47 protein-coding genes (1 of these 47 running past the window's edge) are annotated in these 57,671 nt (G+C 72.2%); 33 read left to right on the top strand and 14 right to left on the bottom strand.

What is annotated here, in order from left to right; all coding sequences use genetic code 11:
- A protein-coding gene (locus OM076_RS14185; protein ID WP_270040644.1) for an immune inhibitor A domain-containing protein crosses the window boundary here: on the top strand, window positions 1-1,321 show its 3' portion. The gene continues 1,061 nt to the left of window position 1, outside the view; the window shows 1,321 of its 2,382 coding nt (coding positions 1,062-2,382); the start codon falls outside the window, past its left edge; the stop codon is at window positions 1,319-1,321.
- A gap of 45 nt (window positions 1,322-1,366) precedes the next feature.
- On the opposite strand, the gene OM076_RS14180 is transcribed toward OM076_RS14185, so the two are convergent.
- Genes OM076_RS14180 through OM076_RS14170 form a run of 3 tightly spaced genes read right to left on the bottom strand, consistent with a single transcriptional unit; the run spans window position 1,367 to window position 2,977 of the window.
- Window positions 1,367-1,843, bottom strand: coding sequence for a carboxymuconolactone decarboxylase family protein (locus OM076_RS14180; RefSeq protein ID WP_270040643.1), 477 nt, complete (start codon window positions 1,841-1,843; stop codon window positions 1,367-1,369).
- Window positions 1,840-2,361 (bottom strand): GNAT family N-acetyltransferase, encoded by a 522-nt coding sequence (locus OM076_RS14175; RefSeq protein WP_270040642.1) that lies wholly within the window; start codon window positions 2,359-2,361, stop codon window positions 1,840-1,842. Before OM076_RS14175 ends, OM076_RS14180 begins: the two co-directional genes overlap by 4 nt.
- Window positions 2,362-2,371: 10 nt before the next feature.
- A complete protein-coding gene (locus OM076_RS14170; protein ID WP_270040641.1) occupies window positions 2,372-2,977 on the bottom strand; it encodes a TetR/AcrR family transcriptional regulator in 606 nt (201 codons plus the stop codon).
- A 66-nt stretch (window positions 2,978-3,043) separates the two neighbouring features.
- Between OM076_RS14170 and OM076_RS14165 the strand changes: the two genes are divergently transcribed.
- Genes OM076_RS14165 through OM076_RS14155 form a run of 3 tightly spaced genes read left to right on the top strand, consistent with a single transcriptional unit; the run spans window position 3,044 to window position 5,489 of the window.
- Entirely contained in the window at window positions 3,044-4,369 is a 1,326-nt protein-coding gene (locus tag OM076_RS14165; protein WP_270040640.1) for an MDR family MFS transporter, read from the top strand.
- Window positions 4,366-4,752, top strand: a complete 387-nt coding sequence (locus OM076_RS14160) for a cupin domain-containing protein (RefSeq protein ID WP_270040639.1) — start codon at window positions 4,366-4,368, stop codon at window positions 4,750-4,752. Before OM076_RS14165 ends, OM076_RS14160 begins: the two co-directional genes overlap by 4 nt.
- Entirely contained in the window at window positions 4,752-5,489 is a 738-nt protein-coding gene (locus OM076_RS14155) for an LLM class flavin-dependent oxidoreductase (protein ID WP_270040638.1), read from the top strand. Before OM076_RS14160 ends, OM076_RS14155 begins: the two co-directional genes overlap by 1 nt.
- On the opposite strand, the gene OM076_RS14150 is transcribed toward OM076_RS14155, so the two are convergent.
- Window positions 5,486-6,094, bottom strand: a complete 609-nt coding sequence (locus OM076_RS14150; protein ID WP_270040637.1) for a hypothetical protein — start codon at window positions 6,092-6,094, stop codon at window positions 5,486-5,488. The genes OM076_RS14155 and OM076_RS14150 overlap by 4 nt on opposite strands.
- A 114-nt stretch (window positions 6,095-6,208) precedes the next feature.
- On the opposite strand from OM076_RS14150, the gene OM076_RS14145 reads away from it, so the two are divergent.
- From OM076_RS14145 to OM076_RS14120, 6 genes are read left to right on the top strand one after another with little or no spacing between them, the layout of a single operon-like run.
- Window positions 6,209-8,161 carry a hypothetical protein gene (locus OM076_RS14145; protein ID WP_270040636.1) on the top strand — a complete coding sequence of 651 codons (1,953 nt, stop codon included), beginning with the start codon at window positions 6,209-6,211 and terminating at the stop codon, window positions 8,159-8,161.
- Window positions 8,158-10,116 carry a hypothetical protein gene (locus tag OM076_RS14140; RefSeq protein ID WP_270040635.1) on the top strand — a complete coding sequence of 653 codons (1,959 nt, stop codon included), beginning with the start codon at window positions 8,158-8,160 and terminating at the stop codon, window positions 10,114-10,116. Before OM076_RS14145 ends, OM076_RS14140 begins: the two co-directional genes overlap by 4 nt.
- Window positions 10,113-12,059 (top strand): hypothetical protein, encoded by a 1,947-nt coding sequence (locus OM076_RS14135; RefSeq protein ID WP_270040634.1) that lies wholly within the window; start codon window positions 10,113-10,115, stop codon window positions 12,057-12,059. Before OM076_RS14140 ends, OM076_RS14135 begins: the two co-directional genes overlap by 4 nt.
- Window positions 12,056-14,056, top strand: coding sequence for a hypothetical protein (locus tag OM076_RS14130; RefSeq protein WP_270040633.1), 2,001 nt, complete (start codon window positions 12,056-12,058; stop codon window positions 14,054-14,056). The genes OM076_RS14135 and OM076_RS14130 overlap by 4 nt, the downstream gene beginning before the upstream one ends.
- Window positions 14,053-15,945: a hypothetical protein gene (locus OM076_RS14125; RefSeq protein WP_270040632.1), complete on the top strand. Its 1,893-nt coding sequence runs from the start codon at window positions 14,053-14,055 to the stop codon at window positions 15,943-15,945. The genes OM076_RS14130 and OM076_RS14125 overlap by 4 nt, the downstream gene beginning before the upstream one ends.
- Window positions 15,942-17,801: a WD40 repeat domain-containing protein gene (locus OM076_RS14120; RefSeq protein ID WP_270040631.1), complete on the top strand. Its 1,860-nt coding sequence runs from the start codon at window positions 15,942-15,944 to the stop codon at window positions 17,799-17,801. Before OM076_RS14125 ends, OM076_RS14120 begins: the two co-directional genes overlap by 4 nt.
- Here the strand turns inward: OM076_RS14120 and OM076_RS14115 are convergent.
- From OM076_RS14115 to OM076_RS14080, 8 genes are all read right to left on the bottom strand, one after another.
- Entirely contained in the window at window positions 17,779-18,411 is a 633-nt protein-coding gene (locus OM076_RS14115; RefSeq protein WP_270040630.1) for a DUF47 domain-containing protein, read from the bottom strand. The two genes, OM076_RS14120 and OM076_RS14115, sit on opposite strands and share 23 nt — an antisense overlap.
- A 197-nt stretch (window positions 18,412-18,608) precedes the next feature.
- Window positions 18,609-18,977, bottom strand: a complete 369-nt coding sequence (locus OM076_RS14110) for a zinc ribbon domain-containing protein (RefSeq protein WP_270040629.1) — start codon at window positions 18,975-18,977, stop codon at window positions 18,609-18,611.
- A complete protein-coding gene (locus OM076_RS14105) occupies window positions 18,977-19,882 on the bottom strand; it encodes a phosphoheptose isomerase family protein (RefSeq protein WP_270040628.1) in 906 nt (301 codons plus the stop codon). Before OM076_RS14105 ends, OM076_RS14110 begins: the two co-directional genes overlap by 1 nt.
- Window positions 19,883-19,927: 45 nt before the next feature.
- Window positions 19,928-20,644: a hypothetical protein gene (locus OM076_RS14100; RefSeq protein WP_270040627.1), complete on the bottom strand. Its 717-nt coding sequence runs from the start codon at window positions 20,642-20,644 to the stop codon at window positions 19,928-19,930.
- The gene (locus OM076_RS14095) at window positions 20,641-21,384 is read right to left on the bottom strand and encodes a phosphate ABC transporter ATP-binding protein (RefSeq protein WP_372518041.1); all 744 of its coding nucleotides are present in this window, start codon (window positions 21,382-21,384) and stop codon (window positions 20,641-20,643) included. The genes OM076_RS14100 and OM076_RS14095 overlap by 4 nt, the downstream gene beginning before the upstream one ends.
- A gap of 131 nt (window positions 21,385-21,515) precedes the next feature.
- Window positions 21,516-22,457 carry a PstA family ABC transporter permease gene (locus tag OM076_RS14090; RefSeq protein WP_270040625.1) on the bottom strand — a complete coding sequence of 314 codons (942 nt, stop codon included), beginning with the start codon at window positions 22,455-22,457 and terminating at the stop codon, window positions 21,516-21,518.
- On the bottom strand, window positions 22,454-23,413 hold the full coding sequence (locus OM076_RS14085) for a PstC family ABC transporter permease (RefSeq protein WP_270040624.1): 960 nt from the start codon (window positions 23,411-23,413) through the stop codon (window positions 22,454-22,456). Before OM076_RS14085 ends, OM076_RS14090 begins: the two co-directional genes overlap by 4 nt.
- A complete protein-coding gene (locus OM076_RS14080) occupies window positions 23,413-24,213 on the bottom strand; it encodes a phosphate ABC transporter substrate-binding protein (protein ID WP_270040623.1) in 801 nt (266 codons plus the stop codon). The genes OM076_RS14085 and OM076_RS14080 overlap by 1 nt, the downstream gene beginning before the upstream one ends.
- A gap of 133 nt (window positions 24,214-24,346) precedes the next feature.
- Here OM076_RS14080 and OM076_RS46075 point away from each other — a divergent pair, with 133 nt between their 5' ends.
- The 7 genes from OM076_RS46075 to OM076_RS14045 all read left to right on the top strand — a co-directional run bounded on the left by OM076_RS46075 (window position 24,347) and on the right by OM076_RS14045 (window position 39,208).
- A complete protein-coding gene (locus OM076_RS46075; protein ID WP_270040622.1) occupies window positions 24,347-26,233 on the top strand; it encodes a PKD domain-containing protein in 1,887 nt (628 codons plus the stop codon).
- The gene (locus OM076_RS14070; RefSeq protein WP_270040621.1) at window positions 26,230-28,191 is read left to right on the top strand and encodes a TolB-like translocation protein; all 1,962 of its coding nucleotides are present in this window, start codon (window positions 26,230-26,232) and stop codon (window positions 28,189-28,191) included. The genes OM076_RS46075 and OM076_RS14070 overlap by 4 nt, the downstream gene beginning before the upstream one ends.
- A gap of 163 nt (window positions 28,192-28,354) precedes the next feature.
- Window positions 28,355-30,169 (top strand): type 2 periplasmic-binding domain-containing protein, encoded by a 1,815-nt coding sequence (locus tag OM076_RS14065; protein ID WP_270040620.1) that lies wholly within the window; start codon window positions 28,355-28,357, stop codon window positions 30,167-30,169.
- 94 nt (window positions 30,170-30,263) lie between these two features.
- Window positions 30,264-32,168 (top strand): ATP-dependent zinc metalloprotease FtsH, encoded by a 1,905-nt coding sequence (gene ftsH / locus OM076_RS14060; protein WP_270040619.1) that lies wholly within the window; start codon window positions 30,264-30,266, stop codon window positions 32,166-32,168.
- On the top strand, window positions 32,165-33,880 hold the full coding sequence (locus OM076_RS14055) for a hypothetical protein (RefSeq protein WP_270040618.1): 1,716 nt from the start codon (window positions 32,165-32,167) through the stop codon (window positions 33,878-33,880). The genes ftsH and OM076_RS14055 overlap by 4 nt, the downstream gene beginning before the upstream one ends.
- 1 nt (window position 33,881) lies before the next feature.
- Window positions 33,882-38,444: a beta propeller repeat protein gene (locus OM076_RS14050; protein WP_270040617.1), complete on the top strand. Its 4,563-nt coding sequence runs from the start codon at window positions 33,882-33,884 to the stop codon at window positions 38,442-38,444.
- Window positions 38,441-39,208: a hypothetical protein gene (locus OM076_RS14045; RefSeq protein ID WP_270040616.1), complete on the top strand. Its 768-nt coding sequence runs from the start codon at window positions 38,441-38,443 to the stop codon at window positions 39,206-39,208. The genes OM076_RS14050 and OM076_RS14045 overlap by 4 nt, the downstream gene beginning before the upstream one ends.
- Window positions 39,209-39,235: 27 nt before the next feature.
- Here the strand turns inward: OM076_RS14045 and OM076_RS14040 are convergent, their stop codons facing one another.
- Complete coding sequence (locus tag OM076_RS14040) at window positions 39,236-41,161, bottom strand: glycerophosphodiester phosphodiesterase family protein (protein ID WP_270040615.1); 1,926 nt, start codon at window positions 41,159-41,161, stop codon at window positions 39,236-39,238.
- A 141-nt stretch (window positions 41,162-41,302) separates the two neighbouring features.
- Between OM076_RS14040 and OM076_RS14035 the strand changes: the two genes are divergently transcribed.
- The 12 genes from OM076_RS14035 to OM076_RS13980 all read left to right on the top strand — a co-directional run bounded on the left by OM076_RS14035 (window position 41,303) and on the right by OM076_RS13980 (window position 51,346).
- Window positions 41,303-41,644 (top strand): winged helix-turn-helix domain-containing protein, encoded by a 342-nt coding sequence (locus OM076_RS14035; protein WP_270040614.1) that lies wholly within the window; start codon window positions 41,303-41,305, stop codon window positions 41,642-41,644.
- Window positions 41,645-41,704: 60 nt separating this feature from the next.
- The gene (pstS, locus tag OM076_RS14030) at window positions 41,705-42,829 is read left to right on the top strand and encodes a phosphate ABC transporter substrate-binding protein PstS (protein ID WP_372518038.1); all 1,125 of its coding nucleotides are present in this window, start codon (window positions 41,705-41,707) and stop codon (window positions 42,827-42,829) included.
- Between the two features lie 27 nt (window positions 42,830-42,856).
- Window positions 42,857-43,798: a phosphate ABC transporter permease subunit PstC gene (gene pstC / locus OM076_RS14025; RefSeq protein WP_270040612.1), complete on the top strand. Its 942-nt coding sequence runs from the start codon at window positions 42,857-42,859 to the stop codon at window positions 43,796-43,798.
- Window positions 43,799-43,808: 10 nt separating this feature from the next.
- Window positions 43,809-44,987, top strand: coding sequence for a phosphate ABC transporter permease PstA (gene pstA, locus OM076_RS14020; RefSeq protein WP_270040611.1), 1,179 nt, complete (start codon window positions 43,809-43,811; stop codon window positions 44,985-44,987).
- Between the two features lie 33 nt (window positions 44,988-45,020).
- Window positions 45,021-45,815 carry a phosphate ABC transporter ATP-binding protein PstB gene (gene pstB, locus OM076_RS14015; RefSeq protein ID WP_270040610.1) on the top strand — a complete coding sequence of 265 codons (795 nt, stop codon included), beginning with the start codon at window positions 45,021-45,023 and terminating at the stop codon, window positions 45,813-45,815.
- A gap of 4 nt (window positions 45,816-45,819) precedes the next feature.
- Window positions 45,820-46,524 (top strand): phosphate signaling complex protein PhoU, encoded by a 705-nt coding sequence (phoU, locus tag OM076_RS14010; RefSeq protein WP_270040609.1) that lies wholly within the window; start codon window positions 45,820-45,822, stop codon window positions 46,522-46,524.
- Between the two features lie 79 nt (window positions 46,525-46,603).
- A complete protein-coding gene (locus OM076_RS14005) occupies window positions 46,604-47,485 on the top strand; it encodes a response regulator transcription factor (RefSeq protein ID WP_270040608.1) in 882 nt (293 codons plus the stop codon).
- 15 nt (window positions 47,486-47,500) lie between these two features.
- Window positions 47,501-47,869, top strand: a complete 369-nt coding sequence (locus OM076_RS14000; RefSeq protein ID WP_270040607.1) for a hypothetical protein — start codon at window positions 47,501-47,503, stop codon at window positions 47,867-47,869.
- Between the two features lie 75 nt (window positions 47,870-47,944).
- Window positions 47,945-48,322 (top strand): hypothetical protein, encoded by a 378-nt coding sequence (locus OM076_RS13995; RefSeq protein WP_270040606.1) that lies wholly within the window; start codon window positions 47,945-47,947, stop codon window positions 48,320-48,322.
- A gap of 95 nt (window positions 48,323-48,417) precedes the next feature.
- Window positions 48,418-48,819 (top strand): hypothetical protein, encoded by a 402-nt coding sequence (locus tag OM076_RS13990; RefSeq protein WP_270040605.1) that lies wholly within the window; start codon window positions 48,418-48,420, stop codon window positions 48,817-48,819.
- A gap of 362 nt (window positions 48,820-49,181) precedes the next feature.
- Window positions 49,182-49,967, top strand: a complete 786-nt coding sequence (locus OM076_RS13985; protein WP_270040604.1) for a hypothetical protein — start codon at window positions 49,182-49,184, stop codon at window positions 49,965-49,967.
- The gene (locus tag OM076_RS13980; RefSeq protein WP_270040603.1) at window positions 49,964-51,346 is read left to right on the top strand and encodes a transglycosylase SLT domain-containing protein; all 1,383 of its coding nucleotides are present in this window, start codon (window positions 49,964-49,966) and stop codon (window positions 51,344-51,346) included. Before OM076_RS13985 ends, OM076_RS13980 begins: the two co-directional genes overlap by 4 nt.
- Here OM076_RS13980 and OM076_RS13975 read toward each other — a convergent pair.
- The gene (locus OM076_RS13975) at window positions 51,339-52,538 is read right to left on the bottom strand and encodes an aminotransferase-like domain-containing protein (RefSeq protein WP_270040602.1); all 1,200 of its coding nucleotides are present in this window, start codon (window positions 52,536-52,538) and stop codon (window positions 51,339-51,341) included. The genes OM076_RS13980 and OM076_RS13975 overlap by 8 nt on opposite strands.
- Before the next feature lie 477 nt (window positions 52,539-53,015).
- Between OM076_RS13975 and OM076_RS13970 the strand changes: the two genes are divergently transcribed.
- From OM076_RS13970 to OM076_RS13955, 4 genes are all read left to right on the top strand, one after another.
- On the top strand, window positions 53,016-55,007 hold the full coding sequence (locus OM076_RS13970; protein WP_270040601.1) for a M14 family zinc carboxypeptidase: 1,992 nt from the start codon (window positions 53,016-53,018) through the stop codon (window positions 55,005-55,007).
- A gap of 149 nt (window positions 55,008-55,156) precedes the next feature.
- Complete coding sequence (locus OM076_RS13965; protein WP_270040600.1) at window positions 55,157-55,534, top strand: hypothetical protein; 378 nt, start codon at window positions 55,157-55,159, stop codon at window positions 55,532-55,534.
- Entirely contained in the window at window positions 55,531-56,751 is a 1,221-nt protein-coding gene (locus tag OM076_RS13960) for a hypothetical protein (protein ID WP_270040599.1), read from the top strand. The genes OM076_RS13965 and OM076_RS13960 overlap by 4 nt, the downstream gene beginning before the upstream one ends.
- A gap of 60 nt (window positions 56,752-56,811) precedes the next feature.
- The gene (locus OM076_RS13955; RefSeq protein ID WP_270040598.1) at window positions 56,812-57,669 is read left to right on the top strand and encodes an MFS transporter; all 858 of its coding nucleotides are present in this window, start codon (window positions 56,812-56,814) and stop codon (window positions 57,667-57,669) included.
- The last annotated feature ends 2 nt before the right edge of the window (window positions 57,670-57,671 follow it).

Genomic DNA, 57,671 nt, shown 5'->3' with positions numbered 1-57,671 from the left:
GCACGAGTACGGCCACGACCTCGGCCTGCCGGACGAGTACGACACCGCCGCGGCGGTCGACACCGCCGTGAACTGGTGGACGCTGATGTCGCAGAGCCGGACGTCCGCGGCGACCGACCAGGGCATCGGCACGCGCGCGGCCGACCTCGGCGCGTGGGACAAGCTGCAGCTCGGCTGGCTCGACTACGAGATCGTGGTCGCGGGGCAGAACAAGACACTCGACCTCGGCCCGCACGAGGGCAACACGGCCAAGGCGCAGGGCCTCGTCATGGTGCTGCCCAAGAAGACCGTCACGACGCCGCTCGGGGCGCCCGCGGCGGGCGCCAACCAGTGGTACTCCGGCACCGGCGACGACTATGAGGCGTCGCTGGCGCGGCAGGTCGCCGTGCCCTCCGGCACCACGACGCTGTCGCTGCAGGCGCGCTGGAACATCGAGGACTGCGGGCCTGACGCGTGCGACTACGCGTGGGTCGAAGTCGACGACGGCACGGGCTACAAGGCCATCGCCGGCTCGATCACCAAGCCCGCCGAGGGCAACGGGATCGACGGCGTCAGCGGTGGGTACAAGCCGGCGACCTTCGATCTGTCGGCGTACGCGAACAAGACCGTCTCGCTGCGGTTCCACTACAAGACCGACGGGGCGCAGCAGGGCAACCCGGGCGCGGCGGACCCGCCCGGCATCTTCCTCGACGAGATCAAGCTGACCAACGGGACCCAGACGCTGTTCACCGACGGCGCCGAGAACGGTGCCAACGGCTGGACGGCGAGCGGGTTCTCGATCGTGGGCGCGGTCAAGTCGACGCAGTACGACCATTACTACATCGCCTCCAACCGGACGTACACCGCGTACGACCGCTACCTCCAGACGGGGCCGTACAACTTCGGCTTCCCGGACCGGCCGGACTGGGTCGAGCACTTCCCGTACCAGAACGGCCTGCTCGTCTCCTACTGGGACACGTCGTTCAGCGACAACAACGAGAGCGTCCACCCCGGCCAGGGCGAGATCCTGCCGATCGACGCCAACCCGTCGGTGGTCTACCGGCTCGACGGCAAGCCGTGGCGCGGCCGGGTCCAGACCTACGACGCGCCGTTCGGCCTCGAGAAGTCGGACTCGTTCACGCTGCACGCCCAGGAGACCGGAGCCGCGTCCTACATCCGCGGGCAGGCCGCGCAGCCGGTCTTCGACGACCGGCGGGAGTTCTGGGACCCGGCGCTGCCGTTCGTCGGCGTCAAGGTGCCGCACGTGGGCGTGACGATCCGCGTCACGCAGCAGAGCGGGACGTCGATGCGGGTCCGCGTCGCGGGCACCACGGGCACGTAGCGCAGGCCGTTTCAGGCCGCGTTCGCTCCGGCGGACGCGGCCTGTTCAGGCCAGATCGTCGGCGCGGGTGATCTCGGTCGCGAGGGCGGCGCGGTTGGCGAAGTTCAGCAGCGCGACGACGGTGATCGCGTCGTAGACCTCGTCGTCGCTGAAATGCGCCTGAAGCTCGGCGACCGCCGTCGCCGCGCCCGACGGCTCGAGGGTGAGGCGGCGGGCGAAGGCGCGCAAGGGCGCGTCGGCCGGCCGCTCGCCACCGAGCGCATCGAGGAGCTCGGCGTGGGCGTCGCTCGAGTAGGCGGCGCCGTTGGCCTGCGAGGTCGCGACGGCGAGCACCTCGCGCTCGCGGCGGCCGAGGTTCGCGGGGCCGTAGAGCACCGCGTCGGCGAGGGCCACGAACGCGCGCGGCACCTCCGCCCGCGGGCCGAGGGCGCGGAGGATCGCCAGGACGTTCCCGTTGCGCGCACGAGCGGCGTCGTACTCCGCGGCGAGCGCGCCCTGCTCAGGCGGCAGCGGGAGCGTCACCAGAGCTCGCCTTCACGCCAGTCGCACGCGAGCGGGCGGGTGAGGTCGAGCGTGTCGGTCAGGACGAGGATGGAGCCCGCCTCTTCGGGGGTCGCGACCAGACCCGCCGGCGTGATCGCCGAGAGCGGGCCTTCCCACGCGCGCCAGCCGTGCTTCGTGTACAGCGGGAGCGCCGCATCGGTGGCGCCGAGCGCGCCGACGTCGTACGCGGCGCGGATCACGCACTCGAGCACGTCCATCAGCGCGTCCGCGTGGCCGCGGCGGCGGTGGTCGCGGTGGACGCCGACGCCCTCGACGTATCCGGTGCGCAGCGCTCGATCGTCGTAACGCAGGCGGCGCTGGACGACGGCCGCGTGGCCGACCAGCGTCTCGCCCTCGTAGGCCAGCGCGTGCACTCCTCCCAGGGAGTGCTCCCAGTCCTCGGCGGTCAGCTCGCCCTCGAAGACGTCCTCGAGCAGGGCGTGGGCGGCGGTGAGCGTCGCCGCGTCGAGGTCGGCCGTGTGCGCCGTCCGCACCATGCCCCGGACGCTAGCGGACGCCGTAGTCGCCGAGCCCGCGCCCGAGCAGCGCGAGCGCGGCATCGGCCTGCGCGCGGATCTCGCCGGCGAGCTCGGCGCGCGCGCCCTCGACGATGCGGCGGCGGGTGTAATCGACCAGCGCGCGGTGCACGCCCATCATCGCGTTGGCGGCGACCTGGGCGGTGATGTCGGCGCCCAGCAGCTCGGCGAGGTCGGCCGTGTAGCCGGCGAAGATCTGCTGCTCGCGGGCGAGCAGCGACGGGCTCTGCACGATCATCCGCGTCACGCCGGCCAGCCGCTCGCGGGTCTCGGGGTCGGGGGACCCGAGCATCCCGCGCGGCGCGCGGACGAAGCGCCCGAACGCGGTCAGGACCGACTCGCCGGCCGCGCGGTCGCGGATCGTCGACAGCAGCTCCTCCTCGAAGGACTCCAGGCGCCAGTAGACGAGGTCTTCCTTGGTCGGGAAGTAGTTGAAGACCGTCTGGGTGGAGACGTCGGCCGCGCGGGCGATCTCGGCGACGGTCACCGCCTCGAAGCCGCGCTCGCCGAACAGCCCGCGGGCGGTCTCGGCGATCAGCTCGCGTGTCTGCTCCTTCTTGCGCTCTCGCAGGCCCACGGCGTGAAATGTATCAACACGAATTTAAGGTTGACAACAAAATTTGTGTCGCTACATTTTTATGCCATGAGCCTTCCAGACCCGAAGCAGTTCCGCCGCGTGTTCGCCGGCCTGCTGCTCGCGATGCTGCTGGCATCGCTCGACCAGACGATCGTCACCACGGCGCTGCCGACGATCGTGCGCGACCTCGGCGGGCTCGACCAGCTGTCGTGGGTCGTCACCGCGTACCTCCTCGGCGCCACCGTCTCGGTCCCGCTGTGGGGCCGCGCGTCGGACCTCTACGGCCGCAAGGCGCTGTTCATGGCGGCGATCGGCGTCTTCCTCACCGGCTCCGCGCTGTCCGGCCTCGCCGGGACGCTGGGCCAGCTCGTCGCCTTCCGCGCGCTGCAGGGCTTGGGCGCCGGCGGCCTGATGACGCTCGCGATGGCGATCGTCGGCGACATCGTCTCCCCGCGCGAGCGCGGTCGCTACCAGGGCTACATCCAGATGATCTTCGTGCTGGCCAGCATCGCGGGGCCGCTGCTCGGCGGCCTGTTCGCCGACCACGCGAGCTGGCGCTCGGTCTTCTACGTCAACCTGCCGATCGGCGCCGCCTGCCTGACCCTGATCGGCACGTCGCTGCACCTGCCGGTCGAGCGCAAGCCGGTCAAGCTCGACTACCTCGGCGCCGCGCTGCTGGCGGGCTCGCTGACCTGCCTGCTGCTGGCGACGACGCGTGACGCCTACGTGCTCTACGCCGGCTTCGCGCTGCTGCTCGTCGCGTTCGTCGCGCAGGAGCGGCGGGCGAAGGAGCCCGTGCTGCCGCTGCGGCTGTTCAAGACGCCGGTGTTCGACATCGTGTCGGCCGCGCTGTTCCTGACGACGCTCGCGTTCTTCGCCGTGATCGTCTTCATGCCGGTGTTCCTGCAGACGGTCGTCGGCGTCAGCGCGACCACGTCCGGCGTGCTGCTGCTGGCGCTGCTGCTCGGTGCGACCGCGAGCACGACCGCGTCCGGCCGCGCGATCTCCAGGACCGGCCGCTACAAGCGCTTCCCGCTGATCGGCCTGGCGGTGATGGCGGTCGGCCTGATCGCACTGTCAACGCTGCACGCGGACAGCTCGAAGGCGACGATCGTCGCCCTGCTGGCGCTGTTCGGCCTCGGCTTCGGGCTGGTGAGCCAGGTCCTGACCGTCGCGATCCAGAACGCCGTCGACCGGTCCGACCTCGGCATCGCGACCGCCAGTGCCAACCTGTTCCGCTCGCTCGGCGGCGCGATCGGCACCGCGATCTACGGCGCCCTCTACACGGGCGCGAGCATCTTCCTCTACGCCGCGCCGGCGGCGATCCTCGGCTTCGTCGTCGTGCTGTTGCTCGAAGAGCTCCCCCTGCGGGGAGCGGTGGCGGCGCGATGAGCTTCTCGACGCAGGTGCTGCTGCGCAGCGAAGAGAGCGGCGGGCACGTCGCGATCGTCGAGAACCGGATCGGCCCGCACTGGGGCGGCCCGCCGCTGCACCAGCACGACTTCGACGAGGGGTTCTACGTGCTCGAGGGCGAGCTGACGTTCCAGGTCGGCGACGAGGTCGTGGTCAAGCGCGCGGGGGAGTTCGCCTTCGCGCCCCGCAACGTCGTGCACACGCTCGCCAACCACAGCGACCGGCCCGCGCGGTACGTCCTCGTGATCACCCCCGCCGGGTTCGAGCGCTACTTCGCGCGGATGAGCGAGGAGCCGCCGGCGTGGGCGCGGCAGCCCTTCCCGGAGACGATCGTGGTGGGTGCCCAGATACCGTCCGCGTGATGAGCGCACGCCGAGCCATCTTCATCGCCCCGTTCGACGAGCTGTCTGACCCGGCGCTGGTGGCGAAGCTCGCCGTGCGCGCGGAGGAGCGCGGGTGGGACGGCTTCTTCGTCTGGGACCACATCGACTACCGCCCGCCCGTCAGCGCGCTGGCGGACCCGTGGATCACGCTCGCCGCGATCGCGACCCGCACCGAGAAGCTGATCCTCGGCCCGCTGGTCACGCCGCTCGCGCGCCGGCGCATGCATCAGCTCGCGCGCGAGACGGTGACGCTGGACCGGCTCAGCGAAGGCCGGCTCGTGCTCGGCGTCGGGCTCGGGAGCGACCGCAGCGGCGAGTTCGACCCGGATCGCTTCGGCGAGGAGGGCGACATCAGGGCGCGCGCGACGCTGCTCGACGACGGGCTCGAGAAGCTGGCGGCGTTCTGGGCGGGCGAGTTCGAGCCGCGGCCCGTAAACGGCACGATCCCGATCTGGGTCGCGATCCGCTGGCCGTTCCGGCGCCGGCCGATGGCGCGCGCGGCGCGCTACGACGGCGTCTTCCCGATCGATCAGGAGAGCCCGGAGGCTTTGGCCGAGCTGATCGCCGCGGTCGGGCCGGGCAAGGAGATCGTGGTCACCAACCCGGCGGGCACCGACCCCACCCCGTGGGCGGAGGCCGGTGCGACATGGTGCCTGACGGGCTTCGGTGCGCAGCCGACCTACGCGGAGGTCGAGCGCGCCATCGACGCCCTCTAACGGCGGTCTTCGAGCGGCCCGGGATCGGTGGTCGTCGTCGCGCGGCCGTTGGTCGTCGTGGCCGGCTCACGCTCCTCGACCGGCTCGCGGTCGCGGCCGAAGCGGCGGGTGCGCGGCTCTTCGAGCTCGCGGTCGCGACGGGTGGCGAGCGGCGGGCCGCCGGCGCGGCGACCGACGCGCGGCATCATCGACAGGACGATCAGGCCGGCGCCCGCGGCGCCCATGATCAGCTTCGTCCAGTTGTTCATGGCGACGATGCCGAGGATGTCGTCGCCGTCGGAGAGCGCGATCAGCGCGCCGACGACGAACGCCACGCCGACGATGAACGCCATCGACTTCGCGCCCCAGTGGATCGTGGAGCCGAGCAGCAGCAACAGGCCGGCGGCCGCGAACACGAGCCACGTCCAGCCGTTGCCCTCGATCCCGATGAAGGTCGTGCCGTTGACGGTCCCGCTCGGCGCGTTGAAGTTCCAACTGCGGCTCGCGAAGATGAACCCCAGCACGCCGAGGGCGAGTGAAGCCACGCCGACGAGCGCGACTGGTCCCTTCGCGAGCGAGATGCCGCTTCGCGGCCTCGGTGTGTCGTCGTATCGGTCAGCAGCCATGGGTGGTCCTCCTAGAAGCCGTTGACCCGAGGTTTCCCGCGTCGCGCCGCGTTCAAGCGTGCCCGTCAACGGATGTTCACCCTCACTCAAGTTTTCTTCATCTAAGGTGCGCCGATGCTTCGCACTCTGCTGGCGCTCGCCGGCCTGCTCCTGCTCGCTCCGGCGACCGCGTCCGCGGGCGCGTTCGGCGAGCTGCCGTTTCATGCCGCCAAGGACGCCGTCGCGTGCCTGCAGGCCACCGGCTCGCCCGGCGAGCTCGTGTATCAGACGCGGACGAGCGCCCAAGTGCTCTCGGCCGACGCGACCGGGTTGACGCCCGGCGTCACCCTGCCGACCGAAGGCGCGGTCGATTGCGCGCACAGCGCCGCGTGGCCGGGCGGCGGCGGCCTGCTGTCGTTCCCGCTGGCCGACGAGCTCAACGGCGAGGTGTGGGTGCGCGGCTTCCTGCGCGAGCCCGGGCAGGGGTGGGGCGAGGCGATCGAGATCTTCCCGCCGCGGACGCGGGTGATGACCGGGGCGGTGACGAACGCGGCGTCTGAGCGCGGCGACGCGCTCGTCGCGATGAGCACGGTCGACAACAATCGCCAGGCCGAGATCCGCATCGCCAGGCGATTGCCGGGCGGCGCGTTCGGCGCGCCGGAGCGGCTCGCCCTCGGGAAGACGGCCGGACAGGACAGGCTCGACTCCCAGGCCGGCTACAGCGCGGCCGGCGAGGCGATCCTCACCTGGGCCGTTAAGGGGCCCAAGTCGGCGGACCCGTTCGCGCTGTGGGCGGCGATCGCGCCGCCTGGCGCCCCGTTCGGCGCGCCCCAGAAGGTCGCCGCCATCGATCGGGACACCGCCTACGCGCTCACGGTCGGCGCGGACGGGCGGGCGCTCGCGGTGTTCACGTCCGACGAGCGGCTCGTGGTCGCCGAACGCGCTCCGGGAGGCGCCTTCGGCGCGCCGGCGGTGCTGGCGAAGACCGTCGACCCGCTCGGCTCGCAGCCGGTGGCGATCCTGCGCCCGGACGGCGGAGCGGTCGTCGCCTGGACGAGCCCGCTGACCGCCGGCCTCACCGCGCGCACCCGCGAGCGAGCCGGAGCGTTCGGGCCGGCGATCGCGCTGGTGCGCCCGCAGAAGCTCGGCTCGGTGGCGGTCATGGTCCAGCAGCGGTTCATCGGCGGGTACTCGGCGGATCTGGGGGATGCCACTCCCCACGCCGCGCTCGCCGCGGACGGCCGCGTGATGTTGACGTGGAGCCATCTCCGCCTGCTCCAGGGCGTGTGGCGGATCGTGCCGGGCACGGCGCTGCTCGACTTCGCCGGGGGCGAGCGCGAGACCGGCACCTCCGGCGGACCGCTGCGTTCGCCTGCCGTCATCACGCCGGTGCTGCTCGCCGACGGGTCGCGCGCCGTCGCCTGGAGCGACAACCGCGCCGATTTCGACACCGGGCGCGTCCACCTGGCCCGCGAGGGTTCGCCGGACCGCGCCGATCCGCCCGCCCCCGCCGTGAAGGTCACCCTTATCGGGTCGCGCTCGCTCAAGAGCGATTCGCCGTTGCGACTGCGGGTGACCTGCGACGCGGCGTGCGACGTCTACGCCCAGGTCGCCGGGCAGGAGGAGTCCAACACGTCGACGTCGCTGGCCGCGGCCGGCTCCCGGCGAATCGCGCTCTCTCCCAACCGCCGGCCGCTTGCGCCGCGCAAGGGCGGCAAGCTGCGGATCATCCTGCGCTCGGGCGCTCCGGGCGCGCACCGCGCCACCGCGCGCACGCTCACGCTGAACGTCCGGCGCGCGCCGATCGCGTTCCCGCCGCGGGCGCTCGGCGTCTCGGTCGCACTGGACGGCGACGATCTCGTCGTCCGCTGGCACACCGCCACGCCGGCGTCGCCGGACCGCTATTCCGTGTGGGCGGTGGACGACCAGGGTGAGCCGGTGACGAGCACCGACCTCCGCCACGGCCCGAAACGCACGAGCTTCGAAGCCCGGCTCGAGGACGCGCGCGGCGCCGCGAAGGTCATCGTGTACGAGATCGCCGCCCGCTCGGCCGACACGCGGCAGACGACCGTGAAGGTCCCGGGATGAGGCGCGCGCTGCTCGTCGCGGCGCTGGTGCTGAGCGCGCCGGGGACGGCCGCAGCTAGCCCCTTCGGCGAGCTCCCACCGCGCGCCATCCACGACGACCCGGCCTGCCTGCGGGCGACGGGCGCGCCGGGCGAGCTCGTCAACCTCACCAGCACCGGCGATCCGTCGCAGGTGCGGCTCTCGTCATTCGGTCCGCACGGCCTCACGCGATCGGCGACGCTGCCGGCAAAGACCCTCCAGCGCTGCGTCGCGGCCGACGCGAAGCCAGACGGGGCGGGAATCGTCGCGCTCACCGCCGTCGAGTACGCGCCAGGCGGTCAGCCGTCGATCGACGCGATCCTGCGCGAGCCCGGCGGCACGTGGGGCGCTGCACAGATCGCACTGGATGCGTCGTCCGTGCGAACGATCGCCGCGGCGGTATCGGACCGCGGCGACGCGCTGGTCGCGGCCGTCCGCGAGAGCCGCGAACAACGCGTGAGCGTGGACGTCGCCCGGCGCGCCCCCGGTGGCGCGTTCGCGGGCGCGGAGACCCTGTTCTCCACCCCGGCGCTGAGCTCGAACGTGCGCCTGCAGGCCGGCATGAGCGCGACCGGCGAGGCCGTCGTCGCCTGGTCGTTGCGTCCGAAGCCCGGGGCGACGCGCGAGCTGTGGGCCGCGGTCGCCCCGCCTGGGCAGGCCTTCCACGCGGCGACCCGGATCGGCGAGATCCGCGGGCCGGCGCCGTTCGCGCTCGCGGTCGGTCCCGGTGGGCACGCGCTGCTGGTCTTCGCCGCCGCGAAGCGGATCCAGGTGGCGGAGCGGGCACCGGGCGGCGAGTTCGGCCTGGCGGCGCCGGTCGCCGAGGCCGACGACGTGGCCGTGGAGCTTCCGACCGCCGCGGTGCGTGCCGACGGCGGCGCGGTCGTCGCGTGGCACGGCATCAGCGACGGGGTGACGGTCGCGGTCGTGCGGCCCGGCCCGGGCGCGTTCGGAGCGCCGGTCACGCTCGCGCCGCGGGCAGTGAGCGGCCAGGCGCGCGAGTTCTACGGCCTGCTGTTCCGGCCTTCGCCGGACGACGAGCTCCCGTACGCGGATGACATCGACGACGAGGGCAGGTTCCCGCGGGCGGTGATCCTGGCCGACGGCCGTGCGCTGCTCACATGGGCGGGACCCGGCACGCGCGACGGTGTGTCGTTCATCGCGCCCTGGTCGGCCATGGTGCCGCTCGCGGGCGGCCCGACCGAGGCGCGGATCCACGGCTCCGAGCTGCGCGACGCCCGCGCGGTCACACCGCTGGTGCTGGAGAACGGCGGCGCCGCCGTGGCCTGGACCCGGGCCGATGACGAGCGCCAGATCCACGTCGCCGTCGAAGGTGCCGCGGACGTGCCCGGCCCGTCGGCGCCGCGCGTGCGCATCGGGCCGATCAAGGCTCCGATCGACCTCGACGAGGGCGTCACCGTTCCGGTGGCGTGTTCCGCGGCGTGCGACGTGCGGGTGCAGCTCGGCGACGGCGGGCCGCTCGACTTCCCGGCTCTGGCGTCGCTGTCGCGTGCGGGCTCGACTAAGGTGGCCGTGCGGGCTCTGGGTGATGTGTTCGTGCCGCGCCGCTCCACGATCGCGATGCACGTGCGCTACGGCGCTCCGGGGGCGCTGCGCGGTGAGGGGCGGACGCGGACGCTGCGCGTGCGGCTTGGCTCCGGGCCGCCGGTGGCGAAGATCGTGGGCGCGAAGGCGCGCCGCGATGGTGCTGACGTCGTCGTCACGTGGCGCACCCGGGCCGACGCGAAGCGCGGGAACTTCTACGCCTATCTGGTCGAGCGCCCGGGCGAGCCTGCTTTGCTCGCGCGGATCGCGCAGGGCGGCCCGCGGCGCTTTGCAGTGCGTTTCAAGCACCGCCCGACGGGCACCTCCGTCGTGATCCTGACCGGCGACGAGGCGCGCGGCATCATCCGCCGCAACCGGGTCGCCGTCCGATGACCGCGGGCGCGCTGCTGACCGCCGCGATCGCGCTGACCGCGCCGTTCGGCGAGGTGCCGTTCCGCGCCGCGGGCGGCGCCGCGACGTGCCTGCGGGCGACGGGCTATCCGGGCGAGGTCGTGCGCAGCACGAACCTGGGCGCCCAGTTCCTCAGCGCGACGCCGAACGGCCTTGCGCCGGTGGCCGGCGTGGAGCCGGGCACGTCGACGAGCGGGTGTCCCGAGGCGGCGGCGCAGCCCAGCGGCACGGGCGTGGTGGCCTTCGCGGGGGCGGACGGTGTGGTGCGCGCGGCGCTGCGCGAGCCCGGGAGCGCGTGGGGCGAACCCGCCGAGGTCGCGACCGCGCCGGAGTTCTCCGGCGGGCATCCGCTCGCCGCCGCCGTGTCCGAGCGCGGCGACGCGCTCGTCGCGTTCGCCGGGGGCGCGCGGCAGCGCTACGACGTGCGCGCCGTCCGTCGTGCTCCGGGCGCGGGGTTCGCGGCGGCGGAGACGCTGTTCACCGCGCCTGAGCGCGCGACGTCGCGGATGCGGGTCGCGGCCGGGATGAGCGCCGGCGGCGAGTCGATCGTCGCCTGGTCGTTCCAGCCGGCCGCGGGCCGGCCGCGCGAGGTGTGGGCCGCGACCGCGCAGGCGGGCGGCGCGTTCGCCGCCGCCGCCAAGGTCGGCACGATGCGGCCTGGGGCGGAGTTCGTCCTCGCGGTCGGCGCGGGCGGACAGGCGCTGCTCGCGTTCGCCGGCGGCGGCGACGTGCTCGTCGCCGAGCGCGCACCCGGGGCGGGGTTCGGCGCGCCCGTGCGGGTCGGCGCGTCGAGCGACCCGATCCTCACCGACACGGCGGCGGCGGTCCGGCCCGACGGCGGCGCGGTCGTCGCCTGGGTGAACTTCATCGACGGCGACGTCCACGCGGTCGTGCGCACCCAGGTGGGCGCGTTCAGCGCCCCGGTGACGCTCGCGCCCAAGCGTGGGCCGCGCCTGCCCAAGCGATTCCTGCAGCCGGTGGGCGAGGACGTCGGTGACCTGTCGAAGAACGCGGTGAGCCCCGACGACGAGGGCGGCGTGCCGCGCGCCGCGCTCCTGCCCGACGGCCGCGCAATGGTGACCTGGGCGGGCGCCGCGCGGTACGACGATCTCTGGTGGACCTCGCCGCATTCGGTGACGCTCCCGCTCACGGGCGGTCCGACGGTCGGTCAGACCTTCGGTGCCGACCTGCGCTTGGCGGGGACGGTGACCCCGGTCGTCCAGGCCGACGGCAGCGCCGCCATCGTCTGGGTGGACAACAGCGACGACCGCGCGCGCGACGGCCGGCTGCACCTCGCGCTGGAAGGGGCGGCCGACGGCGCGGACCCTGCGCCGCCGCAGCTGCGGGTCATCGCGCCGAAGCGGCGGGTGCTGGCGGCCGACGAGGATCTGCGCTTCCGGGTGCATTGCGCGTCGGCGTGCGACGTTCGCGCGCAACTGGGCACCGGCGTCCTGGCGCCGAGCGACGAACGCACGCTCAGGCGCGCGGGCGAGACGGAGCTCCGCCTGCGCCAGATCGTCCAGCCGCTCGCCACCCTGCGCGGCGGCCCGGTCACGATCCGGCTGCGCTACGGCGCGCCGGGCACGCGTCACGCCCTGGGCCGGAGCGTGACCTTCGACCTGCGCCGCCTGCCGGACGCTCCGCGGCCGCGCGTGCTCGACGCCGTCGCGACGCGCGTCGGCGACGAGGTCGTGGTGACGTGGCGCAGCGATCGCGACGCGCGCCCGAGCAACTTCTTCGCCTACGGGACCGAATCCCGCTCCGGCGACCGCGGCGAGTTCTACGGCGACGGCGACGTGACCGGGAGCGGGCGCCGGTTCAGCGTCCGCCTCAAGCACGCCGAGAAGGCCCGCTACGTGCAGATCGTCGCGCTGGCCGAGGGCGCGCGAAAGACCGACTTGACGACCGTGAGGATCCGAACATGAGACGTGCTGTGTTGACCGCGGCGGTGCTGCTCGCGGTGCTGCCCGAGGCCGCTGCGGCGGCGCCTTTCGGCGAGCTGCCGTTCCGCCCCGCGGGCGGCACCGCGACGTGCCTGCGGGCGACGGGCTATCCGGGCGAGGTCGTGCGCAGCACCGACACCGGCGCCGAGTTCCTGCAGGCAACGGCGGCCGGGCTCGTCCCGGTCGCCGCGGTGACGAGCGCGAGCCACAGGTATGCGTGCCCGATCGCCGTCGCGCGGCCCAACGGCGCCGGCGCGGTGGTCTTCACGACCTACGAGGAGAGCCGCAGCGGCGTCGCCGTCCAGGTGGCCCTGCGCGAGCCCGGAGGCGCGTGGAGCACTCCCGCCGAGGTCGCCCGCGTCGAGCAGTTCGCCGAGAAGAACGCGCTCGCCGCGGACGTGTCCGAGCGCGGTGACACGCTCGTCGCGTTCGTGGGCGGCGAGCCCAAGAAATGGGCCATCCGCGCCGCCCGGCGTGCCCCGGGCGGCGCGTTCGCGCCGGCCGAGACTGTGTTCGCCTTGGGCAAAGCGCCGCTGAACCTCCGTGTGGCCGCCGGCGTGAGCGCCGGCGGTGAGTCGGTCGTCGCCTGGGCGTTCCAACCCGCCACGGGCAAGCCTCGCGAGTTGTGGGCGTCGATCGCGCCTGCCGGCGGGCCGTTCGCGACGCCGGTGAAGCTCGGCACGGTGCGCTCGGGATCGCCGTTCACCCTGGCGGTCGGAGCGGGCGGGGATGCCGTGCTGGCGTTCCCGAACGGCGACGGCATGTTCGTGGCGGAGCGGCCGCCCGGGGCGGGCTTCGGCGCGGCGGCGCGAGTGGGTGCGGCGAACGATCGGCTCGCGGTGTTCCCCGCTGCGGCCGTGGGGGCCGACGGCGGCGCGGTCGTTGCCTGGCAGAACACGTTCGCCGGCACGCTTGAAGGCGTGATCCGCGCCCAGCCTGGAGCGTTCGGCGCGCCACTCAGCTTGGTTCCCGAGTCCGGGCTGAAGTTCCCCAAGGTCGTCCTCGATCTCTTCGACGCGTTCCTGACCGACGACACAGGTGAGTTCTTCTCCGATTCCGCCGGACCCGACGATCAAGGCGGCCTCCCGCGCGCGCTGATCACGCCTGACGGCCGCGCCCTCGTGACCGCGGCGGGCGTCGCCAAGCGTGACGGCATCTGGGGGGCAGGCCCGCAATGGGCGACTGTGCCGCTGTCCGGCGGCGCGGTGGAGACGCAGGTCCTGGGTGCCGGGCTGCGCGACGCGGGCGCGATCGCTCCGCTCGTCACCGCGGACGGGACCGCCGGCATCGCCTGGGCCGACAACAACGACGACGAGCGCGACGGGCGCCTGCACCTCGCGCTCGAGGGCTCGCCCGATGGCACGGACCCACCGCCGCCGAGCGTCCGCGTGCTCGGACCGACGCGCCGCGTGCTCGCGGCCGACGCGGATCTGCCCCTGACGATCCGCTGCTCGGCGGCGTGCGACGTTCGCGTGCAACTGGGCAAGGGCCCGCTCGCGCCGGGCGAGACCGTCTCGCTGACGCGCGCCGGCGACAAGCGGATCCGGCTGTTCGGGTTCTACACGCCGCTCGCGACCCTCACGGGTGGGCCGGTCGATCTGTCCCTGAACTACGGCGCGCCGGGTACGCGTCGCGCCACGGCGAAGACGGTGACGCTGCACCTGCGGCGCCTCCCGGACGCCCCGGTTCCTCGTGCGCTCGGCGTCATCGCCCGCCGCGAGGGGCAGAAGATCGTCGTGACCTGGCGCTCCGATCGCGGCGCCAAGCCGAGCAACTTCCTCGTCTACGGCACCCCGACGCGCAAGGACCCGACCGACCCTCTCGTATCGGTGCTCGCCGACGGCAACGCGACAGGGAGTGGCCGGCAATTCAGCATCCGTCTCAGCGACCCCCGCAAGACCGCCCACTACGTGCAGATCGTCTCGCGCGCCAAGGGCGCGCGGAAGACCAGGACGACGACCGTGCGCGTGCGCGGATGAGGCGCGCGCTCGTGGCGGTGGGGCTGCTGCTCGCCGCGGTACCCGGCACCGCCCACGCGGCCCCGTTCGGGGAGCTGCCGTTCCGGCCGGTGGATGGGGCGGCGAACTGCCTCCGTACGACCGGCCTGCCGGGCGAGCTGAGCCGCTGGACCAGCGGCGGCGTCGAGCTCTCGACCGCGAGCGCCGGCGGCATCGCGGCCCAGAGCGTGGTCCCGCTGGGCGTGATGTCGGAATGCCCGGTCGTGGCGTCCGATCCGAACGGCTTCGCCGTGGCCGCGACGGCGACGACTCGCGGCGTGCGCATCGCCGTGCGCGAGGCGGGGACGGCGTCGTGGGGTGCGCCGATCACGATCGCGGCCTCGGGCGCCGGCAACGTCCGCGTGGCGGTCTCGGCGCGCGGCGACGTCCTGGTGGCGTGGATCGAAGGCGAGGACGCATTCCCGCGGGTCGGTCGCGTGCGGGTGGTGCAGCGCGCCGCCGGTGGAGCCTTCGGCGCGCCGCGGCAGGTCGGCGGAGAAGTCGCCGCCAACCACGTCGCCGTGGGCCTGGCCCAGGACGGGGGAGGCGTGCTCGCGACGAGCGACGTGCAGGAGTTGCGCGTGGCGACGGCGGCGCCCGGCGCCGCCTTCGGCGCGCCGCGCCGGCTCATGGGCGCGACGTTCTTCGACGCCGACATCGCGCTGGCGGTGGGTGCCGACGGTCGCGCGCTCGTCGCGGCCACCGGCGTCGACGGCGCGCTCGGCGTGTTCGAGCGCGACCCGGGAGCCGGGTTCGTCCGTCGCGTCGAGTCTCCCGAGGCCGGCGCGCAAGGCGTCGCCGTGGCGCTGGGCGCCGGCGGCGCGGCCGTGGTCGCGGCGCAGAGCGGCGACAGCGTCTCGCTGATCCGCCGGGATGCGGGCGGGGCGTTCCGGGCAGCTCAGCAGATCACGGGCAGCGGCGACCGCTCGAGCGGATTCTCCGGCGGCGAGCCGATTCTCGTCATCAAGGCCCGCAATGCTCCTCCCAACGACGGCGAGCCGACGCTGCGCGCGCTGCTCGGCGCCGACGGCCGCGCCACGGTGACCTGGGCGGCCGAGGGCCGGGTCGCCCATGTCGCCTCCGCCGGGCCGACCGGCGTGCCGGAACCCGAGCGCGTGGGGAGCCCGTTGCGCGACCCCGTCGCGCTGGCCCCGCTGCTCCTCGCCGACGGAACGCCGGCCGTCACGTGGTCCGACGACACCTCCTTCTTCTCGCGCGCGCCGCTCGCCGGCCGCGTGCACCTCGCGGTGGAGGGCGTACCGGCGGCGCCGGACCCCGCGGTCCCGACACTCGAGGTCGGTGCGCCACTGGACGCGTCGCTGCGGCCGGCCCAGCCGCTGGTCCTCCCGCTGCACTGCGCCGCGGCGTGTGACATCCGCGCGGACACGGGGATCGGCGTCTTCGACCCGCGGCTGACGCTCACCGAGGCGGGAACGGCGCGGTTGCGGATCGAGCCACTCGGAAAGGCGCTCGCGCCGGCCCGGCCGGGCCCGATCAAAGTCAAGCTCAGCTGGGGCGCGCCCGGCGCGCGCGTGGCCCAGGAGCGGACGATCTCCGTCCGCCTGCGGCGCCTGCCGATTCCGCCGTTCCCGCGGCTGCTCGACGTGCGGGCGCGCCGCGCGAAGGGCGGCGTCGTCGACGTCCGCTGGCGCACCGACGTCGGCGTCCGCGACGCCGGCTTCGTCGTCTTCGGCACGCACGCGCGCGGCATCGGGGCTCCCGAGCTGCCGATCAGCGCCACGTTGCAGGGCCGTGGCCGGCGCGTCTTCCACGTCCGGCTCAAGGACGCCTCGCGTACGCGCTGGGTGCGGGTCTCCGTGTATCAGGCGATTGGGAACCGCGAGCGCACGGTACTCGTACGGGTGTCATGAAGCTCGCACTCACCGTCGCGGCGCTGCTCGCGGCCCCAGCCGCGGCGTCGGCGACTCCGTTCGGTGAATTGCCGTTCCGGCCGGTCCGCAGCGCCGCCGTCTGCCTGGCGCCGGCCGGCGAGGCCGGCGCGCTCGTGCGCTGGGCGCCGGGCGGGGCGGAGCTGCTGCGCGCCACCGCGGCGGGCCTCGCCCCCGAAAGCACGGTCAGGCTCGGGGACCTCGACGACTGCCCCGTGGCCGCAGTGGACCCGAGCGGCGCGGCGGTGATCGCGGGGACGAACCGTTCCTCCGTGCGCATCTCCGCGCGTGCGCCCGGTGGGCCGTGGAGCGCGCCGCTGACGATCGCGGGGAAGCTCGTAACCTCGGTCGCGGTGGCGATTTCACCGCGCGGCGATGCCGTCGTGACGTGGGTGGAGTACGAGCCGTCGTCTACCGCCGCCCATGTCCGGGTCGTCCAGCGCGCCGCGGGAGGCGCCTTCGGGCCGCCCGTCCGGCTGGCTCGGACCTTCCGTGCTCCGAGCCTCCAGACAGCGCTCACCGGGGACGGCGCGGCGCTGCTGGTGATCTCCGACGAGCGCGCGGTGCGGTTGGCGACCGCCGCCCCGGGCGCGCCCTTCGGCGCGCCGCGCATGCTCACCCGCAGCGACGGCTACGGCTCCGGCACCGCGCTGGCGGTCACGCCCGACGGCCGTGCCGTCCTGGCGGCCGACACCGGGAACGGCCTTGCGCTCTTCGACCGCGAGCCGGGGCAGGAGTTCGTCCAGCGACCCACGCTTGCGATCGGCGGAGGCGGCGTGGCGGCCGCGCTCGCCGCCGACGGGACGGCGGTCGTGGCGAGCGGGTCGGGGGAGTCCGTCAGCGCGGTGCTGCGCGAGGGCCAGGGGTCGTTCAGCGCGCCGGTCGAGTTCAGAGTGCCGCAACGCTCCCGGACCAACGGCGCCGGCGTCTTCCAAACGTTCGGCGGGTCGCCGTCCAGCCGGCCGGCGCCGCTGCGCGTCGCGCTCGGCGATGATCACCGTGCGCTGCTGACGTGGAACGTCGATGAGCGCGGGTTGCGTGCGGCCACGCTCACCCCTGCGGGAGCCGGGGAGGTCGGCACGCTTGCGAGCCCGCTGCGCGATCCGCTGGGCGCGACGCCGGTCGTGCTGGCCGACGGCACGCGCGCGGTCGCCTGGACGGATGGCCTGGCCGACGGCCCGCCGTACGCCGGCCGCGTGCACTTCGCGGTTGAAGGCGCCGGCGACGCACCGCCATCGCCCGCGCCAGCGGTCGTGGTCGGCGCGCCCGCTGACCGGAGCCTGCGCCCCGCCCAGGACCTCGTCCTCCCGGTCCGTTGCAGCGCCGCCTGCGACCTGCGGGCCACGGTGGGCAATGGCCTGGTCCAGCAGTCGGCGTCGCTGGACCGCGCGGGGACCGTGCGACTCCGGTTCACGGCCTTCACCGGGGCGCTCGCGCCGGCGCACGGAACGCTCGCGGTCAGGCTGGAGTCCAGCGCCCCCGGCGCGCGTACCGCGCAGACGCGCACGGCCCACGTGCGGCTGCGCCGGCTCCCGGCCCCGCCGTTCCCGCGAATCGTCAACGCCCGGGTCAAGCGCGGTCCCGGCGGCGTCGTCGACGTGCGCTGGAGCACCGATCTTCCCGCGCGCGACGTCTACTTCATCGTCTACGGCTCGCACGGCCGCAGCTACCGCTCCGACCCGGATCTGAAGGTCCGCGCGGCGTTCGGGCGGGGCCGACGCACGTTCCACGTCGGGCTGCGCGATGCGGCCCGCGTCCGTTACGTGCGTCTCGGGATCCAGCAGATCGCCGGCCGGCGCACGCGCACCGTGACCCTCAGTGTCCGTTCGCCCGCTTGAGGACCATGCCCTCGAGCACGTTGGCGACGGTCTCGCACGCGTCGACGGCGGACTCCAGCGTGTCGAAGATGTCCTTCCAGCGGATCACGATCATCGGGTCGATGCCGGCCACGAAGAGGTTGGCGATCGCGGCCCGCTGGATCCGGTCGGCCTCGTTCTCGAGCCGGTGGATCTCGACGAGCTGCGGGCCGACGTCGAGCCCGTTGCGCAGGCCGCGCAGGCTCGTCGCGACCTGCTCGGAGGCCTTGACGAGCACGTCGGAGATCTGCAGCGCCTGGTCCATCGGCGCCTCGACGCCGTAGAGCGCCAGCTGGTCGGCGGCCTCCTCGGCGAAGTCCACGATGTCGTCGAGCGCGCCGGCCAGCGCGTGCACGTCGGCCGAGTCCAAGTGCGCGCGGCGGCTGCCGCGCTCGGCCAGCCGGTGCAGGATGTCGTGGACGATCCGGTCGCCCTCCTGCTCGCAGAGGACGATGTCGCGGGAGAGCCCGGCCTGCTCCGGATAGTCCGAAAGCAGGTCGCGCAGGAGCAGCGCCGAGCGCTGGACGTTGCGACCGGACTCCTCGAAGAGGGTCAGCAACTGGGGATCGGGATGAGTCCGACGGAACGCCACCGCGTGAACCTAACCACCTCCGGCGACCCTACAACCGGCGTTTACAAACCTTTCACGAGCGGCCATTCACAACCTCGTCACTGCGGCCATTGCATCACTGGCTTGACTGTGTTCTGCGGCCCGTCGGAGCGGTGCCGCAACTTGCTCGGAGTCTCGGCGCGGTCCCTCCTCTCTCCTCGCCGCGTCGGGGCTCCGGGTCACTCGCTTCGCATCAAAGGGTGCGCGCACTGCGAGCAGAAGCGCGCACCTCGCGCGTACAGCGCGTCGCAATTCGGACACGCCCCGGCGGCGCCGCCACCCTCGACCCGGGCGAGCTGCTCGACCGCGCCCAGCTCGGCGTCGACCTCCTGCAGCCGCGCCGCGCGGCGGGCGAGCAGGTCGACGCGGAAGTGGTCGCGGATCGCCATCTCGTAGGCGAGGCCGCCGAGGTCGAACTGCAGCTCGGCGAACTCGCGGGTGAGTCGCTCGCGGCGGGCGAGCAGCTCGTCGTGGCCGACCGCGCGACCGCCGCCGGGGGGCAGCGGGGCGGGCTCGGCCTGGACGTACTGGCGGCGGAGCGCGCGCATCAGCCGATCTCCGTGGAGTCCGTGCCGGCGCCTGGCGCCTTGTCGTCGGCCGGTGGCGGCGTGCCTTCGGACTTGACGGTCGGCGGCGCCTTGCGCGTGTTCTTCTGCGCGTCCTCCGGGGTCTGCGTCTGCTCCTGCTGCTTGAGGTCGGCCTGCGACTTCTCGACCGGCGTGGGCGTGGCCTCCGCGGTCGCGTGGTCGGAGACCTCGACGACCTTGGCGTCGGGGAAGTTGGCCTGGATGCCCGAGAGCGCATCCTCGGCGTCCTTCTTGGTCGTCTTCACGCCGGAGTAGATGACGTAATTGCCGCCGTCGAGGCTGGGGAAGGAATCAGAGTCCAGCGCGCCGACCTCCGCCGCGCCCTGGCCGGTCGCCTCGGTCTTGGCCGCCGCGACCGCCTCGGGCGTCGTGCCGTCCTTGGGCAGGGTCTTCAGCTGCACGGTCCAGCCATTTGAGCCGGGCTGCCAGTCGGGGGTGAAGGTGGCGGCCACGGTCACCGCGGGGGTCGGCGTCGCCACGGGGGCGGCGGCCGTCGCGCCCGGCGTCGCGGTCGCGACCGGCGTGGGTGTGGCGGCGGCGACGGACGGCGTGTCGTCCCCGCCACCGGCGATCAGCACGCCGGCGAGGATGCCCAGCGCCAGCGCGGCGGCACCCGCCAGGCCGAACAGCGCGGACAGCGCCCAGTCGGGCAGCCCGCCTGGACCGCGGCGCGCGACGGGGCGCGGCGGTGCCGGCGGTGCGGCCGGGGCGGCGGCCAGCTGCTTCGGCGCTGCCGGGAACGGGACGCGGGTGTTCGCGCGGCGCTCGCCGCAGCTCAGGCAATAGCGCTGGTCGGAGGCCAGCAGCGCGCCGCAGTTCGCGCACGGCTCCGTCTCACGCGCCAGACGCGGCACGTAGAGGGCCATTCCATTCTGTTCACCAGTGGTGGTCGTGCTGGGCATCTCAGATCCTTACGGCGCGACAACAGTGGGTGGCGCCGCCGCGGAGAGCTCTGCTCCGTTCGGGTCGCCGATGGGGAAGACGGAGAAATGGGCGCTCTTGCCGGGGGCGAGGCGCTCGACGATCGCGCGGCCGGCGGCGACGACCTTGTCGCCCTTGCGGCCGGTGACGTAGACGACGAGCCGGCGCTGCTCGACCTGGGAGCGGTTGGCGACGTCGCCCGTGATCGCCTGCTCGCCCGACGCGTCGGCCTCGGCCTTGAGGCCGGTGAGCTCCATCTGCGGCAGCTGCGCCGGACCGGGCTTCGCGCCCGCGCCGATCTTCGCCACCACCGACTGGCCGGGGGTCGCGATCGTCACCTGGTCGTTGACCCACGCGAGCTCGGCTCCGGGCCCGAGCGACGCGACGCTGACCAGCGACGAGTCCAGGCCTGGCGCGTCGTTGGCGTACAGCGGCTTGGACGCCTTGTCGAGCACCTGGACGGACACCGGCAGACCGACCAGCGAGCCCTTCGACTCGTTGCGCAGCTCGACGACCGTGGCGGCGCCGTTTGCGTCCTGCAGCATCGTCGTGCCCTCGACCTTGATCTCCTTCGCCTGCTCGGAGATGACGAGGCCCTTCTCGTGCTTGGAGCGCTGGGCCACGCTCTCGAGCTTCGCGCTCTTGGACTGCGTCGACTCGCAGCCGGTGAGTGCCAGCGCGGCGAGCGCGAGCACGGCGACCTTCACCCGAACACCCCGCCCACGTAGTCCGCGGTGCGCGTGTGCTGCGGGCGCTCGAAGACCTCCTCGGCGGGGCCGTACTCGACCAGCTCGCCGAGGAACATGAACGCGACGCGGTCCGCGATCCGGTACGCCTGCTGGAGGTTGTGGGTGACGATCACGACGGCCAGCTCCTCGCGCAGATCGAGGATCAGCTCCTCGATGATCGTCGTCGAGCGGGGGTCGAGCGCGGAGCACGGCTCGTCGAGGAGCAGCACCTCGGGCCGCGCGGCCAGCGCGCGGGCGATGCAGAGCCGCTGCTGCTGGCCGCCGGACATGCGCAGCGCCGGGCGGTCGAGATCGTCCTTGACCTCGTCCCAGAGGCCGGCGCGGGTCAGCGCCTCGCGGACCGGCGCCTCCAGGGCCGCGCGCTTGACCCGCCGCGAGCCCTGCTCGCGCAGCGCGTAGGCGACGTTGTCGAAGATCGACATCGGGAACGGGTTCGGCTGCTGGAAGACCATCGAGATCTGCCGCCGCAGCGTCGTCACCTCGATCCCGTCGACGTCGGCGTCGTCGAGGGCGATCTTGCCGCCCCGCGCGGCGCCGGGGGTGAGCTCCACCAGCCGGTTCAGCGAGCGCAGCAGCGTCGTCTTGCCGCAGCCGGACGGGCCGATCAGCGCCAGCACCTCGCCCTGGAAGACCGGCAGCGAGACGTTGTTGACGGCGACCTTCTCGCCGTAGGCGATCGTCAGGGCTTCGGTGCGCATGCGCTGCGGGCCCTGGCCACTGGAGCGCGGGCGAGCGCGCTTGGCCGCCGGCACGTGGCCGTTGAGCGGCGGCGCCTCGACCGGTTGGTGCGGGGCATCGACCACGATCCGCCTGATCGGCGGCGGGGGCATCAGCGGATCCATCCGAGCTGCTCCGATCCGCGGGCGATCCGATCGACCACCCAGTTGAGGAAGAGGACGAGGATCAGCAGCAGGAACGCCGCGGCGTACGCCTTCTGTGGCGCGCCGCCCTCGCCCGACGGTGAGTTCGCGTAGACGTAGGTCGTCAGCGTCGACCCCGTGCCCTGGAGCACATTGAGGCCGGGGATCGACCCGTTGCTCTCGAGTTGCAGCGTGCCGCCGCCGAGCAGCAGCACGACCGCGGTGTCACCCGCGATCCGGCCCATCCCGAGTGCCGTGCCGGTGGCGATGTTCGGCCGCGCGACCGGCAGCAGCACGCGGTGGATCGTCGCCGCGCGCGTCTTGCCGAGCGCGAACGACGCCTCGCGCACGTGACGCGGCGTCGCGAGCAGGCCTTCGCGGGTGGCGCCGACGATCAGCGGCAGCGCCTCCAGGGACAGCACCGTGCAGCAGATCAGCAGCGAGCGGCCGAACACCGCGCCGCCCTCGCCGGTGGTCGAGAGGAAGCCGAGGCCCTGCTGGGCGAAGAACGCCAGGCCGAACAGCGCGAGCACGATGCTGGGCGTGCCGGCGATCACCTCGACGCCGGACTCGACCATCCGCGCCAGCCACGAGGGCTTGCCGTACTCGACCAGCCACACGGCGGTCGCGATCCCCAGCGGCGCGGCGATCACGATCGCGCCGGTGATGATCAGCAGCGTGCCGAGCAGCGGGTCCAGGAAGCCGCCGGACTTCGACTGGTCGAGGTCGGACACGGGGCGGCTGATGAGCAGGTCCGGGCGCAGGTATTGGATGCCCTTGAAGCCCATGTAGAGCACGATCGAGGCGGCGATCGCGACCAGCGCGATGCCCGCCGCCCAGCACGCGCCGAGCAGCAGCCGATCGGCCAGCGGCCACGACCGCCAGGACCCCGCCGGATCGGTGCGATTCATGCCTGAACCCCGAAGCGCCGCAGCCGGCGGCGGACGGCCCAGCCGGTCAGAGACAGGAAGACGCTGGAGACCATGATCACGGCGGCGAACGCGAACAGCGTCGCGCCGTAGGGCTTGACCGTGATGCCCTCGGCGCCCTGGACGATCGCGGCCGCCAGCGGCAGCACCGGCTCGAAGACGAAGGTCGGCCCGTCGATCGGGTTGGGCGAGAAGATCACGCCGCCCGAGACCATCGCGAGCATGATCGCCTCGCCCAGCGCCCGCGCGAGGGCGAGCACGGCGCCGGCGACCAGGGCGGGACGAGCGGCGCGCAGCGCGATCGTCCACATCACCCGCATGCGGTTCGCGCCGAGGGCGAGCGCGCCCTCCGTCCACGAGCCCGGGACCGAGCGCAGCGCGTCGACCGCGATCGCGATCATGATCGGCACGATCATGATCGTCAGCAGCACGGTGGCCACGAGCAGCGACTGGCCGGTGAGCTGGATCACGTAGAAGACCGATTCCTTGCGCTCGAGCGAGATCAGGTGGTTGTTGACGAACGGGACCAGCACGAGGATCCCGATCAGGCCGTAGATCACGCTCGGCACGCCCGCCAGCAGTCGCACGACGGGCTCGAGCAGGCGGGTCATCGGCGGCGGCGCGAACTCCACGATGTAGACCGCGGCGAGCGTCGAGACGACGAGGCCGAGCAGCACCGCGCCGCCGGCGGCGAGCGCGGTGCCGTACAGCAGCGGCCACGCCCGCAGCGTGTACTCGAACGGGTGCTTGGACGAGAAGATCCCGTCCAGTTGCGTGTTCGCGTTCCCGCCCGTTCCGAACCAGCTCAGGCCATTCTCCGAGAACGACGGCCAGGCCGTGCGCAACACGTACACGGCCATGCCGGCGATGATGAGCAACACGAGCACGCCCGCCGCTCCCAGGACGGGTCCGACGCGCCGGTCAGACCACGCGTTCACTACTTGTAGGGGACGTAGTCCTTCGCGACGATGCTGCTCTGAATGGCAGGCGAGCGCGCGAAGTCGATGTACTTCTTGACCGCGCCCTTCGGCTGACCAAGGGTCACGAACCAGAAATTACGGACGCCCGGGTACTGCCCGGACTTGGCGTTGCGCAGGTTGCACGCGACGCCCTTGTAGGGAACGGCGAACGTGCCCTCGGTGAACTTGAAGTCGACGTAGCCGATCGCGTTCGGGTCGCCCGCGACCGCGGACTGGACGAGGCCGTTGGACGCCTTCTGCGACGCGCTCGGCGCGACGTTGAGCGACGGGCCCATGAAGATGTTGCGGAACGCGTCCTGCGTACCGGAGGCCTGCGTGCGGGTGTTGAGGTTGATCGGGCCGGTGACCTTCGCGCCCTCGACGTCGTCCCAGCGGCGCACCTTGCCGGAGAAGATGTCCTGGACCTGCTGCTGCGACAGGTTGGCCATCGCGTTGTCCGGGTTCGTGACCACGCACACGCCGTCGCGGGCGATCTTGCTGAAGACCAGGCCGCCCGGATCGCCGCTCTGGAGATCGCGCGAGGAGGCGCCGATCGACACGCGCTTGCGGGCGACGTCGCCGATGCCGATGTCCGACCCGCCCTGGGAGATCGAGAACTTGACCGTGTTGGGGTACTTCTTGGCGTAGGCCTGGGCGATCTTGACCTCGAGCGGGTAGACGGAGGTCGAGCCGCTCATCAGGATCGTGGTCTTGGCCTGCGCGGCGGTGGGAAAGGCCGCCGCGCCAAAGGCGGCGAGCACGATGAGAGAACGACGCAAGATGCTCCTTCAGGATCGGGTCAAGGCGGGCGAGCCCGCAGCGGGGCCACTCTCTCGGTCTCCACGCTCCAAGTTGTGGTCATCTCGTAAAGCGGTCGTTCGAGTCGGGTGAACGCGCCGTAGGTTCGGCGCCGTGCGCATTCTCTGCGTCCTCTTTGCATGCCTCGTGCTGCCCGCTCCCGCGTTCGCGGGGATCTCCCCGGTCACCCCGATCGACGGGCCGTCCCCGGACATCGTCGACTTCGGCGGCACCGCGATGGCCCCGGACGGGACCGGCGGCATCGTCTACCGCAAGCGGGTCGACGGCCGCACCCACATCTTCGCGGCGCAGTTCGACGGCAACGGCTGGCGCGCCCCGCAACGCGTCGACAACGGCCAGCCCTTCGACTCCTCGTGGCCCGCGATCGGCGCCGGCACCGGCGGCCGGCTGGTCGTCGCGTGGGTGCAGGAGTTCGGCCCGTCGTCGGATCGCCTGTACTCGGCCGGGCTCGACCCCGGCGCGACGCGCTTCCAGGCGCCGGTACCGGTCGACCTCAACGTCGGCGAGTCGACCGGGACGTACCCGGCGCTGGCGATGAACGGCAACGGCAACGCGTACCTCGCCTACCTCGTCATGCAGCTCCCGAGCGGCACCGACCCGCCCGGATACACCCGCGGCGAACTGCGCGTCGCGCGCTACGACGGCACGTACTGGTCCGGCTTCGGGCTGCCGCTGAACCGCAACGTGCAGGCACCGCTGCGAGTCCCCGTCGCGGGCGCGACGCCGCAGGTCACGATCGACGCGACCGGCAACGGCATCCTCGCGTGGCAGGAGCCCGACGACGCGCTGATCGACCGCATCTGGGCGCGGCGCCTGTTCGGCACCAACACCGGCATCGCGACGCAGGTGTCGCCCGCGACATGGAAGGACGTCCCATTGCGCGCGCCGGTCGACCAGTTCTCGCTCGACTCGGCCGGCTTTGGCCAGGGCGCGATCGCCTACCGCCAGCAGCCCGCCGCCGGTGGCCCGCTCGTGGGCACCCGGATCATGCTCACCACGATCCCGGAGACGTCCGCTCCCAACGCCGCCGCATTCGGCGCACCGCGGATCGTCGACGGCGCGGGTGACGGCGCGCCGCCGGTCGCGCCCGGTCCCGCCGCGGTCGCCGTCGACCGCGTCGGAGACACGGCGACGGTCTTCAGCTTCGCCCAGCGCAGCATCCTGATCCCCGCCGACGACCGGACGGTGCGGGCCCCCGAGCGCCTCGACGACGGCCGCACGAGCATCGGCGGCACCCCGGAGGTGGACATCGCCGCCTCCGGCGCGGCCGTCGCGGCGTGGCAGGTCCGCCGCGGGAGCAGCGGCGGCGTGGGTGTGACCGAGCGCCGCGCCGACGGCGTGCCGGTGAGCCAGGCGCTCGCTGCCCCCGCGGGCGGCATCGTCACCGGGTTCGCGCTCGCGGGGAGCGGGCTCGGGGACGGGTTGCTCGGGTGGATGCAGGGCGGGCAGGTCGCCGGGGTCGTCGTCGACGCGCCGCCCGACCCGTTCGCCGCCAACGCGCCCACGACGTACGTGCGCACGCCGCCGCAGATCCGCTGGGACATGCCGGCGCACGCGATCGGCGACGTCACCTTCGCGGTGACGATCGACGACGACACGGTCGCGGAGAACCTGAAGACGACCAAGCTCGCGCTGCGCAAGCGCGACCTCGATGACGGCGTGCACGTGCTGCAGGTCGTCGCGACCGACCCGAGCGGGCAGGAGACGACGAGTCGTCCCGCAGACCTCAAGGTCGACCTCACCAAGCCGCGCGTGCGCGTCCAGCGCTTCCGCAACCGCCTCGTTCAAGTGACCGTCTCCGACCCGACCTCCGGCGTCGACAACACGTCGGTGCGGGTGAGCTGGGGAGACGGCAAGCGCTCGAGCGGACGTCGCACCGCGGCCCATCGCTACCGCTCCGGCGGCCCGTTCACCGTCACCGTCAGCGCCCGCGACAAGGCGGGCAACCGCATCAGCTCCAAGAAGAAGGTCTCGCCGTGAAGCGCCTGTTGGCCGCCGTAGTGCTCCTGTTGGCGGTGCCGGTCGCGGCGCGGGCGTACGTGGCGCCGGGCGCGACGCTCGTCTCCGCCTCGCTCGAACTGCGCGAGCAGGGCGACGAGGCCTCGGGTACGCCGGACATCTCGGCCGACGGGCGCTTCGTCGTGTTCGAGACCCGCGCGCGCAACCTGTTCGGCCCGGATTTCAGCGACCCGCCCGGCGCGCACTACGAGGGCGGCGTCATGCGCCGTGACATCGCCAGCGGCCACCTCGACCTGGTGGCGCCGGGAGACCTCGTGGGCGATGACGGCGTCGTCCGCGTCCGCGGCGCGCGCAACCCGTCGGTCTCCGCCGACGGCCGCTACGTGGTGTTCTCGACCGGGCAGCAACTGGTGCCCGCCGACACCAACGGCAACATCGACGTCTACGTCCGCGACCTGCAGACCGGCGGCTACGAGCTGATCTCGGCCCGGGACGGCGGTTCGGTCCCGGCGGCCTACGCCACGCGCGATCCCGACACCCCGTTGCGCAATCCGGGCGCCGACGTCAGCCCCGCCGTGTCGATCTCCGCCGACGGCGACCGCGTGCTCTTCCGGACCGTCGACCTGGCGTCGGACCTGCCCGATCGCGCGTCCCCGATCACGCCGCCGTACCAGCTGTTCGTGCGGCTGCGGGCGAGCAAGCGCACGATCCTGGTCACGCAGCAGATGGGCAGCAACCCGCCTGTGCCGGTGGGTGGGGCGGACGCGGGCGGCGCGCTGAGCGCGGACGGCACCACGGTCGCCTGGCCCGGGCAGTCCGCGGCCGACCAGACACACTTCGTCGACGGCGAGTTCTCCGACCCATCGATCTACTACTACCTCTGGCGGCGCATCGACGACGGGCCCCAGACGGCGGCTCGGCGGATCACGGGTGCCACCGAGCCCGAGGTTCCGGGTTGCACGTTCGACGCGCGACCCGAGGACGTCAACGCCTGCACCGGGCCACTCAGCGACCGCGAGCAGGGGCTCAGCGGGATCACCTCGACGCTGCCCGCGCTCAGCGCCGACGGCCGCCGCGTCCTGTTCACCACCGGCGCCCCTCCGCGTCCGACGCTGTACGGCGCGGCGCTGGACCTGTGGATGACGGACATGACCCCGGGGCGCTCGCGCACCGCGGCGAGCGTGGAGCTGACGCGCGAGGGGCTCAGCCGCGATACCGCGGAATCCGCCGGGATCACGTCGATCGCGCTCTCGCCTGACGGGCGCTGGGCGGCGATGACCACGGCGCGGACGCGGTTCCTGCTGCCGGCCTTGCGGCTCCTCGACGCGCCGACCACGATCCCCGGGCTCGACGACCTCTACCTGATCGACCTCGAGAACCGCACCATGGAACGCGCCGCCCACGGCCTCGGCGGCGCCAACGCCGACGCGGGTGTGGCTCCGGTGCTCTCGCTCTCCGACGGCGGGCGCCGCGTCGCGTTCTCCACCAGCGCCGACAACCTCTTCTTCGGCGACGCCAACGGGCGAGCGGACGTGTTCGTCGCGGACCGCCTCGATGCCCCGCCGCCGGCGCCGACCGAGGAGGAACCGCCGGCCGACGCTCCCGCCGAGACGTTCGACCCGCCTCCCCCGGTGGTGGCGAAGCTGCGGGTCACCGTCCGCAAGGCACCCAGCGGGCGCGTGCGGCTCCTGGTGCGAGCGCCTGGCCGCGGGAAGTTCGCGGTCGCGGTCCGTGGGCGCATACCCGACACCGACGGGCGCCTGCGCGGTCCGGCCCGGCTCATGGGCTCGGTCAAGAAGACGATCAAGAAGGCCGGCGCCGTGACCTTGGAGGTCAAGCTCGTCAAGAAGTACACGGCGGTCGCGCGGCGCGAGAAGAAGCTCGACGGCAGCGCGACGGTGACCTTCACTCCGGCGTCGGGACCCCCGCTGAGCGGCACCACAACGGTGCGCTTCGCCGCACCACCGAAAAAGAAGTGAACGGCGTGTTGCGGTCATGTAAATGACCCGTTTGAAGGTGGTGAACGCCCCTTCAAACGGCGCGCGGAGTCCGCGAGGCTGCCCGCGTCCATGCCCCGGATGGGCAGGTATGCCCGGTCGCTCCGGGCTGTTTTTCAGGAACACGAAGGAGTCGCACCAGGTTATGTCTTCGTTCGGGCTCAGCTCGCAACGGCGCCGCCTCGCGCTCAGCGTCGCTGGCGCGCTGGCCGCCACGGTCGTCGCCGCGCCGGCAGCATCCGCGCAATTCACGCTCGCCCCCTGCCAGGGCGGCTCCGCCGTCGGCCAGGGATCGTCGTTCCAGGGCGCCGCATTCACTGCCTTCAAGAAGGTCTTCAGCCTTGAGGTTCCTAGCGGCTGCGGTGCCGCGGGGGCCGGCATCAGTTATTCCCCGACGTCATCCGGCGCGGGCCGTATCGCCCTCGGGCAGAACGACCCGAAGACGAACCCGCGCAATGACCGCAACCAGGGGTTCCGCTGGGCCGGCACCGACGAGGCGCCGAAGGTGGCGGAGCGCGCCTCGATCGAGGGCGGCCCGATCGACGCCAACGGCCAGGACGTGACGGCGGCCGACAACGCCAAGCTGCACGTCGTCCCGATCGCGATCGGCGCGATCGCCGTGCTCGTCCATCTCCCGGACGGCTGCACCGGCTTCGGGGCGGGCGCCGACCTCTACAACGACCGGCCGAAGGTCACGCTTCAGAAGCTCGAAGCCGCGTTCTATGGGGCGAACTCGCCGAAGTGGAGCGACCTCATCCCCGGTCTCACGCCGGCCGCCGGGTGCGGTGACGTGGCCATCAAGCGCGCCGTCCGCGCCGACGGCTCCGGCACGACGTTCGCGCTCAAGCAACTTCTTCAGCACCTCAATCCGGCGCACGCGAACGAGTGGCGGATCTCGGACAACCCGGTGTGGCCGACGGCCGCCAACGCGACCGTGACGGGCACCGGCGGCGGCGGTCTCGCCACGACGGTCGCCACGACCGCCGGCACGCTCGGCTACGTCGACCTCGCAACGGCTCGCGGGTCCAACAACGGCGCGTTCCTCTACGACACCGCGGCCGCGCCGATCGACAAGATCTTCTGGCTCCCGCTGCAGCAGGAGCTCGACGGCGCCACGTACAGCGATCCGCAGACCACGGCGGACGGCTACAAGACGACCACCTCGGCCGCCAGCGTCAAGGGCGCCAACTGCAACGTCGAGCCCGTCGGTCTGCCGACGACGCCCGCCGATGACCTGACGTACGGCCTCTGGACGAGCGCCGACGCGACCCTGACGGGCGACGGCTACGCCGCATGCACGATGACGTACGACATGGTGTTCGACGACAACAGCGTCGCGTACTGCAAGTCCGCTGACGAAGAGGCCAAGGCCCGCACGATCAAGGACTACCTCACGCGCGGCGTGCTCTCCGACCTCGCCCAGGCCGAGCTGCCGAAGTACGACTACGACCGCCTGCCGACCAAGATCCTCACGGACATCTCCCGCAAGGCCGTCGACTCGATCGGCTGGAACAAGGGCGGCCAGGGCCGTCCGTGCTCGACCCCCGAGCCCGAAGTGACGCCGACGCCGACCCCCGTCGCGGATCCGGGCCCGGGCACGCCGACGGTCACGCCGCCGCCGCCGGCGCCGAGCAACGCGATCACGGTCGCCTCGTCGCGTGTGAGCGGCACCTCGATCCGCTTCTCGCTGCAACTGCCGGGCGCGGGCAAGATCAGCATCGCCTCGTCGACGAAGCCCAAGAAGGGCAAGACGATCAAGCTCGCGACCAAGACGGTCACGGCGACGAAGTCCGGCACGCAGACCATCACGCTGAGCCTCTCCTCGAAGGCCAAGTCGGCCCTCAAGAAGGACAAGAAGCTCAAGGTGACGGTGAAGATCACGTACACCCCGACCGGCGGCACCGCAAAGACGATCACGAAGACCGTGACCGTCAAGCAGCCCAAGAAGAAGAGCAAGTAACTCACCGATGACGCGCGACACATCAGCCCTCACGAGCCGTCCCAGCGCCTTCCGGCGCGCTGCCGGATCCGGCGGGACCGTGCTCGGGGGGCTGGTGCGTCCGCTCCTCAAGGACCGTCTCTCGCTGTTCCTGATCATCGCCTCGGCGATCTTGACGATCCTGTTCTTCACGTTCCTCGGCCAGTCGAAGCCCTCGTCGAAGGGCGACCAGATCGCCCTGTCTACCCTGGTCAACCGCTCCGAGGCGAAGCAGATCCTGAGCGCGACGCTGCTCGACCAGGATGCCCGGGTCGTCGCCCAGCAGTCCGACGGCCGGACCCTTTGGGCGGCCTACCCCAGCTCCGACGCGCAGACCACCGCGCTCTTTCGCACGCTGAGCTCCAACGGAGCCGTGGTCGAGGTCGATCAGCAGCCCGGGAAGCCGGTCAAGGCCGTGCTGATCCAGTTCCTGCTGCCGATCCTCCTGCTGGTCTGCCTCTTCGCCCTCTTCACCCGCCTGGGCGCCGATGGCGGCGCCGGCGGCATCGCCTCCTTCTCCAACTTCAAGGGCAAGGGCCGCAAGCGCGGCGCCAAGGTCGCCAACCGGCTCACGTTCGACGATGTCGCCGGTGCCGGCGAGGCCGTGGTCGAGTTGCGCGAGATCCGCGACTTCCTCGCCGACCCGGCCAAGTTCCTGGACCTCGGCGCCGCGCCGCCCAAGGGCGTGCTGCTCGTCGGGCCTCCCGGCACCGGCAAGACGCTGCTCGCCCGCGCGACCGCCGGTGAGGCCGACGCGGCCTTCTTCTCCGTCTCCGGCGCGGAGTTCGTCGAGTCGCTGGTCGGCGTCGGCGCGGCCCGCGTCCGCGACCTCTTCGCCAAGGCGCGCAAGATGGCGCCGGCGATCATCTTCATCGACGAGGTCGACGCCGCCGGCCGCAAGCGCGGCGCCGGCATCGGCCAAGGCAACGACGAACGCGAGCAGACGCTCAACCAGTTGCTGGTCGAGATGGACGGCTTCGGCGGCGACGCCGGCGTCGTCGTGATGGCGGCCACCAACCGCCCGGACATCCTCGACCCCGCGCTGCTGCGCCCGGGCCGCTTCGACCGCCAGGTCGTCATCGACACCCCGGACGTCCACGGCCGCTACGAGATCCTCAACCTGCACGGCAAGCGCAAGCCGGTCGACCCCGACGCCGACCTGATGGAGATCGCGCGGATGACGCCGGGCTTCTCAGGCGCCGAGCTCGCCAGCGTGATCAGCGAAGGCGCGCTGCTGGCGGTGCGCCAGGGCCAGCCGACGATCGATCAGCCGACCCTCGAAGAGGCGATCGATCGCGTCGTCTCCGGCCCCGCGAAGAAGTCGCACGTGCTCACCGCGCGCGAGCGCGAGGTGATCGCGATCCACGAGGCGTCGCACGCCGTCGTCGCCCGCGCGATCGGCCAGACGGTCGGCGGCGGTGCGCAGAAGCTGTCGATCGTCGCCCGCGGCCGCACGCTCGGCACCGCGACGTCGCAGCTCATCGACAAGGACGTGACGGTCCAGCAGCAGGTGGACCTCGAGCGCCAGCTGACCGCGATCGTGTCCGGTGCCGCCGGCGAGCGCGTGCACTTCGGCATGGTCTCGACCGCGATCAACGACGACCTGCACGCGGCCACCAACCTCGCCCGCTCGATGGTCACGTCGTTCGGCATGTCGCCCGAGCTCGGCCTCGTCACGATCGGTGAGCAGGGCGGCGAGGTCTTCCTCGGCGCTTCGCTGCAGGAGCTCGGCTCGGTCGGGCCCGCCACGCTCGAGCTGATCGACCGCGAGGTGGAGCGCTTCGTCGCCGAGGCGGTCGAGCGCGCGGAGTCGATCCTGCGGGTCAACTGGTCTGCCGTGCGCGAGACCGCGCAGGTGCTGCTCGACCTCGAAACGGTGTCCGGCATGGCGCTCGAGGCGCTGCTCTCGCCGGTCCAAGAGATCGAGATCGAGGACATGCAGCTCAACGGGCGGCGGGACCTCCGGCGGCCGGCAGAGTGATCGCGCGCGCGATTCTCGCGCTCGCGCTGTGGGCCGGGCTGGTGTCGATGGCGCGCGCTGACGCGCCGCGCTGGCGGCTGGAGCAACCCGCTCCGCCCGCGGGCGCGCCGTTCCAGGTCGCCCTCGGCTCGCCCGGCACCCTGACCTTCTGGGCGCCGAACCGCGGCCTGCTCGCGGTCGAGGGCAACAGCGTCGTCCCGCGCGGGATCCTCGCCTATGACGGGGAGTCGTGGCACACCCTGGCGACCGTCTGCGGCGGGCCGGGGGACACGATGCGGATCGCCTGGGCCGGACCGACCGAGTTCTGGACCGTGTCCGAGCCGAGCCGCCCGCGCCAGGGCTCCGGCACCGCGCTGTGCCGGTTCAAGGACGGCCAGGTGCTCGCCTCCTACTCGACCGCCGACAACGCCGCCGACCCCTACCGCCAGATGAACGCGGCAGCCTGCAACGGACCGAACGACTGCTGGTTCGGGGGGATCGGGTCACGCGACCCGACGGGCACACGCGTCGGTGCGTTCCACCTGCACTGGGACGGGACCAACCTGCGCACCGTCTACAACGCCCAGAGCGGGCGCGGTGTCACGGATCTGGCCGCGTCCGACGCCGGGTTCCTGGAGACCGTTGCCGCCGGCGCCCGCCAGAGCTCGCCCGACGCCCCCGATCCGCGGCCGCTCGAGACGCAGCCGCTGCTGCTGCACCGCATTGTCAGCGGCTCGTTCGCCAACGACCCGTTCGTGCCGTCCGCCGAGGCCGAGGGCGGGAGCGAGTTGCTCGCCGCCGACGCGCATCACGCGTCGCTGTCATGGATCGTGGGCGGTGGCGCGGCCTCAGGCCCCGACGTCACGACGCGCGGCGTCGGCGGGGTCATCCCGCGGCTGCCGCTTGCGGCCGTGTCGTCCGGCGCGGCGTTCCGCGAGCTGACGCTGACGGGCGCGACGTTCGGAACCGCCGATCGCTTCGAGGACATCGCCGGCGTCGCGGGCACGCCGATCGGCTGGGCCGCGCTGGTCCCGTTCGCCGACCGCGGGCGGACCAACGCCAAGGCGCTCGTCGCGCGCATCGACTCCACCACAGGCCAGACCGACGTCGAGTCGCTGCCGCCGTCGGGCTCCGGGCGCGGGTCGGCGGCCCGGATCGCGTTCACGTCGCCGACCGACGGCTGGATGGTCACCAACGCCGGCTGGCTCTTCCACTACTCCGATGGCTCGCGGCCGGCGAAGGACACCGATCCGGCCTTTGCGGGACCGATCGAGAACCGCCCGAACGAGGCCGCGGAGCAGTTCGTCCCGGACGCGGCACCGGCTGACGACTCGCAACTGTTCGCCCCGCCGCCGGTGACCGTCGAGACCCAGGCCACCGAGACGCAGGACCCGAAGCCGCTGAAGGCGCTGATCACGAAGCTCAAGAAGCCCAAGCTCAAGGGCACGACGCTGATCCTGTCCTTCACCGTCACCCGCAAGGCCAAGATCCAGCTGATCGCCAAGCGCAACGGGCGGACCGTCGCGAAGTCGCCGAACAAGACGTTCAACAAGGGCAAGCGCTCGATCAAGCTCAAGCTCTCGCGCAAGAAGTGGCCGACCCGTCTCGCCTTCAAGACGAAGGAGCTGACGATCGACGACTCGCAGATCGCCGACCCGAACGCGGACAGCGACACGACCGTCAGCTCACCGTCGCCGGACGACACCGTCACCAGCTCCCCGGGCGGCGGATGAGATGCGGCGCGCGTGGTTGGTCCTGTTGCCGCTGCTGGCCGCCGCGGCGGCCTGGGCAGTGCTCTCCGCGGGTGCGGGAGCGGCCGGCGACGGCTCGCTGACGGCGCAGCCGATGCTCGGCACCGCCGGCACCGACGCGGTGCTGATGGGTGCTGCGGGGACGGATGCGTGGGCGTACGTCCAGCTGCCCAACGAGGCTGCGCCGCCCGCCGGCGTGGACCTCGCGCCGGCGTCGGGAACCACTCGGCAACTCGCGTTTCTCAGATACTCGCGCGGGGGCGCGTGGCGGGTCGTCGAGACGCCGGCCGACGCCGACGGCCACACGATCCGCGGGCCGTCACCGAACCGGACCTCCGTGCGGATCACGCCGAACGCGGGCGGGCTGCTGGTCGGGCACGGCGCGCACGGCGTGAGCGTGCTCGCGCGCAAGCCGGGCGGGCGCTTCCACGAGGCGCCGCCGGTGCCGGGCGCGCTGCTCGCGCCGGCCGATCCGACGCCCACGCCGACTCCCACTCCGACGGCGACCGCGACGCCGAGCGTCACGCCGACGCCGACCGCGACACCGACACCGACGCCGACGCCGACTGCGACGCCGACTGCGACTGCGAGCGCGACGCCGACGCCGACGCCGACGCCGACGCCGACGCCGACGCCGACCGCGACCGCCACCCCAACGGCGACACCATCTCCCACACCCGCGCCGAACCGCGCCGAGACGATCGCCGAGAGCGACGGCGACGGCCGGATCGCGGACGCGGCGTACGAGAGCGGCGGCCAGCTGCAGGCCCTGTTCGGCCTGCTCGGGCGCCGGTCCGAGGACGCGGTCCTGCACTACGACGACGGCGACCACAGCTGGACGCGGGAGCCGATCGACCTCTCCGGCCCGCAACTCGACGCGTTCCGGATCCTCGCGCTCGACGCCTCCGGCACGGACGCGTGGCTGCTGGGCGCCGACGGCGACGGCATGTTCGGGCTGTTCCAGCGCAGCGGGACGCACTGGGTCGCGCGCCCGCTCACGCTCGGCGTGCCGGTCACCCCGCTCCCCTCCGGCGCGCAGTCGCTCACGATCACGCCCGACGGCGTCTGGATCGACGCGGCGCAGGACGGCGCGACCGACGCGACGTTCTTCCGCGCCACCAGCGGCGCCGTCACCTCGTGGTGCGACGACGGCTGCGATCACGGGTTCGGCGCCCGCTTCTCGCGCGGCCTGGGGTACCGGTCGATCGCGTTCGCCGGCGGCGGCCGGATCATCTCCAACGCGCTCCCTCCGGGCGGCACCGACGAGGACAACCACGGCGCCTACCTCTCCCGCCACGGCGACGATTTCGTGCGGACGCCGGGCGGGGGCGGGTCGTACCGGCCGAGCGCCGCGTTCAGCTCACCCACCGAGGGTTGGCTGGAGGGCCCGGTGCAGATCACCGACCAGCCGCGCCCGAATCACCTGCAACCCTGGCCCGCGGCCGCGCGCGCACCGCTGACGGCGGCCGTGACCGCTCCGGGACAGCCGGTCGGGTCGCTCGACTCGAGCGCCCTGGCGGTCGGCCAAGAAGGTGGCGTCCTGCGCTACGAGCCGGGCTCCGGCTGGACGCGCGAGTTCCTGCTCTCCGGCAGCGGCGCGGTCTCCAAGCCGCTGCTGCGCGGCGTCGCCTGGCCCGAGCCGGGGCGCGCGCACGCCGTCGGCGACCTCGGCGCGATGTGGATGTGGCGCGCCGAGACCGGGCTGTGGGAACGCGATCCGGCGGCCCCCGTCGGGTTCGAGGGGAACCTCATGGGCGTCGCCTTCGCGGTCAACGACCCGCTGCGCGGGTACGCGGTCGGCAAGGAGGGCGTCCTGCTGCGCTACGACAAGACGTGGACGCAGGAGCCGCTCCCCGACGGGTTCGCCGACGTCAACTTCACCGGCGTCGCGTTCGCCGGCGCGCAGGCGATCGTCGCCGCCGGCAAGGATCTGCTGGTCAACGACGGCCCCGGAACGGCGTGGCACGCCGACGAGGACGTCAGGCGGCTGTTCGCGACCCTTCCGGGGTCCGATCCCCGGTTCGTGACCGTCGCGGGCCTCCCGGACGGCGGCGCGGTCGCGGCCGGCGACGGCTTCGTGATCGAGCGCGACGGCCCCGCCACCCCGTGGCGCTTCTCGACCCAGCCGCTGCTGGATGTGACGCCCGTCGCGCTTGCGGCCTACCGCTCCGGCGACAACGTCCGCGCGCTCGCCGCCGTGCAGCCGCAGCTTCCGTACCCGGTGCCCGACGTGCTCCCCGAGACGCTCCCGGACTCGCCGCCGCCGCTGATCCCGCCGTTCCCGCTGCCCGGGGACGGGTACCTGCTGCGCGAGACCGACGACGGTTGGCGCGACGAGCAGCGCACCGCCTATGCCGGCTCGACCTCGGACCGCCCGGTGAAGTCCGATCCCATCAGCGCGCTGCTGGTCGATCGGGACGGCCAGGGCTGGGCACTCGGCGGGTGGAGCGGGGACGCGGACGCCGCCGGCCGCGGCAACGGCAACCGCTCGAGCCAGGGTCGGGCGGACCGGGCGCGAGTCCAGACTGCGGCGATCCTGCGCTACGCCACCGGCGACCAGCCGGCGCAGCCGCCCGCGCTCGTCAACACCGGCACGGATCTGACCGGAGACGTCGCGCGGTTCGCGATCGGCGGCCACGCGTCCTGCGAGTCGCCCTGCGCGGACCTCCGTGACGAGGCGATCGGGCCGGACCAGACGCTCAAGGCCGCGAAGGACCTCGTCGGCCGCCTCTCCGCCCAGCCGGGCGGGCCGCGGATGCTGCTCTACACCGGCGGCCGGCTCGCCGAGGACCAGACCCTCACCGCCCGTGAGGGCGCGCGCTACGCCGAGCTGCTGCAGGCGGGCGCCCCCGCGTACGCCGCACCGTCGGCGGCCGACACCGCCGGCGGCACCTCCACGGTGTTCAGCGGCGCGTTCGCGGGGGCGCCGGCGCCGTTCGGGGGCGGCACGCCACCCGGCGGCGTGTCGCCGCTGGCGAGCGCGGTGCCGGCCGTGGCCGGAGCCCGCACGCACTACTCGTTCGACTCCGCCGGCTCCGGCGGGACGGTGCGGGTGATCGTGATCGACAACTCGCGCGGCTCGCTGGAGGCGTCGGACCCGCATCAGAACCCGCCTGAGCCGCAGCTGCCGTGGTTGAGAGCCACGCTGGCGGACGCGCGCGCGAAGGGCGTTCCGGCGATCGTCGTCGGCAGCCGCGACCTCAACTCGCGCTTCCAGCCGAGCCTCAACGTCGCCACCGACGGCGACGAGGTCGCGCAGGCGCTGGTCGACGGCGGCGCCTCGGCGTACTTCTTCGAGCGTCCCGAGGAGAACCGCATCTACCCGATCCCCAGCGGTGCGAGCACGACGATCCCGGCGTTCGGGACCGGCACGCTCGGCTATCGCTCGCCCTTGGCGAACACGCTGACGGGCCCCGACGCGGTGTTCGGCGATTCGGGGCTGTTCCTGGCCGAGATCGATGTGAGCAAGCGCGATCCCGCGACCAACCGCGCACCGGTCGTGGTGCGGCTGCTCCCGGTCGTGTCGGGGCTCACGCTGCAGGCCGTCGACGGCACGCTGCTGCGGCGGTCGCGGCCATCGCTCTTCCAGGGCCTGGGCCGCCGGCCGGTCGGCGGCGACCGCTGGGGTGCCTCGGCCGGCGGCGGCGACCCCGAGCCTCCCGGCTCCGATCCGTACACGCAGCTGCCGGCGCAGCCGTGCACGGGCCCGGCGTGTGCGACGCGGGTCACGCCCGAGTACGAGTTCGTCTCGTCGGACCCGGACATCGGTGACTTCGTGGCGCAGGACCCGGCGTCGACGAACCTCCGCAAGCCGTTGATCGGTCCCGACGACAAGGTCGTCACCGACGGCCACTCCGGCCTGTTCTGCCCGTTCAACGCGGGCAAGACGACGATCACGGTCAAGGCCGGCGGGCTCGCGTACTCGACGGTCGTCACCGTGCAGGCGGGCTCCGTCCAGCGCCCGTGCGGCACGCGCCCCCTCGATCCGAAGCGCTTCACGCCCGCCAAGACCCCGGCGTCTACGACCCCGCCGCCGCCCAGCCAGTTCCCGCAGACGAGCCCCGCCGTCGCGCCGATCGTCCCGCCTCCGCCGCCCGGCATCACCCCGCCGGCCCCGCCGCACACGCCGGCCGCGAAGCCGCCGATCCCGCCGCCGGTGCCGATTCCGACGGCCGTGCCGGTCCCGCCCGACGATCCCGTGCCGGCGCCGCGCAGTCCCGGCCGCGCCGGCGTGCCGACGACGCCCCCGCCGCCCGCCGGCGCGTTCGCCCGCCCGATCCCGCCGGGCGGCGCCGTCATCCGCGTCTTCGAGGAGAAGCGCGAGGAGGAAGCGGCGCCGGAGTCGTCCTCGGCCGCGTCGGCCTACCGCTTCGAAGAGCACATGCCGACGAGCGTCTTCCTCTACGGCGTGATCCTGCTCGCCGCGTTCGCGGGCGCGACCCTGCGCCTCGGCATCCGCCGGCGCGAGCGGGGCGTCGCCGCGGCCGCCGTCCACATCCCCGCCCGAGACCCGTATAGACCCCGTGATAGGAGCCGCCGCCCATGAGAAGGCATGCCGGCAGCGCGGCGCTCGTCGTCGCCCTGTTCGCCCTCGTGTTGTCCGTGACCGGAGTGGCCGATGCCGCCCGCCAGGCCGCGGTCAAGTTCGTCACCAAGCCCAAGCCCCACGCCGTCCTCAAGCTCGACGGCAAAGGCCGCTTCCCGGCCAAGGCGATCCCGAAGGTGGCGAGCGCCAAGAACGCCGACAAGCTCGGCGGGAAGACCGCCGCCGACCTGACCGCCACGTGCGACCCGCAGACCGTCGACCTCGGCAGCTGGTGCCTGCAGGCCGCGCCCTACCCGCTGCCCAACGAGGACATCGGCAAGAACGACTTCTTCTACGCGTCCAAGGCGTGCGTCGAAGCGGGTGGGTTCCTGCCCAGCGCCGACCAGCTGCTCGGCGCCGCCGATCGCGTCAAGCTCGCCTCGACGATCGACGACGTCGTCGTGAACTCCTCGCCCGACGTCGACCCGACGGACGGGTTGAAGGACCGTCGTGAGATGTCCTCGACGCTGATCACGACGCAGGCGGGCTCATCGGCCGCGGGTTCGGAAGGCGTCACCGAGGGCTCGCGTGGCGACCCCAAGGCGGGTGAGCCGGACCCGGTGCCGCTGCCCGCCAACCCGGCGCCGCAGTCGCTGCAGTACGTGACCGTCTACGACAACCACGACAAGGGCGGCTTCGCCGGCTCCAAGCCGGTCACCGCGACCGAGACCTTCCGCTGCGGGTTCATGAAGGTCCAGGGCCAGGCGGCCACCGAAGAGGGCTAGAGCCCGCTCCGGTGGCCAGGCCACGAGCTAGCGCAGGCCGTTGCGCTTGGCGACGAGCAGGAGCGTGTCGGGGTCGTCGGAGATGATCCCGTCGACGCCCAGGTCGATCACCCGCTGGATCGTCGGCTGGTCGTTGACCGTGTAGGGCACGACCTTCACGCCGCGGGCCTGCAGCGTGGGCACCGGCGGGCCGTGGTAGATCGCCGGGTCCTCGACCAGGTAGGAGTCGGCCGAGTTGACCTTGCCCTGCGTCGGGTCGTGGACCTGCCAGTTGGAGGAGACGACGTCGGCCTGGGCGGCGCGGACGAGGCGACCCAGGTCCTTGTACTTCCACCAGTCCAGCCCGCCGGTCCACGGCGACGTCACGGACGGGTCGCCGACGACGGCCTCCAGCGAGCACTCGTCGGCGATGTCGTCGCAGTCGGCGCCCGCGTACTGCCAGACCAGCGCGACGGTGTCGATGCGCGGGTCGAGCTGCTTGGCGAGGCGGATCGTGCGCCAGTCGAAGGACTGGATCATCGCGCGGTCCTGGAGGTTGTTGTCCTGGATCGCCTTGACCAGCTTGGCCGTGAAGACGTCGTAGGGCGCGGTGTCGTCGACGGTGGGGGAGATCTTGGTCTCGATGTTGAAGCGGACGTCGTCGTCACCGCTGGCGGCGACGAGGTCGAAGACCTCCTGCAGCGTCGGCATCTTGGCGCCGGGCGAGGCGACCCAGCCGGGCTGGCCGGCGAAGTCGCCCTTGGAGCCGCAGTCGAGCGTCTTGATCTGCGCCAGCGTGAGCTCGTGGATCGGCTTGCCGAGGATGTTGGCGTCGCCCGTGCAGTGATTCGGGTTGATCGAGCGGTCGTGGGCGACGACGAGCACGCCGTCGGCCGTCACGCCGGTGTCCAGCTCCAGCGTGTCCACGTTGCGCGAGAGCCCGTAGGAGAACGCCGGCAGCGTGTTCTCCGGCCGGTAGCGGCGGCCGCCGCGGTGCGCCTCGACGTCGAACGGCGACGCGATCGGATCGGGCAGCGCGAGGTTCTTGGCGTCCATGACGTCACGCAGGCGATCCGGATAGTCGCTGATGATCCCGTCCACGCCGCGGTTGATGAGCGACGTCATGTCGGCCTTCTCGTTGACCGTCCACGGGATCACTGTGAGCCCGCGGTTGTGCGCCGACTTGATCAGCTTGTCGGTCAGATCCGGGAAGTTGGGGGAGAGGACGTTCGCCTTGAGGTCGTCCTTGACGGCCAGCGCGAGCGAACCGTCGTCGAACGGCTTGGCGCCGATCGCGATCCCGGCCGTCCACGGCGTGCCCTTGAAGATCGTCGCCTTCTGCGCGAGCGCGACGCGGCGCAGCGACGGTGAGAGCTTGCGCGCCGCGACCAGCGTGCGCCAGTCGAAGGACTGCAGCAGCGAGCGCTTGGTCATCTTGTAGCGCTTGATGACGTCGATCACCTTGCGCGCGAACGTCGCGGGCGCGACGGTCTCCTTGGGCAGCGTCGGGTCGAGCTTGGTCTCGATGTTGAACTGGACGCCGTTGGCCTCGTAGCGGTTGGCGAGCTGGAAGACCTCGGCCAGCGTCGGCATCTTCGTGCCGGGGACCGACTCCTGCGTGCCCACGAAGGGATCCGTCGACGGCACGTCGGGGTGGCGCGTGCCGCAGTCCATCTGCTTGACCTGCTTGAGCGTCAGGTCCTTGATCAGCTTGCCGATGTGCGGCCCTGAGCACTCGAGCGTCGAGAACCGGCGCTCGTGGGACACGACGACGACGCCGTCCTTGGTCACGCCCGTGTCCAGCTCGAGCGTCGTGACGCCGAGCCGCAGCGCGTTGCCGAAGGACGCGAGGGTGTTCTCCGGCCGGAGGCCGCGCCCGCCGCGGTGGGCCTCGAGGTCGAACGCCGCCGACGCCGTCGGCGCCGCGGCCAGGAGGATGAGTGCGGTTGCACCCAGGACTCGTGGTGTTCTCATGGGCGCGAGCCAATACGAGCCATGAGCCCGCAAAGTGGCTGAGCTGTGAGTTCACAACTTGTTTACGCCGAGTTCACGAGCGCGTAACCGGGTGCCGTTGCGGGCCTTCGAAGGTACGCCGCGATGCACACGACTGACCACGTGGAGATCCTCACCGCGGGAGAGCTCGAGATTCGACCCTCCGAGCACCTCGCGCGCGCCCGGGGCCGCACGCTGTCGCTCTCGGTGCGCGAACTCGACCTACTGGCGGCCCTCGCGCGACGCGAGGGCAAGATCGTGCCACGCACCGAGTTGTACGAGACGGTCTGGGGCGCACCTCTGCGCGGCAATGACCGATCCGTGGACGTCTACGTCCACAAGCTCCGGTCCAAGCTGGCGGTCGCCCTCCCCGAGTGGGCCTTCATCCATACCCACTTCGGGTTCGGCTACCGATTCCAGTCGGAACCTTCACAGCCTTTTCACAGGTCGAGAACAGCTCGATAACAAAGTTGTGTCGGCAGCCTGCGAGGGTCGCCGCCGGTCATGAACAAGAAGGAAGGTTCGATGAGAAAGTATCGCTTCATGCCGGGGCTCGCGGCTACCGCAGCTGTCTTGGCTTTCGGCGTCGCCGCTTGCGGCGATGACACCGGCGGTGCTGCGAGCAGCACCAGCACGCCGGCCGCGGGCGGTACGCCGGCCGCCGCCGATCTGTCGGGCAACCTCTCGGGTGCCGGCTCTTCGGCACAGGATGCCGCGCAGCAGGCGTGGATCGCGGGCTTCCAGGCCAACAACCCGAACGTCACGATCGCCTACGACCCGGTGGGCTCGGGTGGCGGACGCGAGCAGTTCGTCTCCGGCGGCGTCGCCTACGGCGGCACCGACGCCGGCCTGGCCGACGACGAGCTGGCGGGCGCCCAGAAGCGCTGCGGCGGCCCGGACAACCTGATCGAGCTGCCGGTCTACATCTCGCCGATCGCGGTCATCTACAACCTCGACGGCGTGAAGGACCTCCAGCTCTCCCCGGCGACGCTGGCCGGGATCTTCGCCCAGAAGATCAAGACCTGGGACGACCCGGCGATCAAGGCCGACAACCCGGACGCGACGCTGCCCTCGACGCGCATCACGCCGGTCAACCGCTCCGACAACTCGGGCACCACACAGAATTTCACCGACTACATGGCGCAGACCGCGCCGGACGCCTGGAAGACCGAAGCCAGCGGCGACTGGCCCATCAAGGGCGGCGAGGCTGCTCAGGGCACGTCCGGCGTCGTGGACGCCGTCAAGAACGGCAAGGGCACGATCGGCTACGCCGACGAGAGCCAGGCCGGCGAGCTGGGGATCGCGAAGATCAAGGTCGGCGACGCGTTCGTCGCTCCGAGCGCCGAGGCGGCGTCCGCGATCGTCGGCGAGTCCAAGGAGTCCGACGACCCGGGCAAGTACGTCTTCACGTACACGCTCAACCGCACGACGACCGCGGGCGGCGTCTACCCGATCGTCCTCGTCTCGTACCTGATGGCCTGCACCAAGTACGACGACGCGGCACAGGGCGCGATCGTCAAGGGCTACCTCGGCTACGTGATCAGCGCCGAGGGTCAGGACGCCGCGGCCAAGAACGCCGGCTCGGCTCCGATCAGCGACGAGCTTCGCACGACGCTGCAGCCGGCCGTCGACGCGATCGCCGGAAGCTAACGCCGACCCACCACTAGGGATGCCATCGTGACCGTCGCCCACATCCAGGATCCGGAACCCCTTCCGGACTTCAATCCGGGTCGCAAAGGCGACCGGTTCTTCGCAGGGCTCGCGACAGGAGCGGGCGTGATCATCCTGGCCACGCTCGCCGGTGTCGCGCTCTTCCTGATCGTGAAGGCCTGGCCGGCGATCACGGCAGATGGCACGCAGATCCCCGGCGGCGAGGGGCTGGTCAAGTACATCTGGCCCCTCGCCTTCGGAACGATCGTGGCCTCCACGATCGCGATCGTGATCGCGGTCCCGCTGGCGGTGTCGGTGGCGCTGTTCATCAGCCACATCGCGCCGCCGCGGCTCGCGCAGCCCCTGAGCTACATCGTCGACCTGCTCGCGGCGATCCCCAGCGTCATCTACGGACTCTGGGGCGTCGCGGTGCTCGGCCCGGCGTCCGTGGGCCTCCAGGAATGGCTCGCGGACAACGTCGGCTGGCTGCCGTTCTTCAAAGGTCCCGCGTCGGCGACGGGCCGCACGATGCTGGTCGCCGGTGTCGTGCTGGCGGTGATGATCCTGCCGATCGTCACGTCGGTCACCCGCTCCGTCTTCGTGCAGACGCCGCGGCGGCTGCAGGAGGGCGCGCTCGCGCTCGGCGCGACGCGCTGGGAGACGATCAAGCTGACCGTCCTGCCGTTCGGGCGCTCGGCGATGATCAGCGCGTCGATGCTCGGCCTCGGTCGCGCGCTCGGAGAGACGATGGCGGTCGCGATCGTGCTCTCGGTCTCGGGCGACGTGACCTTCAACCTGATCAGCTCCGGCAACCCGTCGACCATCGCGGCGCACATCGCGCTCGACTTCCCGGAGTCCTCCGGCGTCAAGGTCAACGCGCTGATCGCGGCCGGTCTCGTGCTCTTCGCGGTGACGCTGCTCGTCAACACGGCGGCGCGCAAGGTCATCAACCGCCAGATCCGGATCTGAGGTCCTCGACATGAGCACTCCCGATCAGGAGAAGACCTTGCCGGACGACGCGTCCACCGAGCGGGACCCCACGCCCGCCGCGACGTCCGCTGCGGCTCCCTCGAAGGCTGCGGGCAGCCCCGCTACGGTCACGACGTCGAGGCCTCCCACCCGGCCGTCCGTGCATGCCGGCACCGGCAAGCTCCCCGCCTGGGGGCCGTGGGGCGCGATCGTCGGCGCCGCTGTCGTCGTCGGCGTGATCCTCCTCGTCATCGGCTTCAACCTCGCGTTGTTCATCGTCGCGACGGCGGTCGTCGGTGGCATCGCCTTGTATGTCTGGTCGCGCTCGGTCGAGGGCAAGCGCCACGCGACCGACCGTGCCGTGACCTACGTGGTCACCGCGGCGTTCCTGACGGCCCTCGCGCCGCTGGTGTCGCTGCTGTTCACCGTCATCAAGCGCGGTGCCGCGCGGTTTGACTACGACTTCTTCACCCTCTCGATGCGCGGCGTCATCGGCGAGGGCGGCGGTGCCCTGCACGCGATCGAGGGCACGCTGATCATCACCGGCTGCGCGACGATCATCTCGGTGCCGATCGGCATCCTGGCGGCGATCTACCTGCAGGAGTACGGCAAGGGCCGGCTGCGCAGTTCGCTGACGTTCTTCGTCGACGTCATGACCGGCATCCCGTCGATCGTCGCCGGTCTGTTCGCGTTCGCGCTGTTCTCGATCTTCTTCGGCCCCGGCGTCCGTATGGGCATCATGGGCTCGATCGCGCTCTCGGTGCTGATGATCCCGATCGTGGTCCGCTCCACCGAAGAGATGCTGCGGATCGTCCCCAACAGCCTGCGCGAGGCGTCCTACGCACTCGGGATCTCCAAGTCGCGGACGATCCTGAAGGTCGTGCTGCCGACCGCGCTGGCCGGCATCGTGACCGGCGTGGTGCTGGCGATCGCGCGCATCATCGGTGAGACGGCGCCGCTGCTGATCACCACGGGCGTCGTGGCCTCGATGAACGCGAACCCGTTCGACGGGCGCATGTCGAACCTCGCGGTGTTCGCCTTCAACTCCTACAAGTCACCGGGCGTCCCGCCGCAGCCGTCGATCGACCGCGCGTGGACGGCGGCGCTCGTGCTGATCCTCATCGTGATGGTGCTCAATGTGGCCGCCCGTCTGATTTACCGCCGCTTCGGCACCGAGATCAAGTCCTAATGAGCGACACGACCACCCGAAAGGACCACTGAGATGGCTGTCGCCACGTCTGGGAAGTCCGTTTCCGTCAGCAACCTGAACCTGTTCTACGGCGCCTTCCACGCCGTCCACGACGTCAACGTGACGATCGAGCCGAACAAGGTCACGGCGCTCATCGGTTCGTCGGGCTGCGGCAAATCGACGTTCCTGCGGTCGCTGAACCGCATGCACGAGCTGATCGAAGGCGCGCGTGTCGAGGGCCAGGTGCTGCTCGAGGACCAGGACATCTACGGCCCCGGCTCGGACCCCGTCCACGTGCGACGTCAGGTCGGCATGGTCTTCCAGGCGCCCAACCCGTTCCCGACGATGTCGATCTACGACAACGTCGCGGCCGGGCTGAAGCTGAGCAGCCAGAAGGTCAAGAAGAACGACATGGACGAGATCGTCGAGCGCTCCCTGCGCGGGGCGAACCTCTGGAACGAGGTCAAGGATCGCCTCGACAAGCCCGGCATGGGTCTCTCGGGCGGCCAGCAGCAGCGCCTGTGCATCGCCCGCGCCACCGCGGTGGAGCCCGACGTGCTGCTGATGGACGAGCCGGCGTCGGCGCTGGACCCGATCTCGACGCTCGCGATCGAGGAGCTCGTCACAGAGCTCAAGAAGGACTACACGATCGTGATCGTCACGCATAACATGCAGCAGGCGAGCCGCGCGAGCGACATCACGGCCTTTTTCAACATCACCGAAGGCGGAAAGGGCGGCCACCTCGTGGAGATCGACACCACGGAGAAGATCTTCTCCAACCCGGAGAAGCAGGAGACCGAGGACTACGTCAGCGGTAAGTTCGGCTGATCCAGTGGACGAGAAGACAGGCGGGCGTATGGCCGGCGGACGGCAACACTTTCAGGAAGAGATCCGGGATCTCGAGACGCAGGCGCTCGGCGGGCTCGATCTCGTCGTCAAGACGTTGGACCGCACGCTCGAGGCGCTCGAGCACCAGGACATCGAGCTCGCGTCGATCGTCGTCCACGACGACGACCGCATCGATGGGCGCTATCTCGAGGTCCAGCAGGGGATCCTGTCGCTGCTGGCCCTGCAGGCGCCTGTCGCCTCCGACCTGCGCACGGTCGCCGCGCTGCTGCACGTGATCAAGCACGTGGAGCGCATGGGAGACCAGTGCGTGAACATCGCCAAGATGCTCCCGGTCGTCGGTTTCGAGCCGCCGTCCGACGAGGAGATGCTCCAGTTCATCTTCCGCATGGGCCGGCTCGCCCGCTCGCAGGTGGAGCAGTCCAAGCAGGCATTTCTGTTGAGAGATGTTGCGGTTGCCGAAGATCTGGTCCGCCAGGACCAGGAGATCAACCGGCTGAATCGGTGCGTCTTCTCGCGCGCGGTGGAGATCGGCACGGACGCGGATCGCCGCGAATGGGCGATGTCGATGATGCTCGTCGCCCGCGCGATAGAGCGGATCGGCGACAACGCCGTCGACATCGGCGAGCAGGTCGCATTTGTGGTCACCGGAGAGTTCCGCGAGTTCTCGGACGCGTCCCGCGTTTCCTGAGCGTTCTCCGTCGATCTAGTTTCCGGCCTGTGAAGATGTAGTTACCGGAACCTTTGGCGGGTCGAACCATTGCTCGGTCGTGAGTAATCTCCGCCGGGAGATGACGACGATGGTGGTTGATGAACGGCGCACCGGCGCCGCGGGCCAGGCGACCGTACGCCTGGCGGTGATCGATTCGGACACCGGTTTCCTGCAGGTTCTGGGCAAGCGCCTGGAGGGAATGGGTTGGCAGCACCGCGTGCTCGCCTCTCCCGTGCCGCTGGACGCGATGGTGGCGCTGCGGTTGAACGCGGTCGTGGTCGATCTGGCGGTGCTGGGTCCGCAGGGCTGGACCTACCTGGACAAGCTTTGTGCACGGCTGCCGGGGTTGGGCGTGATCGTCTGCACGGGCCAGTCGTCCGTGGCCCAGCGCGTGCGCGGGCTGCGCCTGGGCGCCGACGACTGGGTCACCAAGCCGTGTCATCCCGAAGAGCTGATCGCGCGGATCGAGGCGGTCGTCCGCCGTCGCAAGCGCGCCGACGTGCGCGTCGAGAAGGGCCCCGTCGTCATCGGCGAGGTCGAGATCCGCGCCGACCAGTTTCAGGCCTTCGTCTCCGGCGTCTCGGTCGAGCTCACCCGCCGCGAGTACGAGCTCATCCAGTTGCTGGCCGAGGCCGAAGGTCAGGTCCTGCAGCGCGAGGAGATCTACCAGCGCGTGTGGGGTTACGCGATGGTCCACGGTGATCGCTCGGTCGACGTCTTCGTACGCAAGCTGCGCTCCAAGCTCGAGCGCGTCTCGCCCTCCTGGCGCTACATCCACACCCACTTCGGGATCGGTTACCGCTTTGCCGCCGAGCCGGTCGAGGAGCCTGTCGGTGTGGGCCTGCCCGTCGCCGAGCCGGTTGCCGGTGCGCTGCCTCCGGCTGTGATGGAGCCGGTCCTCGAGGCCGCGCCCGAGCCGGAGTACGTACCCGCGCACTAGAGTTGAGAGTCCGTCATGGACTCTGAGCGCTTCAAGCACGTCCGCAACGTCGCGATCATCCTCGCGCTCGCCGTCGCCGTCTGGAAGATCCCAGGCGGCGGAACCGCGTCGAGGACGATTTCGAACATCTTCTCGGTGCTGTTCCTGGCCGGCTTCTTCTTCCTCGGCTACCGGCTCTACATGGAGCACCGGATCTCGATCTTCGGCCTCGAGGAACGCCAGCGCGGCCTTGCGTACGGCGCCGTCGCGCTGCTCGTCTTCGCGGTCGTCGCGACGAGTCATCTGTGGGACCTGGGCCCGCTCGGCGCGATGCTATGGCTGCTCATGCTCGGCGCCTCGGCGTGGGCGCTGTACAGCGTGTGGCGCTCCTACCGCACGTATTAGTTCCGCCGCACTTTTGGTGCAAAGTTGTAACAAAGCGGTGTAGATCCGTTCAGTGGCGTCGGCAAGGCTTGTGCCATGCCCCCCACAGTCCCGACCCGCCGCGTCGTGCCGGCGCGATTCGCCGCAACGCCCGGGCAGGCGTCGGTCGAGCTCGTCGTCCTGCTCCCGGCGATCTTCGCCGTGCTCGCGGTCGCGTTACAGGCCGTTGTCGCGGGGCAGGCGGTGTGGGAGGCGCGGGTCGCCGCCCGCGCGGCGGCGCGGGCGCATTCGCTCGGCGCTGACGCGGCGGCGGCCGCCCGCTCCCATCTGCGCCGCGGGCTCGAGCCCGGGCTGCAGGTGCATGCCTCCGACGACGGCGACGTCCGCGTGTCCGTGCGCGTCCCCACGGTCCTGCCCGCGCTGAAGCTCGGCCGCATCTCGGCGACATCCCACTTCCGGCCCCAGGATCGATGAGGGGCGCGTTTCGCCACGCCGCTTCGCGAGCGCGCACCTGTCGGCGCTCCCGGCGTGTCGTCGAGCACGCCCGTGCCGAGTCGCCGGGCGGCGACGTGCGCGGCCGAGTCTGGGGCCGCCGACGTCCGCGTTGCGGGCGCGCGCGGAGCGCGTCCGCGGTCCGCGACGCACGAGGCCAGGCGTCGATCGAGCTCCTCGGCCTGCTCCCGCTGGTCGCGGTGATCGCGCTGGTCGCGATGACCTTCGTGGCCTCACACGGAGCAGGCGAACAGGCGGGCGAGGCGGCCGAGGCAGGCGCGCTCGCCCTCCTGCAGGGCGGCGATGCGTCGCCCCGTGACGCCGCCGAGCACGCGCTCGACGAGCCGACCCGCAAGCGCGCCACGATCACGATCTCCGGCCGCACCGTCCACGTCCGTGTGCGGCCACGCCTCGCCCTGCCGATCCCCGGCCTCGCCGACGAGCTCGCGGGCGAAGCGAAAGCGGTCGCCGGCCCATGACCGCCCTCGACCGAGCCCGCGGCTGGTTCATCGCCCCGCCGCCCCCGTCGTCGGCCGACACCGGCTGGTCGGCACCCTCGCCGCGGGCGCCCGGCCCGGCTGTCCGATCGTCGTCGCCTTCTCGGCCGCGCGCCGACGACCGCCCAATCGCTCCGTCCTCACCACCGCGCGCGGGCGAACGACCCACAGCGTCCTCCTCACCACCGTCTTCCGGCGCCTGGCCGGAGCCCGGGGCGTCGTCTTTGTCGTCGCGGAGCGATGGCCCGGACTCGGCCGCGACGGATGCCGCGCCTCGGAGCGCCGCTCCGTCTCACCGAGCTTCGACCCTCCCGGCCGCGTCGGCGGCGGGCGATCAGGCGGCCGTGTCCCGAGCGTCCTCGTCGGGCGCCGGCGGTGCGACGGCGTTCGCGCCGCCGTCTCCAGCGCGCCGCGACGACGTGGCCGGCGATGGACCGCGTTCCGATCCACGCGCGGCCACGGGCGGCGACCGTCGTCGTCGCGGCAAGCGTCCGTCGCGGCCCAAGCCCGATCGGCACGCCGGCTGGCAGCCGCCGGTCGCCGGCGAATGGGTCGCACCGCCGCCGGTAACCGCCACGGTGACCTCGGCGGCGGTGCTCGGACGGGCCGGAGAGGTCGAGCCGGTCGCGGCGGCGCTCGCGCTGGCCCTGCGCCTTCAGACGCGCGCGAAGGCGGCGGCGGTGGCCGTCGTCGGTGCCGTTCCGGCCGAGGTCGAGCTGGGGAGCGCGGTCGCGGCGGCGCGGCGGTTGGCCGCGCGGCTGGAAGCGCACGGTCTCGCGCCCTATGCTCGCGGACGGCTCGCGTGGGTCGAGCTCGACCCGGACGATCCGCAGCTCCTCGCCGCCGCCCGGCGGGTGACGCTGGTCGGCGCGCCGGCGGTGCTGGCCGTCACCTCCGCGCGCTCGGCCGCGGTGGACGAGGCGCTCAACGAGCAAGACCTGCTCGTGATCGTCAGCACCGAGCCCGACGGGCCGCTCGCGCAACTCGCCGCGGCGGGCCTCGCCGACGTCCCGATCCTCACCACGCGCCCGCTCGGCCGCGGCCCGGCCCGATCCCTCGCCCGCGCCGGCGTCCGCTGCGCCCGGCCGGTCCGTCAGCTCCTCACATCCCCGCAAGAGGTGTCCGAATGACCCAACCGCACGGACAGGCGACGATCCTCGTCATCGGAGGCCTCGCGGGCATCCTGATCGCCGCGATCGTCGTCGGAGCCGTCGCCCGCGCGGTCGGAAGCGAGGCGGCGGCCCAGCGCGCCGCGGACCTCGCGGCGGTCGCCGCCGCGCGCGTGATGCACGAGAACTACGGCCGCCTGTTCGAGCCCGCGTTCATCCGCCGCCGCCCGAACCCGAACCACCTCGAGAAGGCCGGCTACCTCGCGCTCGGCCGTGCCGCGGCCCTACGCGTCGCCAAGGCCAACGGCGCCTCCGACCCAGCCGTGAGCTTCCCCGACGAGGCCACCATCGCTCCTGTGCGGGTGCGCGTCGGCATCCGCGAGACCGTTCGCGTCGGCAGCCGGGACCATCGCCGCAGCGCCACCTTCGCCGTCGTCGCCGAAGCCGCACTCGGCCCCGCCGCGGACCTCTCCCTCGCCACCGGCGGCGGGTACGACGGGCCACTGGAGACCCGCCAGGGCGAGCGGATGCGCCCCGACGTCGCGCTGGCCTTCGACCGCATGGAGGCCGCCGCCCGTGCCGACGGCATCGCGCTGATCATTACGAGCGGCTATCGCTCCGACGCCGAGCAGGCCGTCCTGTGGGCCCGGCATCCGGACCCGAAGTGGGTCGCCCGCCCCGGCACCTCGCTGCACCGCAACGCCACCGAGCTCGACCTCGGCCCGGCCGCGGCCTACGCCTGGCTCGCGGCCAACGCCCCTCGCTTCCATTTCATTCAGCGCTACTCGTGGGAGAAATGGCACTACGGATACGCGTTGAACGCGGGCTCAAGCCCGCGCGCCGTGGCGGGCCGCCCGGCGACCGGCGGTGAGGCGGACAGTGGCCCGGCGGCGGCCGTTGACCGCGGCGCGCCGGCCGGCGACGGCGAGGACGGCGCATCGCACGGCGCCGTGCCCGGGTTCGTGCCGGCCCGCTTCGCGCCGATGCTGCGCACCGCGGCGATGCGCTGGAACGTCTCCGCGAAGCTCCTCGCCGCGCAGATCTATGCCGAGTCGAGCTTCAACCCGTTCGCGGTCTCCAAGGCCGGCGCGCAGGGGATCGCGCAGTTCATGCCCGAGACCGCGCGGGGGATGGGCCTCGATGACGCGTTCGACCCCGAGCAGGCGATCGACGCGCAGGCGCACCTGATGCGCGACCTGCTCAGGCAGTTCGGTTCGGTGCCGCTCGCCCTCGCGGCCTACAACGCCGGCCCGGGACCCGTGCAGGCGTGCGGGTGCGTGCCGAACAACGGCGAGTCACCTGGGTACGTCGCCCGCATCCTCGGCTTGATGTCGGGCGCGGGCGTCCCGCTCCCGGTCGGTCCCGCCGGCACCACGCTCGAGGTGCGTCTTGTCAGGTGAGCGCGCCCGCGAGCGTCTGCGAGATCACGCCCGCCAGCCGGCGGCCCGCCTCCTCGAGGTCGGGCTCCGAGAGATGCGAGAACGACAACCGCATCTCGTTGTGGCCCTCCTCGCCCACATAGAACGCGCGGCCCGGGACGTAGGCGACGCCGGCCGCCGACGCCGCGTCGCGCATCTCGCGCACGTCGATCTCCGGCGGAACCGTCACCCACGTGAACATCCCGCCGGTGGGCTCGCTCCAGGTCACGCCGGCGGGCATGTGGGCGGAGAGGGAGGCCGACAGCGCCGCCCAGTGCGAGGCGTAGAGCGCCTGCGCGCGGGGAACGCCGGCGTCGAAGTGCCCGGCGCGGCCGTACTCCTCGACCATCCGCTGGCCGAGCGCGCCCGCGCACTGATCGGTGTTCTGCTTGGCGTCCGCCAGCGGGGCGACGAGCGCGGCCGGGCCGAGCGCCCAGCCCATCCGGAAGCCGGGGGAGAACACCTTCGAGAACGTTCCCGCCTGCAGCACGATGTCGGGGCCCAAGGACCACAGCGACGGGAGCGACTCGCCCGAGAAGGAGAGCTCGCGGTAGGCGACGTCCTCGAAGATCAGCACGCCGAACGCGCGACACGCGGCGACGAGCGCTTCACGGCGCCCGAGCGACAGCGTCCGCCCGGACGGGTTCTGGTACTCCGGGATCACGTAGACGAACTTGGGCCGGTAGCCGCCCTCGAACAGCGCGACCAGCTCGTCGACGAGCATCCCCTCCTCGTCCATCGGGATGCCGGTCAGCTTGGCCTCGTACGCGGCGAACCCGAGGATCGCGCCGAGGTAGGTCGGCGCCTCGACGGCGACGCCGTCGCCCGGCTCGAGCATCGTGCGGCACAAGAGGTCGATGCACTCCATCCCGCCCGAGGTCACGATCAGCTCGTCCTCGGCCGGTTCGACGCCCTGCGTGGCAGCCACCCGCGAGCGCAGGTAGGCGCGAACCGAGGGGAGACCCGCGCTCGGCCCGTACTGCAGCGCCACGCCGGGGTCCGTCGCGATCACCCGCGCGGCGATCTCGCCGAGCACCTCGGTCTGGAACGTCGCGATGTTCGGGAACCCGCCGGTCATCGCCAGCACGCCGGGTCCGGGGCCGGAGAGGATCGCGGCCAGCTCGGCGCCGCCGCGGTTGCGTGCCCGTTCAGCGAAGCGCGAGGTCCAGTCCATCGCTACATATTGCACGGTCCCGATTCGCCGCGAGATTCGGCCGATCTCATCCGGGGTGACGCAGATTCACCCCCAGGAGTGATTGAACCGGTCACAAATCCGGGCGAAACTGCAATGACAAGGCAGAGGCTGACCACCTCTCCTCGCGTTGGCCCCCGGGCAGTTCCCTCCTCCTCGACACCCGCCGGCCGAAGCACCTGCAGGGCCGTCGCGCCTGACCAGCGCGGCGGCCCTCTTTTTTCGCCTCGCAAACATCCGCCGGGCGGGTGCGCTGAGACACATCCACGCCCGGGCGATTTCATTTCCGGCTCAGGTCCCCTAGCTTCAGGTACGCCGGCTCGGCGGTCAGGAGGGGACTTGACTAGAGGGGGGAAGGGTTCAGTGCAACACGGCCGATGGAGGCTCGCCACGGGCCTCGCGGTTGCCGCGGCGCTTTTTGCGCCCGGCGTCGCCAGTGCGAAGACGACGCTCGTCGAGGTGCATTCCACCGCGCATGCGGTGCTCAACCAGCTCGAGGCGCTCGGGCTCGACGTCACCTACGAGGGCGACACGCGCACGGAGCTGATGCTGCACGGCCCTGAGGACGTGCAGATCCTCAAGGACACGGGTCTCGCCTACGACGTCCTGATGGACGACATGGACGGCGCCAACGACGCGCGCCTGAAGTCCGAGGACGATCACCAGGCGAAGGTCGACAAGGGCATCGCGCCGCTGTCGACGCTGCCGACCGGCCGCGTCGCCTACCGCGACCTGGCGAGCATCAACGCCGAGCTCCAGCAGCTGGCGACGACCTATCCCGACAAGGTCAAGCTCTTCACGCTGAACAAGACCTCGCTCCTGGGCAAGACGATCTACGGGGTCGAGGTCAGCCACAACGTGGCGCAGAACGTCGGCAAGCCGGAGTTCCAGCTCACCGGCGCGCACCACGCGCGGGAGTGGCCGACGGCCGAGTTCACGATGGAGTTCATCTGGGACCTGCTGCTCAACGACGGCACCGACGCCGACGCGACGAACCTGCTCGAGAAGGGCAAGCTGATCGCGATCCCGGTCGTCAACGTCGACGGCTACGACCTCAGCCGCAGCCTGCAGAACGAGCAGAAGCGCAAGAACTGCCGCATCACGTCGGGCGTGATCCCGACGCTGGCGGACTGCACGCTCGCGGCGAACATCAACCGCGGCATCGACCTCAACCGCAACTACCTCCCGTTCTGGGGCGGCCCGGGCTCGAGCACGAGCTCGACGGCGTCCAACACGCGCGGCGAGGCCCCCGGCTCCGAGCCCGAGATCGCGGGCATGATCAACATGGGCAACACCAACAACATCACGCTCGCGATCAACAACCACACGCCGGATCAGCGTCTGCTGCGCGCGCCGAGCTCCTCCAACGAGCCCGACGTGCTCGCCGACCAGGTCGCGTACCAGGGCCTGCTCGACCGGCTCTCCAAGAACCTCCCGGGCTGGCCCGCCGGTCCGTGGACCGACGTCTACTACGAGGCCTCCAGCACCGCGGAGCAGCAGGCGTACTACGCGTACGGCGCGTTCGGCTTCACCCCTGAGGCGACGCCTGGCTTCAGCGGTACGCAGACGTTCCACCCGCCGTACCAGAACGTCATCGACAACTACCTCGGCACCGGCACGCGCTACGCGGGCCAGACGATGCGCGGCCTCTACTACGACGCGTTCAAGGCCGCCGAGGAGCCGGCGCTGCACTCCGTGATCTCCGGCACCGCACCCGCGGGGGCGACCCTGACGCTCACGAAGACGTACACGCTGGACACCTCGTCGACGGTCTTCACCACCGGCCAGCCGGCAGAGGTCCGGACCTTGCCGAACGCGCTCAAGCTGACGATGAACGTCCCCGCGAGCGGGAAGTTCGAGTGGCACGTGAACCCGTCGCTGCGGCCGAGCCAGTACACGGACCAGTTCGTGGACGAGTCCTACACGCTCACCTGCACCGCGCCCGACGGGACGGTGCTCGAGACGACGACGGTCAAGATCGCGCGCGGGCAGGTCGTCAATCGCTCGCTCTGCACACAGGGCGGGGTCGGCGGAAGCGTCCCGAGCACGCTCGCGCTCACGCTCGGGGCACCGGCGACGTTCGGCGCGTTCGCCCCTGGCATCGCCAAGGAGTACGACGCCACTACGACCGCCAACACGGTGAGCACCGCGGGCAACGCCGCCTTGAGCGTCGCCGACGCGGACCCGGTCAACACTGGCAAGCTCGTCAATGGCGCGTTCACGCTCGCGTCGCCGCTGCGCGCCGCGGCGACGAGCCCGGCAGGTGTCGGCTCAGCGCTGGCCGCGATCGGCGGCTCGGCCGCACCCACCTCACTGCTGACCTATGCGGGCCCGGTCAGCAACGACCCGGTGTCGGTGGCCTTCAAACAGGCCATCGGCGCCAACGATGCCCTGCGGACAGGGACGTACAGCAAGACGCTGACGTTCACGCTCTCCACCACGAACCCGTAGGGAGCGACCGTCCGCGCCGATCACCCGCCGGCTACGGCCGGCGGGTGGTCGGTCAGGCACCCGACGTTCGGGGAGGAAAGCCGACCGCGACCCCCGGCTACGCTGAATCTGGTCACTTGTCTCAGTCTCTGTCGTCATCGCCTCGCCGGGTGCTCGTGCTCGGCCTCTTGGTCGCCGCCGGCGCCCTGTTCTACTCGGTGCTCGAGCGCCGCGATGCACCGTCGCGCGTGGCCACAGGCGGGGATTTCGGGGTCTGCGCGACGCGGCACGGCGACGATGCGCGGGCCTGTTACCAGCGCGAAGCCGGACGCGAACTGGCGACGGTCGGCAGCGCCGCGCCGGCCATCACCCTGGTCGCGCCGGCGGGCACTTCGACCGAAGTGACGTTCGCGGAGGCCGATGTGGAGACATCTCAACAAGATGATCTGCTCTGCGACCTGCACACCCGCGTGGGCGTGACCAGCGAGCAGGTGCCGTCCTGGCTCGGCTGGGCCGAGCCGCTGGCGGCCGCGGCGCCCGTGTCATGAACCGCCGCGCGCTACTCGCCGGAGCGGGAACGCTCGTCCTGCTCGTCGCGGTCGGGCTCACCGTGCTGCTCGCCACCGGCGGCGGCTCGGACTCGAACCCGCGCGCGGCGGAGCGCACGGCCGCGTCCGCGCAGGCCGAGAAGGCCACGGGCGATCTCAACACCTGCGCCGGCCTCATCCAGGACGAGGGTCGAAACTGCTACTCCCGCGAGCTGGCGAAGATCGTCAACGACGCCGCCGACCCGCTCGCCGCCGTCGAGGGGATCACCGCCGCGGCCTACGCGGACAAGACCGGCTTCCTGCTCGCCAACTGCCACGGGATCATGCACACGGTCGCGCGCGAGTACGCGTTGAAGATCCACCTGACGCTGGCGAAGTTGATGGACAACCTGCCCGCGACCAACGATCCGGGCTGCTCCGCCGGCTACGCGCACGGCCTGGTGACGGCGGTCGCGCCGCAGATCGAGGCGGCCGGCCCGAAGGTCGCGCTCAAGCTCTGCGCCGAGGCCGGCACCCGCTACCAGCGGTACTCGTGCACGCACGGCTTCGGGCACGCGTTCATGCGCCTGAACAACGACAACATCGCGCCCGCGCTGCAGATGTGCGAGCAGCTCGGTTCCGGCGCCGCGCCCGACTGCTCGCAGGGCGTCTACCACGACTACTGGTTCGCGATCAACGGGACCGACGCGACGTCGAAGCCCAAGGACGTCGTGACCGATCCGCGCGCGCTGTGCGGTGCGCAGCCCGCGCAATTCGTGCGGCCGTGCTGGTACCGGGTGTTCCTGGAGACCGAGACCGGCAAGCGCGTGCAATCCGCAGCGGATTTCGAGCAGCTCTGCGGCGGCCTGGACGGCTTGCAGCGCCAGGCGTGCATCACCGGCGCGAGCGTGATCGGCCCGCCCGACCCGCGCAACCAGCTGCCGCTCTGCAACACCCTGCAGACGGACACCGACAAGGTCGCCTGCATCCGCGGTACGAAGGTTCAAAACTTGCTCCAGTACCCGGATTCGATGAAGGTCGACGTACTCAAGGGCTGCAAGCAGTTCGACGGCTCGCTGGCCCTCACGTGCTATCGCTGGCTGGGCAAGACGCTCGGCGTCGTCAGCGACGGCAAGCTGCTCGACTACGGCTGCCCGAAGCTCCCGAAGGGCGCCGCGCAGAAGGCGTGCGCGGCCGGCGTGAAGAGCATGCAAGGCCCGCTCGTGACCTTCTCGTAGGTCCGCGCACCAACGTATTTCCAAGCGCGCGCCAAGCCTCGATGAGGAGTGTCCCTTGGCATGCAGAGCGGGGCGATCCGGCTGGCGCGCGACGCTCTTGCGACTCGCGACCTCCGGCGCCTGCAACTCGCGAACCTCGCCACCGGCATCGGCGGGTGGGCGTTCATGGTCTCCCTGGCCGTGCACGCGTACGCGGTCGGCGGCGCCGCGGCGGTCGGCTTGGCCGCGCTCGTGCGCATGGCCCCGGCGGGTCTCGCCGCACCGCTGACCGGCTTGGCGGCGGACCGCTTCCCGCGCCGCGACGTCCTCCTGGCCTCCGTGCTCGCCCGCGCGCTCCTGCTCGCCGCGGCGGCGTGGCTGGTGGCGTTCGACGCCCCGTTCCCGCTGCTGCTGGTGCTCGCAACGCTCTTCACGGTCGCCGCGACCGCCCACAAACCCGCGCAGGCCGCACTGCTTCCGAGCCTCGCGCCCAGCAAGACCCGCCAAGCCGCCTCCAACGCCCTCTGGACCGCGATCGACAACGGCGCCTTCGTGGCGGGCGCGGTCGCGGGCGGCGTGCCGCGCGCCCCTGCCGGCGCCGCCGCGGCGTTCGCGGCCGCGGCGCTGGCGTTCGCGGCGGCGACCTTCGCCCTGTCGCGCGTGGCGCGAGAGCAAGGTTCGTCGGGCACAGCCCGATCAACCTTTCTCTCGGCGCACACGGCACCGGCGGACGCGCCACGCGGGTGGGCGACGGACGAGCCGGGCGGGTGGCTTCCGGCGCCGGCCGACGAGTCGCGCCTGCGCGCGGCCGACGGTGCGCGCGGGTGGCTTCCGGCGCTGGCCGACGAGCCGCGCCTGCAGGCGTCCGACGGGGCGCGCGGGTGGGTGCCGGCGCCGGCCGACGGGCCGGGCACGCCGGCGACGGGAGTCGGGTCGTAGCC

It is taken from the genome of Solirubrobacter ginsenosidimutans (assembly GCF_027587205.1).
Note: the sequence above shows the minus strand (reverse complement) of the source record. Positions and strands in the feature narration are given on the sequence as shown.

Coding starts and splice junctions, on each gene's coding strand:
- OM076_RS14175 (WP_270040642.1), bottom strand. CDS start 2,361: ATGGTGCGGACGGCGCACACGGCCGACCTCGACGCGGCGACGCTCACC.
- OM076_RS14165 (WP_270040640.1), top strand. CDS start 3,044: ATGAGCCTTCCAGACCCGAAGCAGTTCCGCCGCGTGTTCGCCGGCCTG.
- OM076_RS14160 (WP_270040639.1), top strand. CDS start 4,366: ATGAGCTTCTCGACGCAGGTGCTGCTGCGCAGCGAAGAGAGCGGCGGG.
- OM076_RS14155 (WP_270040638.1), top strand. CDS start 4,752: ATGAGCGCACGCCGAGCCATCTTCATCGCCCCGTTCGACGAGCTGTCT.
- OM076_RS14150 (WP_270040637.1), bottom strand. CDS start 6,094: ATGGCTGCTGACCGATACGACGACACACCGAGGCCGCGAAGCGGCATC.
- OM076_RS14145 (WP_270040636.1), top strand. CDS start 6,209: ATGCTTCGCACTCTGCTGGCGCTCGCCGGCCTGCTCCTGCTCGCTCCG.
- OM076_RS14140 (WP_270040635.1), top strand. CDS start 8,158: ATGAGGCGCGCGCTGCTCGTCGCGGCGCTGGTGCTGAGCGCGCCGGGG.
- OM076_RS14135 (WP_270040634.1), top strand. CDS start 10,113: ATGACCGCGGGCGCGCTGCTGACCGCCGCGATCGCGCTGACCGCGCCG.
- OM076_RS14130 (WP_270040633.1), top strand. CDS start 12,056: ATGAGACGTGCTGTGTTGACCGCGGCGGTGCTGCTCGCGGTGCTGCCC.
- OM076_RS14125 (WP_270040632.1), top strand. CDS start 14,053: ATGAGGCGCGCGCTCGTGGCGGTGGGGCTGCTGCTCGCCGCGGTACCC.
- OM076_RS14120 (WP_270040631.1), top strand. CDS start 15,942: ATGAAGCTCGCACTCACCGTCGCGGCGCTGCTCGCGGCCCCAGCCGCG.
- OM076_RS14110 (WP_270040629.1), bottom strand. CDS start 18,977: ATGCGCGCGCTCCGCCGCCAGTACGTCCAGGCCGAGCCCGCCCCGCTG.
- OM076_RS14105 (WP_270040628.1), bottom strand. CDS start 19,882: ATGGCCCTCTACGTGCCGCGTCTGGCGCGTGAGACGGAGCCGTGCGCG.
- OM076_RS14095 (WP_372518041.1), bottom strand. CDS start 21,384: ATGCGCACCGAAGCCCTGACGATCGCCTACGGCGAGAAGGTCGCCGTC.
- OM076_RS14090 (WP_270040625.1), bottom strand. CDS start 22,457: ATGAATCGCACCGATCCGGCGGGGTCCTGGCGGTCGTGGCCGCTGGCC.
- OM076_RS14065 (WP_270040620.1), top strand. CDS start 28,355: ATGTCTTCGTTCGGGCTCAGCTCGCAACGGCGCCGCCTCGCGCTCAGC.
- OM076_RS14050 (WP_270040617.1), top strand. CDS start 33,882: ATGCGGCGCGCGTGGTTGGTCCTGTTGCCGCTGCTGGCCGCCGCGGCG.
- OM076_RS14045 (WP_270040616.1), top strand. CDS start 38,441: ATGAGAAGGCATGCCGGCAGCGCGGCGCTCGTCGTCGCCCTGTTCGCC.
- OM076_RS14040 (WP_270040615.1), bottom strand. CDS start 41,161: ATGAGAACACCACGAGTCCTGGGTGCAACCGCACTCATCCTCCTGGCC.
- pstS (WP_372518038.1), top strand. CDS start 41,705: ATGAGAAAGTATCGCTTCATGCCGGGGCTCGCGGCTACCGCAGCTGTC.
- pstA (WP_270040611.1), top strand. CDS start 43,809: ATGAGCACTCCCGATCAGGAGAAGACCTTGCCGGACGACGCGTCCACC.
- pstB (WP_270040610.1), top strand. CDS start 45,021: ATGGCTGTCGCCACGTCTGGGAAGTCCGTTTCCGTCAGCAACCTGAAC.
- OM076_RS14000 (WP_270040607.1), top strand. CDS start 47,501: ATGGACTCTGAGCGCTTCAAGCACGTCCGCAACGTCGCGATCATCCTC.
- OM076_RS13995 (WP_270040606.1), top strand. CDS start 47,945: ATGCCCCCCACAGTCCCGACCCGCCGCGTCGTGCCGGCGCGATTCGCC.
- OM076_RS13980 (WP_270040603.1), top strand. CDS start 49,964: ATGACCCAACCGCACGGACAGGCGACGATCCTCGTCATCGGAGGCCTC.
- OM076_RS13975 (WP_270040602.1), bottom strand. CDS start 52,538: ATGGACTGGACCTCGCGCTTCGCTGAACGGGCACGCAACCGCGGCGGC.
- OM076_RS13960 (WP_270040599.1), top strand. CDS start 55,531: ATGAACCGCCGCGCGCTACTCGCCGGAGCGGGAACGCTCGTCCTGCTC.
- OM076_RS13955 (WP_270040598.1), top strand. CDS start 56,812: ATGCAGAGCGGGGCGATCCGGCTGGCGCGCGACGCTCTTGCGACTCGC.